General features: G+C 61.2%; 53 protein-coding genes (2 of these 53 only partly in view). 28 read left to right on the plus strand and 25 right to left on the minus strand.

The window, feature by feature from the left end; translation table 11 throughout:
• The 10 genes from M1E16_RS02600 to M1E16_RS02645 all read left to right on the plus strand — a co-directional run.
• A protein-coding gene (locus tag M1E16_RS02600; protein ID WP_458129119.1) for a hypothetical protein crosses the window boundary here: on the plus strand, positions 1 to 634 show its 3' portion. Its footprint begins 260 nt before the window's first position; only the last 634 of its 894 coding nucleotides appear in the window; the start codon falls outside the window, past its left edge; it ends in the stop codon at positions 632 to 634.
• Positions 635 to 652: 18 nt separating this feature from the next.
• A complete protein-coding gene (rplI, locus tag M1E16_RS02605; protein ID WP_003186385.1) occupies positions 653 to 1,099 on the plus strand; it encodes a 50S ribosomal protein L9 in 447 nt (148 codons plus the stop codon).
• A 117-nt stretch (positions 1,100 to 1,216) separates the two neighbouring features.
• A complete protein-coding gene (gene dnaB / locus M1E16_RS02610) occupies positions 1,217 to 2,614 on the plus strand; it encodes a replicative DNA helicase (RefSeq protein ID WP_014336312.1) in 1,398 nt (465 codons plus the stop codon).
• A 206-nt stretch (positions 2,615 to 2,820) separates the two neighbouring features.
• A complete protein-coding gene (locus M1E16_RS02615; RefSeq protein WP_434696032.1) occupies positions 2,821 to 5,121 on the plus strand; it encodes a YgiQ family radical SAM protein in 2,301 nt (766 codons plus the stop codon).
• Between the two features lie 302 nt (positions 5,122 to 5,423).
• Entirely contained in the window at positions 5,424 to 6,344 is a 921-nt protein-coding gene (locus tag M1E16_RS02620; RefSeq protein WP_305497176.1) for an NAD synthetase, read from the plus strand.
• Positions 6,341 to 6,802 carry a hypothetical protein gene (locus M1E16_RS02625; RefSeq protein WP_458129120.1) on the plus strand — a complete coding sequence of 154 codons (462 nt, stop codon included), beginning with the start codon at positions 6,341 to 6,343 and terminating at the stop codon, positions 6,800 to 6,802. Before M1E16_RS02620 ends, M1E16_RS02625 begins: the two co-directional genes overlap by 4 nt.
• 175 nt (positions 6,803 to 6,977) lie before the next feature.
• A complete protein-coding gene (locus tag M1E16_RS02630; RefSeq protein WP_458129121.1) occupies positions 6,978 to 10,271 on the plus strand; it encodes a transglutaminase family protein in 3,294 nt (1,097 codons plus the stop codon).
• A gap of 208 nt (positions 10,272 to 10,479) precedes the next feature.
• Positions 10,480 to 12,966, plus strand: a complete 2,487-nt coding sequence (locus M1E16_RS02635) for a circularly permuted type 2 ATP-grasp protein (protein WP_458129122.1) — start codon at positions 10,480 to 10,482, stop codon at positions 12,964 to 12,966.
• Entirely contained in the window at positions 12,966 to 13,859 is an 894-nt protein-coding gene (locus tag M1E16_RS02640; protein ID WP_434626362.1) for a transglutaminase family protein, read from the plus strand. The genes M1E16_RS02635 and M1E16_RS02640 overlap by 1 nt, the downstream gene beginning before the upstream one ends.
• Positions 13,860 to 14,003: 144 nt before the next feature.
• On the plus strand, positions 14,004 to 14,381 hold the full coding sequence (locus tag M1E16_RS02645) for an NUDIX hydrolase (RefSeq protein WP_305497168.1): 378 nt from the start codon (positions 14,004 to 14,006) through the stop codon (positions 14,379 to 14,381).
• A 73-nt stretch (positions 14,382 to 14,454) separates the two neighbouring features.
• Here M1E16_RS02645 and M1E16_RS02650 read toward each other — a convergent pair whose 3' ends face one another.
• Positions 14,455 to 14,640 carry a hypothetical protein gene (locus M1E16_RS02650; RefSeq protein WP_434569990.1) on the minus strand — a complete coding sequence of 62 codons (186 nt, stop codon included), beginning with the start codon at positions 14,638 to 14,640 and terminating at the stop codon, positions 14,455 to 14,457.
• 68 nt (positions 14,641 to 14,708) lie between these two features.
• The gene (locus tag M1E16_RS02655) at positions 14,709 to 15,296 is read right to left on the minus strand and encodes an LOG family protein (RefSeq protein ID WP_458129123.1); all 588 of its coding nucleotides are present in this window, start codon (positions 15,294 to 15,296) and stop codon (positions 14,709 to 14,711) included.
• Between the two features lie 342 nt (positions 15,297 to 15,638).
• On the opposite strand from M1E16_RS02655, the gene azu reads away from it, so the two are divergent.
• A complete protein-coding gene (gene azu / locus M1E16_RS02660) occupies positions 15,639 to 16,085 on the plus strand; it encodes an azurin (RefSeq protein ID WP_434574295.1) in 447 nt (148 codons plus the stop codon).
• Between the two features lie 182 nt (positions 16,086 to 16,267).
• Here the strand turns inward: azu and nadE are convergent, their stop codons facing one another.
• The 3 genes from nadE to M1E16_RS02675 form a co-directional block, all read right to left on the minus strand.
• The gene (nadE, locus tag M1E16_RS02665) at positions 16,268 to 17,095 is read right to left on the minus strand and encodes an ammonia-dependent NAD(+) synthetase (RefSeq protein WP_458129124.1); all 828 of its coding nucleotides are present in this window, start codon (positions 17,093 to 17,095) and stop codon (positions 16,268 to 16,270) included.
• A 4-nt stretch (positions 17,096 to 17,099) separates the two neighbouring features.
• Positions 17,100 to 18,326 (minus strand): nicotinate phosphoribosyltransferase, encoded by a 1,227-nt coding sequence (gene pncB / locus M1E16_RS02670; RefSeq protein WP_458129125.1) that lies wholly within the window; start codon positions 18,324 to 18,326, stop codon positions 17,100 to 17,102.
• A 235-nt stretch (positions 18,327 to 18,561) separates the two neighbouring features.
• Positions 18,562 to 19,470 carry a LysR family transcriptional regulator gene (locus M1E16_RS02675; protein WP_458129126.1) on the minus strand — a complete coding sequence of 303 codons (909 nt, stop codon included), beginning with the start codon at positions 19,468 to 19,470 and terminating at the stop codon, positions 18,562 to 18,564.
• Between the two features lie 189 nt (positions 19,471 to 19,659).
• On the opposite strand from M1E16_RS02675, the gene amaB reads away from it, so the two are divergent.
• The 8 genes from amaB to M1E16_RS02715 all read left to right on the plus strand — a co-directional run bounded on the left by amaB (position 19,660) and on the right by M1E16_RS02715 (position 29,664).
• Positions 19,660 to 21,150, plus strand: a complete 1,491-nt coding sequence (gene amaB, locus M1E16_RS02680) for an L-piperidine-6-carboxylate dehydrogenase (RefSeq protein WP_458129127.1) — start codon at positions 19,660 to 19,662, stop codon at positions 21,148 to 21,150.
• Positions 21,151 to 21,318: 168 nt separating this feature from the next.
• Positions 21,319 to 22,602 (plus strand): L-pipecolate oxidase, encoded by a 1,284-nt coding sequence (gene amaA / locus M1E16_RS02685; RefSeq protein WP_458129128.1) that lies wholly within the window; start codon positions 21,319 to 21,321, stop codon positions 22,600 to 22,602.
• A 370-nt stretch (positions 22,603 to 22,972) separates the two neighbouring features.
• The gene (locus tag M1E16_RS02690; RefSeq protein WP_434626354.1) at positions 22,973 to 24,109 is read left to right on the plus strand and encodes a branched-chain amino acid ABC transporter substrate-binding protein; all 1,137 of its coding nucleotides are present in this window, start codon (positions 22,973 to 22,975) and stop codon (positions 24,107 to 24,109) included.
• A 162-nt stretch (positions 24,110 to 24,271) separates the two neighbouring features.
• The gene (locus M1E16_RS02695) at positions 24,272 to 25,186 is read left to right on the plus strand and encodes an ABC transporter permease subunit (RefSeq protein ID WP_039592565.1); all 915 of its coding nucleotides are present in this window, start codon (positions 24,272 to 24,274) and stop codon (positions 25,184 to 25,186) included.
• A 2-nt stretch (positions 25,187 to 25,188) separates the two neighbouring features.
• Positions 25,189 to 26,469 (plus strand): high-affinity branched-chain amino acid ABC transporter permease LivM, encoded by a 1,281-nt coding sequence (gene livM / locus M1E16_RS02700; protein WP_434569983.1) that lies wholly within the window; start codon positions 25,189 to 25,191, stop codon positions 26,467 to 26,469.
• A complete protein-coding gene (locus M1E16_RS02705) occupies positions 26,466 to 27,338 on the plus strand; it encodes an ABC transporter ATP-binding protein (RefSeq protein ID WP_458129129.1) in 873 nt (290 codons plus the stop codon). The genes livM and M1E16_RS02705 overlap by 4 nt, the downstream gene beginning before the upstream one ends.
• Positions 27,335 to 28,051 (plus strand): ABC transporter ATP-binding protein, encoded by a 717-nt coding sequence (locus M1E16_RS02710; protein ID WP_305497148.1) that lies wholly within the window; start codon positions 27,335 to 27,337, stop codon positions 28,049 to 28,051. Before M1E16_RS02705 ends, M1E16_RS02710 begins: the two co-directional genes overlap by 4 nt.
• Positions 28,052 to 28,899: 848 nt before the next feature.
• Entirely contained in the window at positions 28,900 to 29,664 is a 765-nt protein-coding gene (locus tag M1E16_RS02715; RefSeq protein WP_434569981.1) for an SDR family oxidoreductase, read from the plus strand.
• 60 nt (positions 29,665 to 29,724) lie between these two features.
• Here the strand turns inward: M1E16_RS02715 and M1E16_RS02720 are convergent, their stop codons facing one another.
• The 7 genes from M1E16_RS02720 to M1E16_RS02750 form a co-directional block, all read right to left on the minus strand.
• A complete protein-coding gene (locus tag M1E16_RS02720) occupies positions 29,725 to 30,858 on the minus strand; it encodes an AGE family epimerase/isomerase (RefSeq protein ID WP_458129130.1) in 1,134 nt (377 codons plus the stop codon).
• Between the two features lie 179 nt (positions 30,859 to 31,037).
• Positions 31,038 to 31,610 carry a HupE/UreJ family protein gene (locus M1E16_RS02725; RefSeq protein ID WP_458129131.1) on the minus strand — a complete coding sequence of 191 codons (573 nt, stop codon included), beginning with the start codon at positions 31,608 to 31,610 and terminating at the stop codon, positions 31,038 to 31,040.
• Between the two features lie 30 nt (positions 31,611 to 31,640).
• A complete protein-coding gene (gene ureG / locus M1E16_RS02730; protein WP_305497140.1) occupies positions 31,641 to 32,255 on the minus strand; it encodes an urease accessory protein UreG in 615 nt (204 codons plus the stop codon).
• Positions 32,256 to 32,264: 9 nt separating this feature from the next.
• Entirely contained in the window at positions 32,265 to 32,939 is a 675-nt protein-coding gene (locus tag M1E16_RS02735) for an urease accessory protein UreF (RefSeq protein WP_434696019.1), read from the minus strand.
• Entirely contained in the window at positions 32,936 to 33,436 is a 501-nt protein-coding gene (ureE, locus tag M1E16_RS02740; protein WP_458129132.1) for an urease accessory protein UreE, read from the minus strand. The genes M1E16_RS02735 and ureE overlap by 4 nt, the downstream gene beginning before the upstream one ends.
• 275 nt (positions 33,437 to 33,711) lie before the next feature.
• On the minus strand, positions 33,712 to 34,344 hold the full coding sequence (locus tag M1E16_RS02745) for a TetR family transcriptional regulator (RefSeq protein WP_305497134.1): 633 nt from the start codon (positions 34,342 to 34,344) through the stop codon (positions 33,712 to 33,714).
• Positions 34,345 to 34,500: 156 nt separating this feature from the next.
• Positions 34,501 to 35,010 (minus strand): hypothetical protein, encoded by a 510-nt coding sequence (locus M1E16_RS02750; RefSeq protein ID WP_434626348.1) that lies wholly within the window; start codon positions 35,008 to 35,010, stop codon positions 34,501 to 34,503.
• 389 nt (positions 35,011 to 35,399) lie between these two features.
• Between M1E16_RS02750 and M1E16_RS02755 the strand changes: the two genes are divergently transcribed.
• The 3 genes from M1E16_RS02755 to M1E16_RS02765 all read left to right on the plus strand — a co-directional run bounded on the left by M1E16_RS02755 (position 35,400) and on the right by M1E16_RS02765 (position 39,343).
• Positions 35,400 to 37,469 carry an AsmA family protein gene (locus tag M1E16_RS02755; RefSeq protein WP_458129133.1) on the plus strand — a complete coding sequence of 690 codons (2,070 nt, stop codon included), beginning with the start codon at positions 35,400 to 35,402 and terminating at the stop codon, positions 37,467 to 37,469.
• A 288-nt stretch (positions 37,470 to 37,757) separates the two neighbouring features.
• Positions 37,758 to 38,564 (plus strand): hypothetical protein, encoded by an 807-nt coding sequence (locus M1E16_RS02760; protein WP_458129134.1) that lies wholly within the window; start codon positions 37,758 to 37,760, stop codon positions 38,562 to 38,564.
• Positions 38,565 to 38,614: 50 nt separating this feature from the next.
• Positions 38,615 to 39,343 carry a hypothetical protein gene (locus tag M1E16_RS02765; RefSeq protein WP_458129135.1) on the plus strand — a complete coding sequence of 243 codons (729 nt, stop codon included), beginning with the start codon at positions 38,615 to 38,617 and terminating at the stop codon, positions 39,341 to 39,343.
• Here the strand turns inward: M1E16_RS02765 and M1E16_RS02770 are convergent.
• Positions 39,306 to 40,274, minus strand: coding sequence for a LysR substrate-binding domain-containing protein (locus M1E16_RS02770; protein ID WP_458129136.1), 969 nt, complete (start codon positions 40,272 to 40,274; stop codon positions 39,306 to 39,308). The two genes, M1E16_RS02765 and M1E16_RS02770, sit on opposite strands and share 38 nt — an antisense overlap.
• A 128-nt stretch (positions 40,275 to 40,402) precedes the next feature.
• Between M1E16_RS02770 and M1E16_RS02775 the strand changes: the two genes are divergently transcribed.
• The 4 genes from M1E16_RS02775 to M1E16_RS02790 all read left to right on the plus strand — a co-directional run bounded on the left by M1E16_RS02775 (position 40,403) and on the right by M1E16_RS02790 (position 43,810).
• On the plus strand, positions 40,403 to 41,041 hold the full coding sequence (locus tag M1E16_RS02775) for an FMN-dependent NADH-azoreductase (protein WP_458129137.1): 639 nt from the start codon (positions 40,403 to 40,405) through the stop codon (positions 41,039 to 41,041).
• Positions 41,042 to 41,176: 135 nt separating this feature from the next.
• Positions 41,177 to 42,067, plus strand: a complete 891-nt coding sequence (locus tag M1E16_RS02780) for an alpha/beta fold hydrolase (protein WP_458129138.1) — start codon at positions 41,177 to 41,179, stop codon at positions 42,065 to 42,067.
• A gap of 200 nt (positions 42,068 to 42,267) precedes the next feature.
• A complete protein-coding gene (locus tag M1E16_RS02785; protein WP_305497125.1) occupies positions 42,268 to 42,564 on the plus strand; it encodes a PsiF family protein in 297 nt (98 codons plus the stop codon).
• Between the two features lie 232 nt (positions 42,565 to 42,796).
• A complete protein-coding gene (locus M1E16_RS02790; RefSeq protein ID WP_305497122.1) occupies positions 42,797 to 43,810 on the plus strand; it encodes an AI-2E family transporter in 1,014 nt (337 codons plus the stop codon).
• Between the two features lie 114 nt (positions 43,811 to 43,924).
• On the opposite strand, the gene M1E16_RS02795 is transcribed toward M1E16_RS02790, so the two are convergent.
• Entirely contained in the window at positions 43,925 to 45,199 is a 1,275-nt protein-coding gene (locus tag M1E16_RS02795) for an Hsp70 family protein (RefSeq protein WP_458129139.1), read from the minus strand.
• Between the two features lie 291 nt (positions 45,200 to 45,490).
• On the opposite strand from M1E16_RS02795, the gene M1E16_RS02800 reads away from it, so the two are divergent.
• On the plus strand, positions 45,491 to 46,429 hold the full coding sequence (locus tag M1E16_RS02800; RefSeq protein WP_458129140.1) for a DnaJ C-terminal domain-containing protein: 939 nt from the start codon (positions 45,491 to 45,493) through the stop codon (positions 46,427 to 46,429).
• A gap of 51 nt (positions 46,430 to 46,480) precedes the next feature.
• Positions 46,481 to 46,780 (plus strand): chaperone modulator CbpM, encoded by a 300-nt coding sequence (locus M1E16_RS02805; RefSeq protein ID WP_030140113.1) that lies wholly within the window; start codon positions 46,481 to 46,483, stop codon positions 46,778 to 46,780.
• Positions 46,781 to 46,923: 143 nt separating this feature from the next.
• On the opposite strand, the gene ureC is transcribed toward M1E16_RS02805, so the two are convergent.
• The 11 genes from ureC to urtA all read right to left on the minus strand — a co-directional run.
• Complete coding sequence (gene ureC / locus M1E16_RS02810) at positions 46,924 to 48,624, minus strand: urease subunit alpha (protein WP_458129141.1); 1,701 nt, start codon at positions 48,622 to 48,624, stop codon at positions 46,924 to 46,926.
• Positions 48,625 to 48,780: 156 nt separating this feature from the next.
• Complete coding sequence (locus tag M1E16_RS02815) at positions 48,781 to 49,089, minus strand: urease subunit beta (protein WP_458129142.1); 309 nt, start codon at positions 49,087 to 49,089, stop codon at positions 48,781 to 48,783.
• Positions 49,086 to 49,619: a GNAT family N-acetyltransferase gene (locus M1E16_RS02820; protein ID WP_458129143.1), complete on the minus strand. Its 534-nt coding sequence runs from the start codon at positions 49,617 to 49,619 to the stop codon at positions 49,086 to 49,088. The genes M1E16_RS02815 and M1E16_RS02820 overlap by 4 nt, the downstream gene beginning before the upstream one ends.
• A 5-nt stretch (positions 49,620 to 49,624) precedes the next feature.
• Positions 49,625 to 50,158 carry an N-acetyltransferase family protein gene (locus tag M1E16_RS02825; protein ID WP_458129144.1) on the minus strand — a complete coding sequence of 178 codons (534 nt, stop codon included), beginning with the start codon at positions 50,156 to 50,158 and terminating at the stop codon, positions 49,625 to 49,627.
• A gap of 9 nt (positions 50,159 to 50,167) precedes the next feature.
• On the minus strand, positions 50,168 to 50,470 hold the full coding sequence (gene ureA, locus M1E16_RS02830) for an urease subunit gamma (RefSeq protein WP_003197350.1): 303 nt from the start codon (positions 50,468 to 50,470) through the stop codon (positions 50,168 to 50,170).
• 148 nt (positions 50,471 to 50,618) lie between these two features.
• A complete protein-coding gene (locus tag M1E16_RS02835; protein WP_458129145.1) occupies positions 50,619 to 51,461 on the minus strand; it encodes an urease accessory protein UreD in 843 nt (280 codons plus the stop codon).
• Positions 51,462 to 51,635: 174 nt separating this feature from the next.
• On the minus strand, positions 51,636 to 52,334 hold the full coding sequence (gene urtE, locus M1E16_RS02840; protein ID WP_458129146.1) for an urea ABC transporter ATP-binding subunit UrtE: 699 nt from the start codon (positions 52,332 to 52,334) through the stop codon (positions 51,636 to 51,638).
• 132 nt (positions 52,335 to 52,466) lie between these two features.
• Positions 52,467 to 53,339: an urea ABC transporter ATP-binding protein UrtD gene (gene urtD, locus M1E16_RS02845; RefSeq protein WP_434673428.1), complete on the minus strand. Its 873-nt coding sequence runs from the start codon at positions 53,337 to 53,339 to the stop codon at positions 52,467 to 52,469.
• Positions 53,339 to 54,415 (minus strand): urea ABC transporter permease subunit UrtC, encoded by a 1,077-nt coding sequence (gene urtC, locus M1E16_RS02850; protein WP_434569961.1) that lies wholly within the window; start codon positions 54,413 to 54,415, stop codon positions 53,339 to 53,341. The genes urtD and urtC overlap by 1 nt, the downstream gene beginning before the upstream one ends.
• Complete coding sequence (urtB, locus tag M1E16_RS02855; RefSeq protein WP_458129147.1) at positions 54,415 to 55,917, minus strand: urea ABC transporter permease subunit UrtB; 1,503 nt, start codon at positions 55,915 to 55,917, stop codon at positions 54,415 to 54,417. The genes urtC and urtB overlap by 1 nt, the downstream gene beginning before the upstream one ends.
• 176 nt (positions 55,918 to 56,093) lie before the next feature.
• Positions 56,094 to 56,889, minus strand: the 3' portion of a protein-coding gene (gene urtA, locus M1E16_RS02860; protein WP_458129148.1) for an urea ABC transporter substrate-binding protein. The gene runs 470 nt beyond the window's last position; the window shows 796 of its 1,266 coding nt (coding positions 471-1,266); its start codon lies beyond the right edge, outside the window — the gene reads right to left on this strand; the stop codon is at positions 56,094 to 56,096.

Below are 56,889 nucleotides of genomic sequence, written 5' to 3' on the forward strand. Positions count from 1 at the left end.
CAGCGAATCCTGGAACCGCGTGCTGCTGGTCAGCATAGCGATGGGAGTGGTGTTTTCAGTGGTGCTCGGGGTGGCTTTCGCGCCCCAGATCGAGATGCTCTCGCAGGCTTTGATAAAAATCCTGCCCGAGGCCCTCGGTGATCTCTACCAACAGATGTCGGCAGAGGAGCAGGCGCGTTTCGCGTCCCTGATCGCACCGGTCCTGACCGGCCTGATTGCGGCCTTGTTGCAAATCGTCAGTGTGCTGAGCCTGATTATCGGGCGCTACTGGCAAGCGTTGTTGTACAACCCGGGTGGTTTTGGTCGCGAATTTCGCGCCATTCGTTTCCCGCTCGGGCTGGCGATGTTACTGCTGGCGGGCATGCTCCTGGGGCCGAATTTCGGTCCGCAGATGGCCATGCTCACGCCGTTGTGCAGTGTACCGCTGGTGTTTGCCGCCCTGGCCCTGATTCACGGGCTTGTGGCGCAAAAGCGACTGGCCAGGTTCTGGCTGGTCGGGTTGTACGTCACGTTGTTGCTGTTCATGCAGCTGATCTATCCGTTGCTGGTGGTCCTGGCCATCGTCGACAGCCTGATTGATTTTCGCGGTCGTATGGCGCCGAAAGACGCCGACAACGCGAACGGTGAAGGTTAAAAGTTAGAGGATTTTCACATGCAACTGATCCTTCTGGAAAAAATCGCCAACCTGGGCAACCTGGGCGACAAAGTAAACGTTAAGGCCGGTTACGGCCGTAACTACCTGCTGCCTTTCGGCAAAGCCACCGCTGCGACCGCTGCCAACCTGGCTGCGTTCGAAGAGCGTCGCGCTGAGCTGGAAAAAGCCGCCGCAGACCGTAAGGCATCGGCTGAAAGCCGTGCTGCCCAACTGGCCGAGCTGGAAGTGACCATCACTGCCACCGCTGGCGACGAAGGCAAGCTGTTCGGTTCGATCGGTACTCACGACATCGCTGACGCACTGACCGCCTCCGGCGTTGAAGTTGCGAAAAGCGAAGTTCGTCTGCCGAACGGCACCATCCGCAACGTAGGTGAATTCGACGTAGCCGTGCACCTGCACGCCGAAGTTGAAGCCACCGTACGCGTTGTCGTGGTAGCAGCCTAAGCAACACCTGTCGGTTGGCACCCTCGGGCGCCAACCGGTAACATCGGGCACGATCCTGTCTACAGGTCGTGCCCTTTGTCTTTCTGCAATTCCTGATTTTCATAACCTGACGTGGCCATGAACGAAATCACCGCCCCCGAGCAATACGATCTGCAAACCGCTGCCTTGAAGGTGCCTCCGCATTCCATCGAGGCCGAACAGGCCGTGCTCGGTGGTCTGATGCTGGACAACAACGCCTGGGAACGCGTGCTTGATCAAGTCTCCGACGGCGATTTCTATCGGCATGACCACCGCCTGATTTTCCGCGCGATCGCCAAGTTGGCCGATCAGAACATGCCGATCGACGTCGTGACCCTGGCCGAGCAATTGGACAAGGAAGGTCAGACATCCCAGGTCGGCGGCCTCGGTTACCTCGGCGAACTGGCGAAAAACACGCCGTCGGTCGCCAACATCAAGGCTTACGCCCAGATCGTGCGCGAGCGGGCGACCTTGCGCCAGTTGATCGGCATCAGCACTGAGATTGCCGACAGTGCGTTCAACCCGGAAGGTCGCACCGCCGCTGAGATTCTCGACGAAGCCGAGCGGCAGATCTTCCAGATCGCCGAGGCGCGGCCGAAAACCGGCGGCCCGGTGAGCGTCAACGACCTGCTGACCAAGGCCATCGACCGCATCGACACCTTGTTCAACACTGACAACGCCATTACCGGCCTATCCACCGGCTACACCGACCTCGACGAGAAGACCAGCGGCCTGCAGCCGTCCGACTTGATCATCGTCGCCGGCCGGCCGTCCATGGGTAAGACCACCTTTGCGATGAACCTGGTGGAAAACGCCGTGCTACGCAGTGAAAAGGCTGTGTTGGTGTACTCCCTCGAGATGCCAGGCGAATCGCTGATCATGCGTATGCTTTCGTCCCTCGGGCGTATCGACCAGACCAAGGTCCGTTCCGGCCAGCTGGAAGACGACGATTGGCCGCGCCTCACCTCGGCGGTGAACCTGCTCAACGACCGCAAGCTGTTCATCGACGATACCGCAGGTATCAGCCCGTCGGAGATGCGCGCCCGAACCCGCCGCCTGGTGCGTGAGCACGGCGAGGTCGGGCTGATCATGATCGACTACCTGCAGTTGATGCAGATCCCCGGCTCTAGCGGCGACAACCGGACCAACGAGATTTCCGAGATCTCCCGTTCCCTCAAGGCCCTGGCCAAGGAATTCAACTGCCCAGTCGTTGCCCTTTCGCAGTTGAACCGTTCCCTGGAACAGCGCCCCAACAAGCGTCCGGTGAACTCGGACTTGCGTGAATCCGGAGCGATCGAGCAGGACGCCGACGTCATCATGTTCGTCTACCGTGACGAGGTGTATCACCCCGAGACGGAACACAAGGGCATCGCCGAAATCATCATCGGCAAGCAGCGGAACGGGCCGATCGGCTTCATCCGCCTGGCGTTTATCGGCAAATACACGCGCTTCGAAAACCTGGCGCCGGGTAGCTACAATTTTGATGATGACGAGTAAATCTGTTCGCTTGACCCGCCTTTGTGACGAGGGAGCTTGCTCCCGCTGGGCTGCGTAGCAGCCCCCAGTTTGCACATGTAATCCAGATGTGCGGGGGATCCGGCTGCTGTGCAGCCGGGCGGGAGCAAGCTCCCTCGCCACAATTGGTTATTTTTTGTGCTATATTCCGCGCCCGCGATTTTTCATCTTCTATACCGGTCATCGACATGCAAGCAGCCAAGCCATTATTCGATTATCCCAAGTACTGGGCCGAATGTTTCGGACCGGCGCCGTTCCTGCCGATGAGCAGGGAGGAGATGGATCAGCTCGGCTGGGATTCGTGCGACATCATCATCGTGACCGGTGATGCCTACGTCGATCATCCGTCGTTCGGCATGGCGATCATTGGCCGCCTGCTGGAAGCCCAGGGCTTTCGCGTTGGCATCATTGCCCAGCCGAACTGGCAGTCCAAAGACGACTTCATGAAGCTCGGCGAGCCCAACCTGTTCTTCGGTGTCGCGGCCGGCAACATGGACTCGATGATCAACCGCTACACCGCCGACAAGAAAATCCGTTCCGATGACGCCTACACGCCGGGCGGTTTGGCGGGCAAGCGGCCGGACCGTGCGAGCCTGGTCTATAGCCAGCGTTGCAAGGAAGCCTACAAGCATGTGCCGATCGTCCTCGGCGGTATCGAAGCGTCCCTGCGCCGCATCGCCCACTACGATTACTGGCAGGACCGGGTGCGCAACTCGATCCTGATCGACGCCTGCGCCGACATCCTGCTCTATGGCAACGCCGAGCGGGCGATTGTCGAAGTGGCCCAGCGCCTGTCCTACGGCCACAAGATCGAAGACATCACCGACGTGCGCGGCACCGCATTCATTCGCCGCGACACGCCGCAAGGCTGGTACGAAGTCGATTCCACGCGCATCGACCGTCCGGGCAAGGTCGACAAGATCATCAACCCGTACGTGAATACCCAGGACACCGCTGCCTGCGCCATCGAGCAGGAAAAGGGGCCGGTCGAGGACCCGAGCGAAGCCAAGGTCGTACAGATCCTGGCGAGCCCGAGGATGACCCGCGACAAGACCGTGATTCGCCTGCCATCGGTAGAGAAGGTGCGCAACGACGCGGTGCTGTATGCCCACGCCAACCGCGTGTTGCACCTGGAAACCAACCCGGGCAACGCCCGTGCCCTGGTGCAGAAGCACGGCGAAGTCGACGTCTGGTTCAACCCGCCGCCCATTCCGATGACTACTGAGGAAATGGACTACGTGTTTGGCATGCCTTACGCGCGTGTCCCGCATCCGGCGTATGGCAAGGAAAAGATCCCCGCTTACGAGATGATCCGTTTCTCGGTGAACATCATGCGCGGCTGCTTCGGTGGCTGCACCTTCTGCTCGATCACCGAGCACGAAGGCCGGATCATCCAGAACCGCTCGGAAGAGTCGATCATTCGCGAGATCGAAGAGATCCGCGACAAGGTGCCTGGTTTCACCGGGGTCATTTCCGACCTCGGCGGCCCGACCGCGAACATGTACCGCATCGCCTGCAAAAGCCCGGAAATCGAGTCCGCGTGCCGCAAGCCGTCCTGCGTGTTCCCCGGCATCTGCCCGAACCTCAATACCGACCACTCGTCGCTGATCCAGCTGTACCGCAGCGCCCGTGCGTTGCCTGGGGTGAAGAAGATCCTCATTGCCTCCGGCCTGCGTTACGACCTGGCGGTCGAGTCGCCGGAGTACGTCAAGGAGCTGGTGACCCACCACGTCGGCGGTTACCTGAAGATCGCCCCGGAGCACACAGAGGAAGGCCCGCTCAACCAAATGATGAAGCCGGGCATCGGCAGCTATGACAAATTCAAGCGGATGTTCGAGAAGTACACCAAGGAAGCCGGGAAAGAGCAGTACCTGATTCCGTACTTCATCGCGGCTCACCCGGGCACTACCGACGAAGACATGATGAACCTGGCGCTGTGGCTCAAGGGCAACGGCTTCCGGGCCGACCAGGTGCAGGCGTTCTATCCGTCGCCGATGGCTACGGCCACCGCGATGTACCACTCGGGCAAGAACCCGCTGCGCAAGGTCACCTACAAGAGCGACGCGGTGACCATCGTCAAGAGCGAAGAGCAGCGCCGCCTGCACAAGGCGTTCTTGCGTTATCACGACCCGAAAGGCTGGCCGATGCTGCGCGAAGCGCTGACCCGCATGGGCCGCGCCGACCTGATCGGCCCGGGCAAGAACCAGTTGATTCCGTTGCACCAGCCTGCCACCGACAGCTACCAGAGTGCCCGTCGCAAGAACTCGACCCCGGCTGGCAGCCATAAGGTCGGTAAGGAGACCACCAAGATCCTGACCCAGCACACCGGCCTGCCGCCGCGGGCCAGTGACGGCGGCAATGCCTGGGATAAACGCGAGCAAGCCAAGGCCGCTGCGTTCGCCCGTAATCAGCAGGCTGCCAAGGAGCGCAAGGATGCGGCCAAGGGCAAGGGACCGAAGCCTGCGCGCAAGCCGGTTGTGCCGCGCTGATCGTCCCGCCCAATCGCAAGACGCCAGCCTGAGTGCTGGCGTTTTGCTTTCTAGCGGCAGTGCTGGCCGTTTGTTATCGTGGCGCCCGCCAACGGCGTAACGGCGGATAACATAGCTTTTGTGGCGAGGGAGCTTGCTCCCGCTGGGCTGCGAAGCGGCCCCAAACAACCCCATGCAATGTTCCCGGGCAGACCGTGCCGGCCGGTTTACGACGGCTTCGCCGCCGAGCTGGAGCAAGCTCCCTCGCCACAGGTGTTCAATGTGGATAAAGGCCCACTTTCCGATTCTCAAGGACGATTCATATGAGTACCCCTTTGCCGGGCATCGGCATGGATAACAGCATTTCCCAGCGAATGGCTCGCCAGCGCATCGAAAGCCAGATCAACCTGCCACGATTGTTTGCCGCCATTGACGCCGATCCCGGCATCGTCGGGGCCGGGGTGGTGTATATCGACGCTGAGTTCAACGTGGTGACTTTGCGTGAGTTCAAGCCCATTTGCAGCATCAAGCCAAAGCGAATCATTTTGCGCGAGGCGCAGAAATATATTGCGCCGGCTCAGTTTGCTCAGCAGGTGCAGGACAATCCACGGGAATCACGACTGGTTGGCGAAGCGATCAATACCTCGTTGTCGTGCGCTGGGGCCGTTATCGGTTGGGTAGTGGTACTCAGCGGTTCCGTTGCTATTCCATTCTCTGCGGGGGCCAGCACTGCAATCGCTGTTCTGGGTTACACCGCCGCTGCGGCCAGCACGGCGCAGTGTTTTACCAGCGGTTATCGCATGCGCAATGAAATGGTTAACCCCGCCCGAAATGATCAGCTCGATAGTGAAGAGTGGTACCAGTACACCATGATCGCACTGGACGCTGCGTCGTTGGTTGGGGTTGGAGCATCGTCGCTGACGACGCTCAAACTGGTCAGATTGAACAAAGCTGCGACGGGCAAAAGTGTGCGGGAAGTACTTCGGGGATTGAATCGTCAGGAGCGAGCCAAACTCACCAAAGAATTGCTGAGTATCAATGACCCGCGCTTGACCTCCAAATTGCTCAAATTGAAACAACTGTCTGGCGAGCTACCCAAGCGTTTTACGTCTACTCAAATCAGGCATGCCACGGTCACGCAGATTCGGGATGCTTTGGGAGCTGCCATCGGCTTCACCGGAAGCGCGATTTCTGGGAATGTCCGGACTATTGCTGTAGGGCTGTATGAGGAGATTGAGGAGTGAGTGTCCAGCCCAGCATCCGCCAATTTCTATCGCAATATTTTCCGGTCTTCATGGGCGCGATATTCGCATCGATTTTTTCTTTGGTTTTTGCTGTTCCACTGTTTTTTGATAGCTATTTTGGGACGCTATCAATGGCGGATAACGTGAAGTGGTCTTTCTGGGGGGGCATCACGCTTACGCTTGTTGTGGTGCATTGCAACTTCATGATTGCGCGCGGACGCCCATTCTGGGTATGGCCGTTGGTAGGGGTGCCTGGGTTGTGTTTTTTATGTGTATTACCCACTATCGAATATCGACCTGATTCGCTGATCTACAGTTTGAGTTTATTTTTTCCATTGGTTGCTCTGTTGCTGCTCAACAGCAAACGCCACCGGGAAATGCGCCGCAAGCTCGTCGAGATCCGCCACCAGCGCGAACGCATCATCCAATCCGCCAAGGCCTCGCGCCCGCGCCGTTGAGTCGATTTGCTACCGCCCGCGCCGCATTTATGTGCGGCCTTTGCAGATCAATACAGGCATCGCGCGGTTTTAGTGCTCTACTGCCCTGAGTAGACGTAGAAAGTGTCCGACCTGCCTGCATGGCATAAGTCTTGCGCCGCTTTCGATAACGCCCAGGCTCCGCAGGAGGCACGCCGTGTCGATCCATGTCGCTTTGCACCATGTCACACACTATCGCTACGAGCGCGCTGTCGAACTCGGTCCGCAGATCGTGCGCCTGCGCCCGGCCGCCCATAGCCGTACGCGTATTCTTTCGTATGCGCTGAAAGTCTCGCCCGATCAGCACTTCATCAATTGGCAACAAGACCCTCAGGGCAATTACCTGGCGCGGCTGGTGTTCCCGGAAAAGACCGATGAGCTGCGGGTCGAGGTCGATCTGGTCGCCGAGATGGCAGTGTTCAATCCATTCGATTTTTTCCTCGAGCCCTACGCCGAGAAAATTCCGTTTACGTATGCGGCCGACGAAAAACACGAGCTGATGCCCTATCTGGAAAAGCTGCCGCTGACGCCGAAGTTCAAGGCTTATCTGGACGGCATCGACCGCACGCCGCTGCCGGCGGTGGACTTCCTGGTGGGGTTGAACCAGCGCTTGAGCGAAGACATCGGTTACCTGATCCGCATGGAGCCCGGCGTGCAGACGCCGGAGCACACCCTGGAGCATGCGTCCGGTTCCTGCCGGGATTCGGCCTGGCTGCTGGTGCAACTGTTGCGTCATCTGGGCCTGGCGGCGCGGTTTGTCTCCGGTTACCTGATCCAACTGACCGCCGATGTGAAAAGCCTCGACGGTCCGTCCGGTACGGAAGTGGACTTCACCGACCTGCACGCCTGGTGCGAGGTGTACCTGCCCGGCGCCGGCTGGATCGGTCTGGACGCCACGTCCGGGTTGTTCGCCGGCGAAGGGCATATCCCCTTGGCGTGTAGTCCCGATCCGTCCTCGGCAGCGCCGATCAGCGGCCTGGTGGAACCTTGCGAGTGCCAGTTCAGCCACGAAATGTCCGTCGAGCGAATCTGGGAGGCGCCACGGGTCACCAAGCCATACACCGAAGAGCAATGGCAGGCGATCCAGGCGTTGGGCCGGCAGATCGACAGCGACCTGCTGGAGGGCGACGTGCGCCTGACCATGGGCGGCGAGCCGACCTTCGTTTCCATCGACGATCCGGACGGCGCCGAGTGGAATACCGCAGCGCTCGGCCCGGACAAGCGTCGCCTCTCCGCCGAGTTGTTCCAGCGCATGCGCAAGCACTACGCGCCCGAGGGGTTGGTGCACTTCGGCCAGGGCAAGTGGTACCCCGGCGAGCAACTGCCGCGGTGGTCGCTCAACTGTTATTGGCGGCGTGACGGCGTGCCGATCTGGCGCGACAACGCGCTGATCGCCGACGAACAGCAGGACTACGGCGCCGATGGCGAGCTGGCCGGGCGCTTCCTGGCGAGTGTCGCCGAACGCCTGAATATTCCTGCGCGGTTCGTCTTCGCGGCTTACGAAGATAATTTCCATTACCTCTGGCGCGAGGGCAACTTGCCTTCGAACGTGACAGCCGAGGACCCTCGGCTCGAGGATCCCCTGGAGCGGGCGCGGTTGCGCAAGGTCTTCAGCCAGGGCCTGGACAAAGTGGTCGGCCAGGTCCTGCCGCTGGCGCGCACCGCCAAGGGCGATCAATGGCAAAGCGGCCGCTGGTATTTGCGCGACAGCCATTGTCGGCTGGTGCCGGGCGATTCGCCGCTGGGCTATCGCTTGCCGCTGGCGGCGCAGCCATGGGTGACGGCAGCCGAGTATCCCTTCATCCATCCCACCGACCCGAACCAGGACTTGCCCGAGTTGCCTGGCACCGAGCAGCTCACCCATCACGGCGAGCCGGCCCTGGAACAGGAGCGCGCGCCGAAGATCGACGAATCGGCCGATTGGCTGACGCGCACTGCGTTCTGTGCCGAGGCCAGGGAAGGGCGGCTCTATCTGTTCATGCCGCCGCTGGAGCGGGTCGAGGATTACCTGGAACTGGTCGGCGCCATCGAGGCGACAGCCGAAGAACTGGGCTGCCCTGTGCTGCTGGAAGGCTACGAGCCGCCGAGCGATCCGCGCCTGAGCAATTTTCGCATCACGCCTGACCCGGGCGTCATCGAGGTCAACGTGCAACCGTCGGCGACCTGGGATGAGCTGGTCGAGCGCACCGAGTTTCTTTACGAGCAGGCGCGGCTGAACCGGCTGACCACCGAAAAATTCATGATCGACGGTCGACACACCGGCACCGGTGGCGGTAACCATTTCGTCCTGGGCGGCGCGACGCCGGCTGACTCGCCCTTCCGGCGTCGTCCCGACTTGCTGCGCAGCCTGATCAGCTACTGGCATAACCATCCGTCGTTGTCCTACCTGTTTTCCGGACTGTTCATCGGCCCGACGTCCCAGGCGCCCCGCGTGGACGAGGCGCGCAACGACGCGTTATATGAACTGGAGATCGCCTTCGCGCAAATGCCCGAGCCTGGCGAAGCGTGCCCGCCCTGGCTGGTGGACCGATTGCTGCGCAACCTGTTGATCGACGTGACCGGTAATACCCACCGCGCCGAGTTCTGCATCGACAAGCTCTATTCACCGGACGGCGCCACCGGGCGTCTCGGCTTGCTGGAGCTGCGCGCTTTCGAAATGCCGCCCCACGCCCGCATGAGCCTGGCCCAGCAGTTGCTGCTGCGGGCGCTGGTGGCGCGGTTCTGGCGTGAACCCTACGCGCCGGCGAAACTGGCGCGCTGGGGTACTGAGCTGCATGATCGCTTCTTGCTACCGCATTTCATCGAGCAGGATTTTGCCGATGTCATCGACGATCTCAATGTCGCCGGTTATCCGCTGCGGGCCGAGTGGTTCGCCGCGCACCTGGAGTTCCGCTTTCCCAAGGTCGGCGATTACGCGGTCAATGGTATCGAGCTGCAGTTGCGTCAGGCGCTGGAACCCTGGCATGTGCTGGGAGAGGAGGGCACGGCGGGCGGGACCGTACGCTACGTGGACTCGTCCCTGGAGCGCTTGCAGGTCAAGCTCAGCGGCCTGGCGCCACAACGTTATCTGCTGACTTGCAACGGCGTACCGGTACCCTTGCAACCCACCGGTCGAGTCGGTGAGTTCGTCGCCGGGGTACGTTTCCGCGCCTGGCAACCGGCCAACTGCCTGCAACCGACCATCCCGGTCCATGCGCCGCTGGTATTCGATGTGCTCGACACCTGGATGCAACGTTCGCTGGGCGGCTGTCAGTACCACGTGGCGCATCCGGGCGGGCGCAACTATGACAGCCTGCCGGTCAACGCCAACGAAGCGGAAAGCCGGCGGATGGCGCGTTTCTTCCGGATCGGACACACGCCTGGGAAACTTCCGATACCGAACCTGGCAACGGATGACGAATTTCCCTTCACTCTCGATCTGCGACGCTTCCAAGGGGCATTGAAGCGATAGATTTACCCTGTGGCGAGGGAGCTTGCTCCCGCTGGGCTGCGCAGCAACCCCAGGATTTTACGGTCGCTGCGCAACCGAGCGGGAGCAAGCTCCCTCGCCACGATGATTGCCCCTGAGGCCTCTTGCCGGATTCAGCTCAAACATACCTATCCGGGTGTCATCTGCCTGCGCTAGTCTCACCTTTCATTGCCGTCCTGCCGAGCTTTCCATGCCTGACCTGCTTGACCGTTACCCGTTGACGACGGGCACCTATCACGAATTGCTGGATGACAGCGGTGCGGTGCGTGCGCATTGGCGGCGGCTGTTCGACCAATTGCAGCGCAGCACGCCGGCTCAGTTGATCCAGCGCCAGGCATTGCTCGCCCGGCAGATCCAGGAAAATGGCGTCACCTATAACGTCTATGCAGACCCCAAGGGAGCTGATCGGCCTTGGGAGCTGGACCTGCTGCCCCATGTCATCGACGCTCGGGAATGGACGCAACTGTCGGCCGGCATTGCCCAGCGAGCACGCTTGCTCAACGCCGTTCTGGCCGACCTGTACGGGCCGCAGCGGTTGATCAGCGAGGGGCTATTGCCGGCGGAGCTGGTGTTCGGGCACAACAATTTCCTTTGGCCCTGCCAGGGCATCACACCGCCAGACGGCAACTTCCTGCACTTGTATGCCGTGGATCTGGCGCGCGCGCCCGACGGCCGCTGGTGGGTGACTGCGGATCGGACCCAGGCGCCCTCCGGCGCCGGTTATGCGTTGGAAAATCGCACGATCGTGTCGCGAGCCTTTCCCGACCTTTATCGCGACCTCAAGGTGCAACACCTGTCCGGTTTCTTCCGCACGTTGCAAGAGACCCTGGCGCGACAGGCTCCCAGCAACGGCGAGCCGCCGCTGGTGGTACTGCTGACGCCCGGTCGGTTCAACGAAAGCTACTTCGAACACCTCTACCTGGCGCGCCAGCTCGGCTACCCGCTGGTGGAAGGCGGCGACCTGACCGTCCGCGACGCCACGGTCTATCTGAAGACTCTCAGCGGGCTGCGTCGGGTCCACGCGATCATGCGTCGGCTCGACGATGATTTCTGCGACCCGCTGGAGTTGCGCACCGATTCGGCCCTGGGCGTGCCCGGATTGCTGGAGGCGGTGCGTCAGGGGCGGGTGCTGGTGGCCAATGCCCTGGGTAGTGGAGTCCTGGAGTCTCCCGGGCTCTTGGGGTTTCTGCCAAAAATAAGTCAGTTTCTTTTCGGTGAAGAGCTGATGCTGCCCTCAATCGCCACCTGGTGGTGCGGAGAGCCGCCGGTGCTGGCCCAGGCCCTGGAGAAACTGCCGCAGTTGTTGATCAAGCCGGCGTTTCCGTCCCAGAGCTTCACGCCGGTATTCGGTCGTGACCTGGACGAAGACCAGCGCGCTCAATTGGCCGCACGCATGCAGGCGCGGCCCTATGCCTATGTTGCTCAGGAACTGGCGCAACTGTCCCAGGCGCCGGTATGGCAGGCCGAAGACGGCCAGATCCAGCCCCGAGCCATTGGCATGCGGGTTTATGCGGTGTCCGGCAAAGACGATTATCGAGTGCTGCCGGGAGGCCTGACCCGCGTGGCCGCCGAGGCTGATGCCGAAGTGGTGTCGATGCAGCGCGGAGGCGCCAGCAAGGACACCTGGGTACTTGGCGAGCAGGCCCCCGGCGGTGAGCAATGGAAGGCCCAGCGAACCGTGGGCGTGCATGATCTGGTGCGCCGCGATCCCTATCTGCCGTCTCGTGTGGTGGAAAACCTGTTCTGGTTTGGCCGCTACTGCGAACGTTGCGACGACAGCGCCCGTCTGCTGCGGATCATGCTGGCGCGCTATGTCGATGGCGATGATCCACAGGCCTTGCAATCGGCGGTCGCCCTGGGCGAGAGCCTGATGTTGTTGCCGGAGGAGGGCGAGTTGCCCGAGCGCCTGCTGGCGGCCATGCTCGGCGATGACTGGTCGTTCAGCCTGCGCTCCAATCTGCAGCGCTTGCAGTGGGCGGCCTCGCAGGTCCGTGGCAAGCTGTCCCGCGAGAACTGGCAGGCGCTGGTGGAACTGCAACGCGAAGCCGTGGAGCTGGAAACCAGCGAGCCGGACTTCGGTGAGTTGCTGGATTTTCTCAATCGACTGGTGATGTCCCTGGCCGCGTTGTCCGGGTTCGCCCTGGACGACATGACCCGCGACGAGGGCTGGCGTTTCCTGATGATCGGCCGGCGCCTGGAGCGTCTGCAATTTCTCAGCAGCAGCCTGGCGGCATTCCTGCGCGGCGAGGCGGTTTTCGATCAGGCCGGGCTGGAATGGTTGCTGGAGTTGGGCAATAGCAGCATCACCTACCGTTCGCGATACCTGGCGGTGGCGCAGCTGATCCCGGTGCTCGATCTTCTGTTGCTGGACGAACAGAACCCTCACGCAGTGCTCTTCCAGTTGAAACTGGTGGCGCGCACCGTCAAGCGTCTGAACGACGATTTTGGCGCGCCGAGAGAAACCGCCCTGCCGGAACTGGTGGCGCGACTGTCGCGCTTTGACCTGCGCTGCCTGGAGAGTCTTTTGTTTGGCGAAGCCAGCCTGCGCGCGGCGCTCGACGGTCTGGCCGATCTGCTGCAGGAAATCGCCGATGTCAGCGGGCAGGTGTCCGATCGCCTGGCCTTGCGCCATTTCGCCCATGTTGACGACGTCAGCCAGCGCACGGTATCCGTCTGATGAATGCCCGTTACCAGATCCTTCACGACACCCACTATCATTACGACAGCCCGGTGTCCCTCGCCCAGCAATTGGCGCATCTATGGCCGCGGCCCTGTGAATGGCAGCGCTGTACCGAACGACAACTGACCATCAGCCCGGAGCCCACGACCCGTCGCGATGAAGAGGATGTGTTCGGCAATCCGCTGACCCGCCTGGCCTTCGAGCGGCCCCACGATGAGCTGCTGGTCAATGCCCGCCTGAGCGTCGAGGTGCTGGCGCGCCCGCCACTGGATTTCGGTTCATCGCCCGCCTGGGAATCCACTCGTCATGCATTGACCTACAGCGGCCGGCCATTGACGGCGCAGTTGCTGGATGCATGCCGCTATCGTTTCGAGTCACCCTATGTGCACCTCAAGCGCAGCTTCGTCGAGTTTTCCGAAAGTTGTTTCCCGGTTGGTCGTCCGTTGATGCTCGGCGTCCAGGCGCTGATGGAAAAAATCTTCGAGGAGTTCACTTTCGACGCGGAGGCCACCCAGGTCGCGACACCGCTGGTGGAAGTGCTGGAGCGACGCCGGGGCGTCTGCCAGGATTTTGCCCACCTGATGCTGGCCTGCGTACGTTCTCGCGGATTGGCGGCGCGTTACGTCAGCGGCTATCTGTTGACCCAGCCACCACCCGGCCAGGCTCGATTGATTGGTGCCGATGCTTCTCACGCCTGGATTTCGGTGTTTTGCCCGGTGCTGGGATGGGTGGATTTCGATCCGACCAACAACGTGCAACCGTCCCTGGAGCACATCACCCTGGCCTGGGGCCGGGACTTTTCCGATGTGTCGCCTTTGCGCGGGGTGATCTTGGGGGGCGGTACCCATGACCCGGAAGTACGGGTGACGGTGATGCCGTTGGAACAGTGATCTGATGTTCCACTGAACACCTGTGGCGAGGGAGCTTGCTCCCGCTCGGTTGCGCAGCGACCGTAAAATCTTTGGACCGCTTCGCGGCCCAGCGGGAGCAAGCTCCCTCGCCACAGGGGAACTGATTAACAATGAGACTTTTATATGTTCCCGGTTTCCATCAAAGGCGTACTGCAATCTCCCGACGGCCTGGTCGTGCTGATGCTCAACGAGCGTGACGAATGGGAGCTGCCCGGTGGGCGGATCGAGCTGGGCGAAACGCCGCCGCAGTGCCTGGCACGGGAAATCGCCGAGGAGTTGGCGGTCGAGGTCAGCGTGGGCGAACCGCTGGATTCGTATCTGTTCGAGGTGATTCCCGGCAAACATGTGTTCATCTCCACTTACCGCTGCCAGTTACTGGGCGGTTTTGTGCCGACGATCAGTCATGAGCACAAGGAGATCGGGCTGTTCGAGCCAAGCCAGTTGCCAGCGAACCTGCCTGCTGGTTATCGCTTGTCGATTATCAACGCGCTGGGGTTGTGAGGGCCGGCAGCGAGGCTGCCGGCCCTGGACACAAAACCGTGGGGCCGGATCGGATCATCGGGCCCTGGAGGAGTCAGGCGTCGGGGGCCTGGTCTTTCGGTGCATCTGCATCATCGTCTGCCGCCACTTCACCTTCAGCATCGGGGTTCAGTGCTGCTTCATCGGCGGTGGCTTTCTTGCGCTGGAGCTTTTCCTCTTTCTTCTGCTCCTTGGCCAGGTCTCTCTGACGTTTGGCGAAGGAATAATTGGGTTTGGCCATGGGCGATCCTCTGGGGTCGAAGGTGAGGTTGAGCGGCGCGTATTCTGCCCTGTATCGGGGTCGAGCCGTTAGCTGGGTTTTTGCTCGGCCCATTTCGGCGGCACCGAGGGTTGCCATTCATCCAGCGCATCGAGCAGGTCATGGGCCGAGTCGCTCACTTGCAGCATGTCACGATGCGGCGCGCGGACGAAGCCTTCACCGACGATGTGATCGAGAAAACCGGTGAGTTTGCTGTAGAAACCGTTCACTTCCAGCAGCCCCAGCGGTTTAGCGTGGTAGCCGAGCTGGCCCCAGGTCCACACTTCGAAAAGTTCTTCCAGGGTGCCGAGGCCGCCGGGAAGGGCGATGAAGGCGTCGCTGAGTTCAGCCATGCGGGCCTTGCGCGCATGCATGCCGTCCACCACTTCCAGGCGTGTCAGGCCGCTGTGGCCGATTTCCTTGTCTTTCAGGCTTTGCGGGATGATGCCAATCACTTCGCCGCCAGCCGCAAGGGCTGCATCGGCGACGATTCCCATCAGGCCGACCGCGCCGCCGCCGTAGACCAGGGTCAGTTTTCGCTCCGCCAGTGCCTGCCCCAGGGCCTGAGCCGCTTCGCGATAGGCGGGATGGCTGCCGGTGCTGGCGCCGCAAAATACACAAACAGACGCTATGGACATGCTTTACTCCGTGATCGCTAATCGGTCCAGAGTAAAGCCTGCCCCCTGTTGCGCAAAGAATTAAACCTCGCGCCGGGGTTTTTCGTAGGTGCCGCTGGCGCCGCAGGCGTAGGCGGCGAGCAGGCTGCATAACAGGCTGTTGAGGTTCATGACGGTTGCTCCAGAGAGGTGATGGAGCCGATCGTAACGGGCGAGTCATACTTGTGGCTGGTTGATTCTGTCCATCAGGCTGATAGTCTTAAGTTGTATACAATCTTTGACACAGGTCATAGGAACTTGCTGGAAAATCAGGCAGTCTTCCCCTTTGACGGAATTTTGTTAACCATGCCTTGGAGATTCATGATGTTCGCCAAACTTGTAGCAGTATCCCTGTTGACGCTGGCCAGCAGCCAACTGATGGCAGCGGAGTGCAAGACCACCATCGATTCCACCGACCAGATGTCCTTCAATACCAAGGCCATCGAAATCGACAAGAGCTGCAAGACCTTCACCGTTGAGCTGACTCATTCCGGCAACCTGCCAAAAAACGTCATGGGTCATAACTGGGTGCTGAGCAAAGAGGCTGACATGCAGCCGATCGCCACCGACGGTCTGGCCGCTGGCATTGACAAGGATTACCTGAAGGAAGGTGATGCTCGCATCATCGCCCACACCAAAATCATCGGCGCCAAGGAAACCGACTCGGTAACCTTTGATGTTTCGAAATTGAGTGCTTCCGAGAAGTACGGTTTCTTCTGCTCGTTCCCGGGCCACATCTCGATGATGAAAGGCACGGTCACCCTGAAATAATCAATTTCAGACACAAAAAAAGCGCCCCAAGCAGGGCGCTTTTTTTATACCTGGTAAATACCCGACCCCTGTGGGAGCGAGCCTGCTCGCGAAGGCGGTGTGTCAGCCAGCATTGATGTAGCTGATGCGGCGCCTTCGCGAGCAGGCTCGCTCCCACAGGTGATATCAGACCACCGCGGTGATCAAGGAGCGTACGGCATCACTCGCTTGTGCTCGGTCTTGCGGTAGGTTTCGCAAATGATCCTGGCCGCCTCTTCGCGAATCGGTTGGCCATGCAGGAAGGCGTCGATCTCGCCGTAGGTCACGCCATGGGCGGCTTCATCCGGCTTGCCCGGCGACAGGTCCTCCAGATCAGCGGTGGGGACTTTTTCCACCAGCGACTCCGGCGCGCCGAAATCCCGGGCGATGGCCCGGACCTGGTTTTTCACCAGGCCGCTCAGCGGGGCCAGGTCGCAGGCGCCGTCACCGAACTTGGTGAAGAAACCCATGACCGCTTCGGCCGCGTGGTCGGTGCCGATCACCAGGCCTTGCTCCGCGCCGGCGATGGTGTATTGCGCCACCATGCGCATCCGCGCCTTGGTATTGCCCAACACGAAATCCCGCGAACCCGGCGCCTTGCCTTCGAATGCCAGGACTTCCTTCGCCAATGCCTTGACCGCCGGACCGATGTTGACGGTATGGCGCTCGTCCGGCTCGATGAAATCGACGCAGGCCTGGGCTTCGTGCTCATCGAACTGGGTATCGTACGGCAGGCGCACGGCGATGAACCGGTACGCCGAATTGCCGGTTTTTTCCCGCAGTTCGCGCACGGCACGTTGGGCCAGCAGGCCGGCGGTCAACGAGTCGACCCCACCGCTGATCCCCAGCACCAGGCTCTTGAGACCCGAGTTGACGAGGCAGTCCTGAATGAAGCTCACCCGGCGCGCAATTTCGGCCTTGAGGGCGGCGTCATCGGCGAACGGTGGCTGGACCTTGAGCTGTTCAGCAATCTCACGCTGTACGGCTTGCATGAATTCACTCCTTGCTTGATGTGCCGGAAAGGGCGGCAGGTACTTGGAAAACATGTCGCATATAGGCGACGAAATTCGGATCCTTGCAGTGGGTCTTGCCGGGCTCGTCTGAAATCTTGGCCACGGGTTGCCCGTCACAGCTGATCATTTTAAGCACGATGCTCATCGGCTCCACACCAGGAATGTCGCAAGTCAGGTTGGTCCCGATACCGAAGCTCACATTAATGCGACCACGCAAGGCGCGGAAAATATCCAGGCATTTGGGCAATGTCAGGCTGTCGGAGAACACCAGGGTCTTGCTCATCGGGTCGATGCCCAGTTTGTGGTAGTGGGCAATGGCCTTTTCAGCCCAGATGACCGGATCCCCCGAATCATGGCGCAAACCGTCGAACAGCTTGGCGAAGAACAGATCGAAGTCCTTGAGGAACGCATCCATGGTGATGCAGTCGGTCAGCGCGATGCCCAGCAAGCCTCGGTATTCACGAACCCAGCAATCGAGCGCGGCTATCTGGCTGTCGATCAGTCGCGGACCCAGCTGCTGGTGGGCCATGATCCATTCGTGGGCCATGGTGCCCAGGGGCTTCATATCCAGCTCTCGGGACAGGTGCACATTGCTGGTGCCGACGAAGCGGCCGGGGAAGTCGTGCTTGAGCACGTTCACCACTTCTTCCTGGACACGGTAGGAAAACCGGCGGCGAGTACCGAAGTCGGCCACTTGCAGTTCGGACAATTCGTCGGCATTGGCGTTGGCCGTCAGCCAGTCGAACTTGCGATAAAGCTGCTCCCGCGCCTGTTCCAGGACGACTTCACGGTAGCGATAACGGTTGCGCACCTCGCTGACGATGGCCAGCAGCGGTACTTCGAACAGGATGACGTGCAGCCAGGGCCCGCGCAGACGGATAAACAGCTCGCCGTTATCGATGCCGGTGTGCACATAGCGCAGGTTGAAGCGAAACAAGCCCAGGAAGCGCAGGAAATCCGGCTTGAGGAAGCTGATGCGCTCGAGGAAACCCAGCTGGTCGGCGCTCAGGCTCAACTCGGCCAGGCGTTCGATCTGAAAACGAATTTCCGCGAGGTAAGGGCGCAGGTCTTCGCTGTTGCGGCAACGAAACTCCCATTCCACCTCGACGTTGGGGTAGTTGTGCAGCACCGCCTGCATCATCGTCAGCTTGTAGAAGTCGGTGTCGAGCAGGTTCTGCACGATGCGATCGGCAAACACGCTCTCGCTCATAATGGGAATCTCCAGACGGGTGCTGCGGTGTGCGGCAGTCGTATTGAAAGGTCTAGTGGCGCATAACCGTGATGGTTATTGCCAGTATTTTTTAGCGTCCGCAGATCTTTTTGTGGCGAGGGAGCTTGCTCCCGCTCGGCTGCGAAGCAGACGCAGAATTTTTCATCTGACAGATTTTAGGGCCGCTGCGCAGCCCAGCGGGAGCAAGCTCCCTCGCCACGGGGGGCAACTGTCGCTATGGCGGCGCATCAGGGCTATCGATCTGCTCCAGCATCCATTCCACGAACAACCGCACCTTGGGCACTTCCGCCGAATGTTCCGGGTACGCCAGGTAGTACGCATTGGTACTGGGCATCGGATGTTGCCAAGGGATGACCAGCTTGCCGTCAGCCAGCTCTTCCTCCACCAGGAACCTTGGCAGCAGGGCCACGCCACAGCCGACCTGGGCGGCGCGGATGCACATGTAAAACGTCTCGAAGCGTGGCCCGTGGTAGCTGTGTTCGGTGTGATAACCCTGATGGTCGAACCAGTCATGCCATGCCTGGGGCCGGGAGGCGTTCTGCAGCAGCACCAGCCCGGCCAGTTGCGTGGGGTCGGTAAAAGGCTCGTCCGGCAAGCTGCCGGGGGCGCAGACCGGCACCAGTTCTTCGCCGAACAGCTTCAGGGATTCGGTGCCCGGCCGCGATCCCTGGCCAAAATAGAACGCCAGGTCACTGCGTCCCTGCTGCAGGTCGTCGGCCTCCTGCTCGCTGCACAGGTCCAGATGAATGCTGGGATGGCGCAGGCGCCAGCCCTTGAGTCGCGGGACCAGCCAGCGGGCGCCGAAGGTCGGAGGCGTAGAGACTCGCAGGACTTCGGTGTCGCCACCGTAGGAACGCAGGTAATGGGTCGACATCTCTACCTGAGAAAGGATTTTTCGCACCTCCCCCAGATACAGATCCCCGGCGGGCGTCAGCTGCAAGCGTCGGCGAACGCGGCGAAACAGCAGGTGTTGCAGCAACTCTTCAAGCTGCGCGACCTGTTTGCTGACGGCGCTCTGGGTCAGGTTCAATTCTTCGGCGGCGCGGGTGAAGCTCAGGTGACGGGTCACCGCTTCGAAGCACTGCAGCGCGGTGATAGACGGCAAATAGCGCTTATTGAGCATGATGGAGCCTTATTTTTGTCGCTCTGCTTTTATGCTGAAGAGTCTGCTTGAGTGGCAGCATGAATAAACGGAATGATATCTCGCTTAAAGGTCGTTTGTTGGCAAGTCTCGGGCCAGCTACAACTACAGGTCTGATCAGCCGTGATTGCCCGGCTGCCACATCTTTGTCTTTCGCATGAGGAATTACCCATGGTTGCTGCATTGCTTGATCGTCTGGGCGTCAACCCGGCCCTGTACCAGAACGGCAAACAGCCCGTGCATTCGCCCGTCGACGGCAGTCGCATCGGCGCGGTGAACTGGGAAGGCGCCGCTGAAGTCGAGCAACAGGTCAGCCGTGCCGAACATGCCTTCGATTTGTGGCGCAAGGTGCCGGCGCCCCGTCGCGGCGAACTGGTGCGTCAGTTTGGCGACCTGCTGCGTGAATACAAGGCCGACCTCGGCGAACTGGTGTCGTGGGAAGCCGGCAAGATCACTCAGGAAGGCCTGGGTGAAGTGCAGGAGATGATCGACATCTGTGATTTCGCCGTCGGTCTGTCCCGCCAGTTGTATGGCCTGACCATCGCCTCCGAGCGACCGGGCCATCACATGCGGGAAACCTGGCACCCGCTGGGGGTGGTCGGGGTGATCAGCGCCTTCAACTTCCCGGTGGCGGTGTGGGCCTGGAACACCACGCTGGCCCTGGTGTGCGGCAATTCGGTGATCTGGAAACCGTCGGAGAAAACCCCGCTGACCGCCCTGGCCTGCCAGGCGTTGTTCGAGCGCGTACTGGAGAATTTCAGTGATGCGCCGCCGTACCTGAGCCAAGTGATCATCGGTGGTCGCGATGCCGGCGAAGCCCTGGTGGATGACCCGCGCGTGGCGTTGATCAGCGCCACCGGCAGCACCCGGATGGGGCGCGAAGTCGCACCAAAAGTCGCGGCGCGTTTTGCCCGCAGCATCCTCGAACTGGGTGGCAACAACGCGATGATCCTGGCCCCGAGCGCCGACCTGGACATGGCAGTGCGGGCGATCCTGTTCAGCGCCGTCGGCACCGCCGGCCAGCGCTGCACCACCCTGCGCCGTTTGATCGCCCATGAATCGGTGAAGGAAGAGATTGTCGCCCGCCTCAAGGCCGCCTACTCGAAAGTGCGCATCGGTCATCCGCTGGAAGGCAACCTGGTAGGGCCGCTGATCGACAAGCAGAGCTTCGACAACATGCAGGATGCGCTGGAACAGGCGCTGAGCGAAGGCGGTCGGGTGTTTGGCGGCAAGCGCCAGCTCGAAGACCAGTTCCCGAACGCCTTCTACGTTTCGCCGGCCATCGTCGAAATGCCGGAGCAAAGCGACGTGGTGCGTCACGAAACGTTCGCGCCGATCCTCTACGTGGTCGGTTACAAGGATTTTGCTGAGGCGCTGGATTTGAACAATTCCGTGCCCCAAGGCTTGTCGTCGTGCATCTTCACCACCGACGTGCGTGAGGCCGAGCAGTTCATGTCGGCGGTGGGCAGCGATTGCGGCATCGCCAACGTCAACATCGGCCCGAGCGGCGCGGAGATCGGCGGTGCCTTTGGTGGCGAAAAGGAAACCGGCGGCGGTCGCGAGTCCGGCTCCGATGCATGGCGCGGCTATATGCGTCGTCAGACCAATACTGTGAATTATTCGCTGGAACTGCCTTTGGCCCAGGGGATTACTTTCGACTGAGAACCAGTCAGCGAAAGCTCTCTGTGGAAATAGTCCCCCTGTGGGAGCGAGCCTGCTCGCGAAAGCGCCGGATCAGCCAATATGAAGGTTGGCAGAGGAACCGCTTCGCGAGCAGGCTCGCTCCCACATTGAATTCTGTGTTTGTTAGGTTTCTGTTGGAGTCTGGCAATGCCGTTACGCGAAGAATGTCTGTGGGAAAAGCTGACGCCACAACGGCCCGAAAACACCGGGCTCACAGGCGAGGTCACGGTAGATGTCTGTGTGATCGGCGCCGGTTTCACCGGTCTGTCAGCGGCGGTGCACTTGCTCGAACAGGGCAAGCGCGTGGCAGTGCTGGAAGCCCATCGGGCCGGACATGGCGGCTCGGGGCGTAACGTCGGGCTGGTGAACGCCGGCTTGTGGATCCCGCCGGATGATATCGAGGCCGGTTTTGGCGAGGCGGTGGGCAGCCAGCTCAACCGCATGCTCGGGGCCGCGCCGGCCTTGGTGTTCAGCCTCGTCGACAAATACAACATCGATTGCCAGCTGCGCCGCGAAGGCACCCTGCATATGGCCCACAACGCCCGGGGCGAGGCGGACCTGCGCAGCCGCGAAGAACAATGGAAACGCCGTGGCGCGCCAGTGGAACTGCTGACCGGCCAAGCCTGTGCCGAGGCTACCGGCACCGACAGGATCGCCGCGGCATTGCTCGATCGCCGCGCCGGCACGCTCAACCCGATGGCCTACACCAGCGGGCTGGCCAAGGCGGCCAAGGACCTTGGCGGCCAGTTGTTCGACCATTCGCCGGTCACGCGCCTGGAACGCCAAGGCCAGCGCTGGTCAGTGCAGACTGCCCAGGGCTCGGTGCTGGCCGAGCAAGTCGTGATCGCGTCCAACGCCTATACCGAAGGCGACTGGACCGAACTGCGGCGAAATTTCTTTCCCGGATATTACTATCAGGTCGCTTCGGTCCCACTGACCGACGCGGCCGCCCACCGCATTCTGCCGGGTGGGCAAGGTTCCTGGGATACTCGCCAGGTATTGAGCAGCATCCGCCGGGACAAGGACGGTCGCTTGCTGCTCGGCAGCCTGGGCAATGGCAACCGTAAGCCAACCTGGTTTCTCAAGGCCTGGGCGGACCGGGTGCAGCAGCATTATTTCCCTTACCTCAAGCCTGTGGAGTGGGAGTGCACCTGGACCGGTTGCATTGCGTTCACGCCCGACCATCTGATGCGCCTGTTCGAGCCGGCGCCAGGCCTGGTGGCAGTCACCGGCTACAACGGTCGAGGCGTGACCACCGGCACCGTGGTCGGCAAGGCATTCGCCGACTATCTGTGCCACGGCGATGCCAAGGCATTGCCGATCCCTTTCGCGCCCATGCAACCCTTGGCCGGCGTGGGCCTGCGCAGTTGCCTGTATGAGGCGGGCTTTTCCCTGTACCACGCGGGCCAGTGCCTGCGAATCGTCATCTGATTGTTGAAAAGTGTTACGGGCAGCGGCGTTTTTCAACACAGCGGCTAGCCTGTTATGGTGCGGGCTGTAGCAGCCGCGCACCGGCAGTGTGCAGTTAGGTGACGCAGGTTGTTACACAGTGGTTGCACGCCGTTTCGTATGGCGGTTGCAATGATGGCTCATGGAGGGTTTCACCTACTTGTAAAAACGGTTGCACCTCGTCCGGTTTAGACGGTTGCACGCCCTGTGAAAAAGGGCCCGAAACAGTCGAAATAACAATAAAGCAGCGACTTTTTTAAGAATAAAAAACCGATGGCACGGCCCTTGCTCTTAGCTTTTCAGTGAAGTGAAGTCGCAGTGCCAACTAAAAAAAACCTTGGAGCACCACCTCATGTCCCAGACGTTTTACAAGAAAGGCTTTCTGGCCCTCGCAGTGGCAGCTGCGCTGGGTGTTTCTGCGTTTGCCCAGGCTGATGTGAAATTTGGTGTGGCGGGGCCGATGACCGGCGCCAACGCCGCGTTTGGCGAGCAGTACATGAAAGGTGCGCAGGCCGCGGCCGATGTCATCAACAAGGCAGGTGGCGTCAATGGCGAGAAAATCGTCCTGGTCGCCGGTGACGACGCCTGCGAACCGAAGCAGGCCGTGGCCGTGGCCAACCGACTGGTTGACCAGGACAAAGTGATCGGCGTGGTCGGGCACTTCTGCTCGTCCAACACCATCCCGGCCTCCGAGGTCTATGACGAAGCAGGCATCATTGCCATCACCCCAGGCTCGACCAACCCGGCCGTTACCGAACGTGGCCTGAGCGCGATGTTCCGCATGTGTGGGCGTGACGACCAGCAAGGCATCGTGGCTGGCGACTACATCGTCGACGTGCTCAAGGGCAAGAAAGTCGTCGTCCTGCACGACAAGGACACCTACGGCCAAGGCCTGGCGGATGCTACCAAGGCACAACTGGCCAAGCGTGGCGTGACCCCTGTGTTGTACGAAGGCCTGACCCGTGGCGAAAAAGACTTCAGCGCCGTGGTGACCAAGATCCGTTCGGCCGGTGCCGACGTGGTCTACTTCGGCGGCCTGCACCCGGAAGCCGGCCCGCTGGTTCGCCAGCTGCGTGAGCAAGGCCTCAAGGACGTCAAGTTCATGTCCGACGATGGCATCGTCACCGATGAACTGGTCACTACCGCTGGTGGCGCGCAATACGTCGATGGCGTGTACATGACCTTCGGCGCCGACCCGCGCCTACTGCCGGACAGCAAGGCCGTGGTGGACGCTTTCCGTGCCCAGGGCGTCGAGCCTGAGGGCTACACTCTGTACGCCTATGCCTCGGTCCAGGCGCTGGCCGCCGGTTTCAATGGTGCCAAGTCCAACAAGGGCGAAGACGCCGCCAAGTGGCTGAAAGCCAACCCGGTGAAAACCGTCATGGGCGAAAAAGCCTGGGACACCAAAGGCGACCTGAAAGTCTCCGACTACGTGGTCTACCAGTGGGACAAGGATGGCAAATACCACCAGTTGGAAAAACAGAAGTAAGGGCTGAAGCGACCGTCCAGGCCCTTCTGGAAGCCGGCCAAGCTCCGGTTTCCAGAAGGTGCGCGCTGGTCGCGCCTGACATTGCTCCGACGTAAATCTGTATTTTCCTTAGAAGAACCGCACACCTTGGGTGTGCAGGTTCTCACTGCGTGAGATTGCGTTATGGATGGTATTTTCCTGCAGCAACTGATCAATGGCCTGACCCTCGGGTCGGTCTATGGTCTGATCGCCATCGGCTACACAATGGTCTATGGCATCATCGGCATGATCAACTTCGCCCACGGCGAGGTTTATATGATTTCCGCTTACCTCGCGGCAATCAGTCTGGCTCTGCTGGCTTACTTCGGTATCGAATCCTTTCCGCTGATGATCCTTGGCACTCTGGTGTTCACGATCGTGGTCACCGGGGTATACGGCTGGGTCATCGAACGCGTCGCCTACAAACCCCTGCGCAACTCCACCCGACTGGCACCGCTGATCAGCGCCATCGGCATCTCGCTGATCCTGCAGAACTACGCGCAGATCAGCCAGGGCGCCCGCCAACAGGGTGTGCCGACACTGCTCGAAGGCGCCATGCGCGTCGACATCGGTACCGGCTTCGTGCAGCTCACCTACACCAAGATATTCATCCTGATTGCCGCATTCGCCGGCATGGCGCTGCTGACCTACATCATCAAATACACCAAGCTCGGCCGCATGTGCCGTGCCACCCAGCAAGACCGCAAGATGGCCTCCATCCTTGGCATCAACACCGACCGGGTGATTTCCTACGTGTTCATCATCGGTGCGGCCATGGCGGCCCTGGCCGGTGTGCTGATTACTATGAACTACGGCACCTTCGACTTCTATGCCGGCTTCATCATCGGCATCAAGGCGTTCACCGCGGCGGTACTCGGCGGCATCGGCTCCCTGCCTGGGGCAATGCTCGGCGGGATCATCCTCGGGATCTCCGAGTCGCTGTTCGCCGGTCTGATCAACTCCGACTACAAAGACGTGTTCAGTTTCTCGCTGCTGGTGCTGATTCTGATTTTCCGTCCCCAAGGCCTGTTGGGTCGCCCACTCGTGGCGAAGGTATAAGTATGTCTGCTGCCAATAAACCGCTTGATATCAAAAAGAGCGTCATCGACGCGATCCTGGCCGGCCTGATCTCGCTGATCGTATTCGGGCCGATCGTCGGCGTAGTGCTCGACGGCTACAGCTTCAACCTGCAACCGGCCCGCGTCGGCTGGCTGGTGGCGATCGTGATGGTCGGGCGCTTTGCCCTGAGCCTGTTCCTGCAAACCCCGAAGGGGCTGAAGATCCTCCAGGGGTTCGAGAGCACTGGCTCCGGCGTGCATGTGCTGCCACCCGACTACAAATCGCGGCTGCGCTGGATCATCCCGGCCCTGATCGTGATTGCCATCGTGTTCCCGTTCTTCGCCAACAAGTACGTGCTTACCGTAGTCATCCTCGGGCTGATCTACGTGCTGCTGGGCCTGGGCCTGAATATTGTGGTCGGCCTGGCCGGGTTGCTCGATCTGGGTTACGTGGCGTTCTATGCCATCGGCGCCTACGGCCTGGCGCTGGGTTACCAATACCTGGGGCTGGGTTTCTGGACTGTGCTGCCGCTGGCGGCCATCGCAGCGGCGATGGCCGGGTGTATTTTAGGATTCCCCGTGTTGCGAATGCACGGTGACTACCTGGCCATCGTGACCCTGGGCTTCGGCGAGATCATCCGGCTGGTGCTGAACAACTGGTTGTCGTTCACTGGCGGGCCGAATGGCATGCCGGTTCCTGCACCAACCTTCCTGGGCCTGGAGTTCGGCAGGCGAGCGAAGGACGGCGGGGTGCCGTTCCATGAGTTCTTCGGCATCGACTACAACCCCAACATCAAATTCCTGTTCATCTACATCGTGTTGTTCATCACCGTATTGCTGGTGCTCTACGTCAAGCATCGCCTGACCCGCATGCCGGTCGGCCGCGCCTGGGAGGCCCTGCGCGAGGACGAAATCGCCTGTCGCTCCATGGGCTTGAACCATGTGCTGGTCAAGCTTTCTGCGTTCACCATCGGTGCTTCCACCGCTGGCCTGGCGGGAGTGTTTTTTGCCAGTTACCAGGGTTTCGTCAACCCGTCCTCTTTCACCTTCTTCGAGTCGGCGTTGATCCTGGCGATCGTCGTGCTGGGTGGCATGGGCTCGACGGTTGGCGTGGTGATCGCGGCATTCGTGCTCACCGTGGCGCCGGAGCTGCTGCGCAGTTTCTCGGAATACCGCGTGCTGCTGTTCGGCGTACTGATGGTATTGATGATGATCTGGCGCCCACGCGGCCTGATCCGCATCAGCCGTACCGGTGTGACGCCGCGCAAGGGGGTAGCGCCATGAGCGAAGTCGTACTCAAAGTCGAAAACCTGATGATGCAGTTCGGTGGCATCAAGGCCCTCAGCGACGTCAGCCTGCAAGTCAAGCGCAACTCGATCTTCGCCCTGATCGGCCCCAACGGCGCGGGCAAGACCACGGTGTTCAACTGCCTGACCGGTTTCTACAAGGCTTCGGGCGGCAAGATCGAACTCAACGTGCGTGGCGAGGAGACCAACGTGATCAAGTTGTTGGGCGAAGCGTTCCGCCCGACGGACTTTGTCTCGCCAAAGTCTTTCGCCAGCCGGCTGTACTACAAGATGTTCGGCGGCACCCACCTGGTAAACCGCGCCGGCCTGGCGCGAACGTTCCAGAACATTCGCCTGTTCAAGGAAATGTCGGTGCTGGAGAACCTGCTGGTGGCACAGCACATGTGGGTCAATCGCAGCCTGGTGGCGGGCATCCTCAACACCAAGGGTTATCGTCAGGCGGAAAGCGATGCCCTGGACCACGCTTTCTACTGGCTGGAAGTTGTGGACCTGGTGGACTGCGCCAACCGCCTGGCTGGTGAGCTTTCCTACGGCCAGCAGCGCCGCCTGGAAATCGCTCGGGCGATGTGCACCCGTCCGCAGATCATCTGCCTCGACGAACCGGCCGCCGGCCTCAACCCTCAGGAAACCGAAGCGCTGAGCGCGATGATCCGGCTGCTGCGCGACGAGCACGATCTGACCGTGGTGCTGATCGAACACGACATGGGCATGGTGATGAGTATTTCCGATCACATCGTAGTGCTGGATCACGGCAACGTGATTGCCGAGGGCGGTCCCGAGGCGATTCGCAACGATCCGAAGGTGATCGCGGCTTACCTGGGCGCCGATGAAGAGGAATTGGTATGAGTGGGCCTATCCTCGAACTCAAGGAGCTGGACGTGTTCTACGGGCCGATCCAGGCCCTGAAGAAAGTCTCGATGCACATCGGCGAAGGCGAAACCGTGAGCCTGATCGGCTCCAACGGTGCCGGCAAGTCCACGCTGCTGATGTCGATCTTCGGCCAGCCCCGCGCTGCGGGTGGGCAGATCATCTACCAGGGCGTGGACATCACCCACAAGTCGTCGCACTACATCGCCTCCAACGGCATCGCTCAATCGCCGGAAGGGCGCCGGGTGTTCCCTGACATGACCGTTGAGGAAAACCTGCTGATGGGCACCATTCCTATCGGTGACAAATACGCCAGCGAAGACATGCAGCGCATGTTCGAGCTGTTTCCGCGGCTCAAGGAGCGCCGCAACCAGCGAGCCATGACCATGTCCGGCGGCGAGCAGCAAATGCTCGCCATCGCCCGGGCCTTGATGAGCCGGCCGAAGTTGTTGCTGCTCGACGAGCCGAGCCTGGGGCTGGCGCCGATCGTGGTGAAGCAGATCTTCGCCACCCTGCGGGAACTGGCGTCCACCGGCATGACTATCTTTCTGGTGGAGCAGAACGCCAACCATGCGCTCAAGCTGTCGGACCGGGCCTATGTGATGGTCAACGGAGAAATCCGCCTGACCGGCAGCGGCAAGGAACTGCTCGCCAACGAAGAGGTGCGCAACGCGTATCTTGGCGGGCATTGAGGCGGCAGCTGCAATGAAAAAAACCGGCGAGCGATCGCCGGTTTTTTTATCTCTACCCACATCACCACGACCCCTGTGGGAGCGAGCCCGCTCGCGAATGCGGCGGATCAGTTGTCGCCCATGTATTTGACACGCCGCCTTCGCGAGCAGGCTCGCTCCCACAGGGGGATATATAGAGTTTTCAGAATTGTGGACAACAATCTCGAAGCCCTGCGAAACCGCGACATAAAGTCGCCGCAAACAGTTGTTTTGTCACGGTTTTGACTTGTCCCCGTTTGCTGTGGAACTGGCTGTGGGTAACGTGGGTGTACTTGGCTGTAACCCTTTGATCACGTGGCTTTCAGCGGGGTGAGCGTTTTTTGATCAGGCGGTTTTGGTCATTCGTAACTGGCAGTTGTCAACAGTTTTCTGAGCGTCATTGGCGTTCGGAAAACGGTGAGCAAGCCTGTGGATAAGTCTGTGACTAAACTCTGGAAAGACCGCGCGGAGCAGCGTCGTTGCTGGCTTGGCGCCATCGTCTATCTGGCCTCGACTTATAGCAGATAACTTCTGCTGCACAACCTCACTTGGTGGGTCAAGCGAAAAAAATTTCCAAATGTCCCGCAAAGCCTTATACACAGCGGCTTCCAGTGTTTGTACTTGCCCCCGATTATTGTGGACGTGCCTGTGGATAAGATGCGCGCAACCCTCTGCAGCCCTTGTTTGGCAAGGCCTGGGCTCGATTGGTTGTTTTATGAGCAGCCGTGCAGGCAAAAACGCAACCTCAAGCCTTGCCCACGGCGTGTCAGGGCGGGCATGCTGTGGACCGATTTCCATTAATGGTTTGAAGCCCAAGCAAGGAGAACACGATGTCCGACACCCTGTTTATCACCGGCGCTACGTCCGGTTTTGGTGAAGCCTGTGCCCGTCGTTTTGCCGAGGCCGGTTGGAAACTGGTGCTGACTGGTCGTCGTGAAGAGCGCCTCAGCGCCCTCTGTGCCGAGTTATCGAAGCAGACCGAGGTCCATGGCCTGGTTCTGGACGTGCGTGACCGCAAGGCCATGGAAGAGGCCATCGCCAGCCTGCCGCCTTCGTTCGCCAAATTGCGCGGGCTGATCAATAACGCCGGCCTGGCCCTGGGCGTCGACCCCGCGCCCAAGTGCGACCTCGATGACTGGGACACCATGGTCGACACCAATGTGAAGGGCCTGATCTACAGCACCCGCCTGCTGTTGCCGCGGCTGATTGCCCATGGGCGCGGCGCCGGGATCGTCAACCTGGGCTCTATCGCCGGCAACTACCCATATCCGGGCAGTCACGTGTATGGCGCGAGCAAGGCGTTCGTCAAACAGTTCTCGTTGAACCTGCGCTGTGACCTGCAAGGTACAGGCGTGCGAGTCAGCAATATCGAGCCGGGGCTGTGCGAGAGCGAATTTTCCCTGGTGCGCTTCGGTGGTGACCAGGAGCGCTACAACGCGACTTACGCCGGCGCCGAGCCGATCCAGCCGCAGGACATCGCCGACACCATCTTCTGGGTGCTCAACACCCCGGCGCACATCAACATCAACAGCCTGGAGCTGATGCCGGTGAGCCAGACCTGGGCCGGCTTCGCCATCGAGCGCAACAAGGCCTGACGGGGTCTTCGAGATGAGCTTTTTGTGGTGTGGGAGTTGCTCCCTCACCACAAAGGTGTGTCAGGCCAGATATTCGGCCAGCCCGCGATAGCAGGTCAGCAGGTGGTAGGGCGTAGTGGACGGCATGTCCCGGCGGCTGACATTGCCGTTGGCATCAAGGCATTCGTTCCAGCCCAGGGGATGCAGGAAATGTTGCTGCAGCGCCCGTAGCTGGCGCAGCAGCGTCCCTTCGCTGCCAGGGCGCAACGTAAGTGCCCGCAGGTATTCCGCCTGGGCCCAGATGCGTGGGGTTGCATCGCGCGGAGCCGTCTGCGGTTCCAGGGCCAGCATGGCGCAAACGCCAGCGGTATCCGGATCGACGCCTTGTTGTTCGGTATCGCCGAAGCTGCGTTCCAGGGCCAGGTGCAGTTTGCCGCCACGCAACAAGGGCGATGAGGCCAGCAGGAAATACCACTCGAACTGATGCCCCGGCTCGAACCAGTTATCCACAGCCTTGAGCGGTTTCTCCATCATGACTTGTCGCTGCGGATCAACGAAGCACTTGAACATCCCCTCGCACAGGCTCAGCAACGCTTGGCGAACAGCGGCATCGTCGCGAACCGCAAGGGTCGCGAGAAAAGCTTCTGCCAGATGCATCAGCGGGTTCTGCAGCGGGCCGGTCTCGGCTGTCGACCAGTCGCGGCCGAGGCTGGCTTCGTAGAGACCGTCGCCAGTGGCGAAGCGTCGCGCGATGATTTCCAGGGCCGCGTTGAGCACCGACTCCACCAGCGGTTCGCGAACCTTGCCCCAGTAGTGGGCGCAGGCGAACAGGATGAAGGCGTGGGTGTACAGATCCTTGCCGGTATCCAGCGGTATCCCCTGCGGGTCGATGCTGTAGAACCAGCCGCCATGCTCGGCATCGTGGAAGTGCCGTTGCAGCGAGCGAAACAGCGCGGCGGCCCGCTCCTCGGCCTGCGGCACTTCGCCGATCAGGCTGGCGAACACATACAACTGCCGCGCACAGGCCATGGCGCGATAACGCTGGGGCGGCAGCGGCTTGTGCTGGGTATCCAGGGACTCGTAGGGCAACGCCAGCTCGGCATTCCAGCCCGAACCTTGCCACATCGGCACGATTACATCGTGAAACTGCTGATGCACCGTGGCGAACAGCGTGGTCAATTCGGGTAGAAGGGCGGAGCGGGAGGCTTCAGGCATTGGCGGACGTCGTCACGGCGGGGGCGTTTGCGCGACATGGTAGCAGAGTGGCAGGTCTTGGCGATGCGGTGCCTGTCAGGCCGCTTTCGCGAGCAGGCTCGCTCCCACATGGGCGGTGGACGCCATCCATGTGGGAGCGAGCCTGCTCGCGAAGGGGTTTTGAATAAAAACAGAAAAAGTCAGCTGGCCAACAACCAGACCCCAGCCGCCGCCGAAGCAGCCCCGGCCAACCTGATCACCGGCGCCGCCGCGCGTGGCAACACACGAACCAGCGCAAAGCCCGCGCCGTGCAGCGCCGCCGTCGCGGCGACGAACCCCACCGCATAGGCCCACGGACTCGACATGTCCGGCAGCTCCAAGCCATGGGCGACGCCATGGAATAGCGCAAATATCGCGGTCGCACCGACTGCCAGGCTTAGCGGCGGACGCACCGCCAACGCCACCGCCAGGCCCAGGGCCAGCACCGAGGCGGCGATGCCGCTTTCCAACGCCGGTAGATTCAGGCTTTCGAAGCCCAGCAAACCACCGAGCAGCATCGTCCCGACGAAAGTGCATGGCAATGCCCAGCGCGCGGCGCCTTGTTGTTGGGCCGCCCACAAGCCGACCGCCAACATTGCGAGCAGATGGTCGAGCCCGCCGATGGGGTGGCCCAGGCCGGCGATCAGGCCGTTATCGCCGTGACCGGGGTGAGCAAAGGCCAGAGCCGGGGTCAGCAGCAAGGCGAGGGCACCGAGGATACGTTTGAATGTCATGGATAGGCTTCCTTGTTCGAATGGGAAAAATCACGCGGCGCTCAGCAGGCCCTGGCGCTCGATAAAGGCGATGATGTCGTCCAGGCCCTGGCCAGTCTTCTGGTTACTGAACACGAAGGGCTTGCCGTTGCGCATCCGCTGGGTATCGCTGTTCATCAGTTCCAGGGAGGCACCCACCAGTGGCGCCAGGTCAATCTTGTTGATCACCAGCAGGTCGGATTTGCAGATGCCCGGCCCGCCCTTGCGCGGCAGCTTGTCGCCAGCCGATACGTCGATCACGTAAATGGTCAGGTCCGACAGCTCGGGGCTGAAGGTCGCGGACAGGTTGTCGCCACCGGACTCGACCAGGATCAGGTCGAGGCCCGGGAAGCGCCGGTTCAACTGGTCCACCGCTTCAAGGTTGATCGAGGCGTCTTCGCGAATCGCCGTGTGCGGGCACCCACCGGTTTCCACGCCGATGATCCGCTCCGGCGCAAGGGCTTCGTTGCGCACCAGGAAATCAGCGTCTTCACGGGTGTAGATATCGTTGGTGACCACGGCCAGGTTGTAGCGCTCGCGCAAGGCCAGGCAGAGAGCCAGGGTCAGTGCGGTCTTGCCGGAGCCTACCGGGCCGCCAATACCGACGCGCAAAGGTTGTGTATTCATGTGTCTCTCCTAGGAACGGAACAGGCGGCTGTACTGGCGCTCATGGGCCATGCACGCCAGGGACAGGCCAAACGCGGCGCTGCCGTAATGGTCGGGGTCGAGGTTCGAGGCGATCTGCTGGGCCTGTTGCAGCAATGGCAGCAGCTCGCTGGTCAACCTCTGCGCGGCTTGCTGGCCCAAGGGCAGGGTTTTCATCAGCACCGCCAGTTGGTTTTCCAGCCAGCTCCACAACCAGGCGGCGAGGGCATCCTCTGGCTTGATATCCCAGGCACGGGCCGCCAGGGCCCAGCCCAGCGCCAGGTGCGGTTCGCTACGCTGTTCAAGGAAGCTGCGCGCGGCGCTGTCGAGCTCCGGCAGGCCCGCCAGCAATTGTTGCAGCGAGTAGCCCATCTGCCGGCTCTCCTGGTACAGCTCGCGGGTTTCCCGGCTGGCACGGTGTTGTTCACAAAGCTCCAGCAGCGCGTGCCAATCGTCGGCAGCGGCCGCCCTGCAATGAGCCAGCAGCAAGGGCGCTTCGAAACGCGCCAGGTTCAGTAGCATCTGATCGCTGATCCAGCGGCGTGCGTCGTCCGGCGTCTTGACCAGGCCGTTATCCACAGCCATTTCCAGGCCCTGGGAGTAGCTGTAGCCGCCAATCGGCAGTTGCGGACTGGCCAGGCGCAGCAGCGCCCAGGCCGGGTTCATGAACGCACGCCGAACTGGTGCAGGCGCGGTGCGTAATTGAAATCTTCGTCGCCGTGCCGGGAATGATGATGGCCGCCGCCGTAGGCGCCGTGTTCCGGCTGGAACGGCGCTTCAATGGATTCGACGCTGGCGCCCAGTTGCTCAAGCATCGCCTTGAGCACGTAATCATCCAGCAGGCGCAACCAGCCATCGCCCACCTGCAGGGCAACGTGGCGATTGCCCAAGTGGTAGGCAGCACGGGTCAGTTCGAACGCATTGGCGCAGGTAACGTGGAGCAATTGTTCAGGGCGGGCGCAGACACGCACGATGCGCCCATCTTCGGCCTGAAGGCATTCACCGTCGTACAGCGGCGGCTGGCCTCGCTCCAAGAACAATCCCACGTCTTCACCCGCGGCACTGAAACAGCGCAGACGGCTTTTGCTGCGGGCGTCAAAGATCAGGTGCAGCTCGGCGTCCCAGCGCGGTTGAGTGTCGATTCTGCGGTGGATAACCAGCATCGGAGTGCTTCCAGCAATGAACGGTGCTGTGTTTAGAGCAAGGGCCTTGCCAATCGAAGGGGATGTAGGAAATGGCGGGGGATGGCGTTCCTGGATGGGGCGGGCTTCGTGCCGTTATGGTGCGCTTCGGGAAAACTCGCACCACTTTGAGTCGCACGCAAGACATTGTGGGAGCGAGCCTGCTCGCGAAGCGGTGCATCAGGAAAATCAATGCTGGCTGACCCGGCGCTTTCGCGAGCAGGCTCGCTCCCACATGGAAGGTGGTGGGCAGGCGATTATTCGGTGCTACCCAACCCGTGCCAATGCTTGAGGCCGATGAAGATGAACCGTAGTTGCTGGGTAATCTTCGCCTGGGGGGTGAGATGTTCGGGGAGCGCTTTGGCGGGCGGGTCGATGATATCCGGCAGGGTGGCGAAGACACTCTTGACGACGAGGTCGGCCATCACGCTCAGTCCCGCAAGGTCCAGGTGTTGCAACTTGGGCATCAATGCCAGGTCGGCGGCGAGGTCCGAGCTGATGTCTTCGCGCAGCTTCGCGATAGCCTGGCGTACCGGCAGGGAGCCGCCGTACTGCTCGCGGGCCAGGAACAGAAACTGCGATCGGTTGGCATGCACCACGTCGAGAAAAATCCGCACAGACGCATCGATGATGCCGCCCATGACAAATTCGTTGTGGCGCACCAGCCGGATGGTTTCGCGAAACGTCTGCCCCACTTCGCTGACGAGCGCCAGGCCAAGCTGGTCCATGTCGTCGAAATGTCGATAGAACCCGGTGGGTACGATGCCGGCTGTCTTGGCGACTTCGCGCAGGCTCAGGCTGCCGAATCCCCTGCCGCACTCCATCAAATGGCGCGCTGCATCCATCAGGGCATTTCGGGTCTGTTGTTTCTGTTCGGCGCGGGGAAGCATTGCAGGGCTGACTTCCAGGTCATGGGAGCGATGCACTCTAGCAAATCGTCTTTGGCGGCGTCGAACGGTAGGGACGGATCAGTCGGGAAAACGAGGGGCTTGAAAAGTCAAAAGCCCGATTCAGGGAATCGGGCTTTTTTACGGGCCGCCATGGGCTCAGCTCACTGCACTGTTGCGTTCGATTACGCGGTCACCACCGCCTTCGGCAAGAGTCTGGCCTTGTGGAGTGCGATCGGAACCGTCAGCGGCCAGGGTTTCGCCCAGTGGGGTGCGGTCGGAACCATCAGCAGCCAGGGTTTCGCCCAGAGGGGTGCGGTCGGAGCCGTCAGATGCCAGGGTCTGGCCTTGTGGAGTGCGGTCGGAGCCGTCAGCCGCCAGGGTCTGGCCTTGTGGAGTGCGGTCGGAACCGTCAGCCGCCAGGGTCTGGCCTTGTGGGGTGCGGTCGGAACCGTCAGCCGCCAGGGTTTGGCCTTGTGGGGTGCGGTCGGAACCACCTTCGACCAGACCTTTCTCTTCCAGGCGGTCACGGCCACCTTCGGCTACGGTCTGGCTATAGACAGAATGGCTGTCCTTGACTTGTGGCGTGGCCTGTTCGGAAGCTGGCAAGGCGAAAGCGGTAGAGGCCAGCAGGGAAAGGGAAAGACTCATCAGTAGTTGGCGTTTCATGATCGTTGCTCCTCGAGAGGGCTGAAAAGTGGGTACGAGGGCAATGCTACTCTCGATAAGTCGATATAAAAGTTCATAAACACAATGGTAATAATCAACGGAATTGATTGTTCTGCGGGAGGGCTCTAGAACGGGCCTTTCAGCGGGGCAGTTTTGCCCTGGAGTGGGTAGTTTGTACCCACTCGCGCCCCGCAAAAGTGCGGGCGCGGTAACAGGTAGCTGTCGAACCGGTCAGGTTCCGAGGCGTTTTTTCGTGCCGGTCGTCGCGCTTGGTGGTAAACCTGTCGGCCGTTTCGGCAGTCCAATCGTTTATCGGCAGTGAGCCAGTAGCGGTTCGCCTTGCCTCAGGCGTCGCGGTCTGCACGCCAAATTTGTCAGGAGCCTTGTGCATGACGCGCACCTCAAAAATTTTCGCCTGGGGCTTTGCCTGCCTCATCGCACTGCTGGCCGCGCTTGTGCTGGTCATCGCTTTCTTCGACTGGAACCGCCTCAAGCCCACGCTCAACGCGAAGGTTTCCGAGGAGTTGCATCGTCCATTCGCAATCAATGGCAACCTGGCGGTGATCTGGCAGCGCGAACCGCAGGAAGGCGGCTGGCGCGCCTTTGTGCCATGGCCCCATGTCGTGGCCGAAGATTTGAGCCTGGGAAACCCGGACTGGTCGAAAACCTCGCAAATGGTCACGCTCAAGCGCGTCGAGCTACGTATTTCGCCCTTGGCCCTGTTGGCCCGGCGGGTGGCGATCCCGCGCATCGACCTGACCGAACCCAACGCCAGCTTGCAGCGCCTGGCTGATGGGCGCGCCAACTGGACCTTCCAGTTCGATCCGAAGGACCCGGACGCCGAACCGTCCAGTTGGTCGGTCGATATCGGTGCCATCGGCTTTGACAAGGGGCATGTCACGCTGGATGACCAGACGCTCAAGACCAGGCTCGAAGTGTTGATCGACCCGTTGGGCAAGCCCATTCCATTCAGCGATATCGTCGGTGAAAAGACTGCGAACAAAGCCCGGGAACAAGGTGCGGCGCCACAAGACTACGCCTTTGCTTTCAAGGCTGACGGGCAGTATCAAGGACAGAACCTGAGCGGTTCCGGCAAGGTCGGTGGCTTGCTGGCCTTGCAGGATGCATCGCAACCCTTTCCCCTGCAGGCCCAGGCGAAGATTGCCGACACCCGCATCGAGCTGGCCGGCACCCTTACCGACCCGAAGAACCTTGGCGCCCTGGACCTGCGTCTGAAACTGGCCGGTAAAAGCCTGGCCAATCTTTACCCGTTGACTGGCGTGACGCTGCCGGATTCGCCGCCCTATGCCACCGATGGTCGCCTGATCGCCAAGCTCCACGAACCGGAGGGGGCGCAGTTCCGCTACGAGGCGTTCAACGGCAAGATTGGCGAAAGCGATATTCACGGCGACCTGGCTTATGTTTCCAGCCAGCCGCGACCGAAACTCTCTGGTGCGCTGGTATCCGATCAACTGCTGTTCAGCGACCTGGCGCCGCTTATCGGCGCCGACTCCAACACGCAACAGAAGGCGCGCGGCGGTGCCAGCAAACAACCGTCCGACAAGGTCTTGCCGGTGGAAGAATTCCGCACTGAGCGCTGGAGCGTAATGGATGCCGACGTGGAGTTCACCGGCAAGCGCATCGTCCATAGCGAGCAATTGCCCTTCACCGACCTCTACACTCATTTGCTGCTGAACAATGGCCAGCTGAGCCTTGAACCCTTGCGCTTTGGCGTGGCCGGTGGCCGTCTCGATGCGCAGATTCGCCTCAATGGACAGACTCGGCCCCTCGAAGGCCAGGCGAAACTGACCGCGCGAGGCTTCAAGCTCAAGCAGCTTTTCCCGGGTTTCGAACCGATGAAAACCAGTTTCGGCGAGCTCAATGGCGATGCCGATCTGTCCGGCCGAGGTAATTCGGTAGCGGCGTTGCTGGGCACCGCCAATGGCAACTTGAAGATGCTCATCAACGACGGCGCTATCAGTCGGGAGTTGATGGAGCTGGCAGGGTTGAACGTTGGCAACTATGTGGTAGGAAAAATCTTCGGCGACAAGGAAGTGAAGATCAATTGCGCGGCGGCTGATTTCGGCATCAAGACCGGTCTGGCGACCACTCGCCTGTTTGTATTCGATACCGAGAACGCGATCATCTATATCGATGGCACGGCGAATATGGCCACTGAACAACTGGACCTGACTGTTACCCCGGAGTCCAAGGGCTGGCGATTGATTTCCCTGCGTTCGCCGCTGTACGTACGAGGCACCTTCGCCAAGCCCGCCGCCGGGGTGAAGGCCGTGCCGCTGATGTTGCGTGGGGCCGGAATGGTCGCGCTGGGTGTCATCGCCGCGCCGGCGGCGGGGTTGCTGGCGTTGGTCGCTCCCAGCGGCAGCGAGCCGAACCAGTGTGCACCGTTGCTTGAACAGATGAAGGCCGGCAAGGCGCCGAAAACGGTAAAGGATTGATTGCGCCTGTGAAGTAGTCGAATGCTTGAGGTCGGCCGCAAAAGTGGGCGGAAAAAAGTAGCTGGCTATTTGTCTTTTAATTGACGTGGTTAGTCAATTTTTTATTCGAAGTGTAACTCTGTCGTGTTTTTTAATGAGCCGGATAGGGTTGCGCGCGAGCGCTTGGATGGCGGTAATACCGAGTCACGGAAGAGCTGTGGAAAGTCTGGGTTTATGTGATTAAGTTGGCCTTGCAGTCAATTCGGCTGAATAAGAAACAACAAGTCACCTATTAAAAAGGAAAATGTCATGAGCATTTTATTGCCCAGTGCTGAAGAGAGTAAGCGCTTTTTTGAAACCGTAAGGATTGCGCCCGTTATTGTTGCTGATTTTCCCGTCGGAGCATCAAAAAGTTCCCGCTTTGCAAGAGTGACGACAAAGCCGGAGAGTCAGGCGGTTTCCAAGGCGGACGTTTTGTTGGCCAATGAAAACCCTGCCATTATTGGATTCGCCGATAATTTGGACGAGGATAAAAAGCAGGCGGCAGCGGACAGTATTCATTTCGCTGAGCTTGTTGCCACTTCCAAGTTTAACAAAAACGTGCAGCCCATCGAGTGGCACACGCTATACAGTAGCGCGATGAGGCATTGCGGATGGACGATGACCAGCAACAAATATCAGGAGCTTACGACCTCGCAGACAAGTTTGACGATGGATTCCATCGTTCTGGAGATTGTCCAGGCGGTGGCGGGACGAAACGCTCCGGCGATGCTTGATTTATTGTTCGGCGTATTTGATCGGTTACGCTCCGACGAAAAGCTGGTAAATCTTTTTGATAGGAACAGTAACAAAGGTGCGGATAAGGATTTCAGGATCGTGCCTTGCATCCAATCCCCAGGGGGGACGCCGATAACGGCTTTCCTGGCTGTAGATTGCAATATTTCTTCAAGCCAGGGTGGGGCTTGGTTCTGGAAATGGAAAGTGTCGCGGCTTCGAATGAAACGCGTGGCTACGATGGTCGAGCTCAATATGCGCATACATGATCGGAACAGGGACATGATCTACCAGAAACTGGATAAGAACTCTGACGATTTTTTCAATGGGATCGAGTTATAAGCGCCCATGGGTTGCTTGAATGAGCAACCCCTCTTAGGAGGTGGTCTGTCATGTTGAATGAGGAAATCCTGCTCCTCCCGGAAGGGCTGTTGTCTATTTCGGAAGGAGTGCCGAAGGAGTGGCGGCAGAAACTTAAATATTCGTTGCTCTATTCGCATCTGTACGCTCGCTCGACCGGTGACAAGTTTGATGCCTTGGCGAAGTGGCGCGCAGGTTATTCCCGCGCCATGGAAAATCTGGAATGGACAACCCTGGCGAATAAAACGTCCAGTTTCGAGCCGAAGGACGAGGCTGTCATTGTGCTGAGCGACTTGCTCGGGGAAAAATTGATATCAGATGTCAAGCTGCAGGCGCAGCTTGAGCGGCTGATAGCCAGTGTTGAGGATGCGCTGGGTTCAGAGGCGTTGGGTGCTGCGATCAGGGAGCAGTTGTTTTCACCTGCTCAGGCGAAGGACAAGTCCGATACGACTGTTTTCGTGCATGTCAGCCTGATAGGCGTGGGCCCGGTTGTTCATACGTTGTCTGTGAGGTTTCGCACCGCGCAATGTATTGATGAGCTTTTTTTCAAGCAGCGTTTCACGGGCAAGCATGTAGTGGGACAGGTCAGTGTGAATGTTTCCACAAGGCAACTCAGTTCAGCCCGTTACGAAAGAAACGGTATTGAACAAAAGGTGCGGCGCGGCCTGCCGGCCGCCGCGAACTCATTGATTGTCGAGCTTCCTCCAGCGAGCATCCGGAGCCTCATGTTTTGCCAGCATGATTGCTCTGGTTCTGGCTGACACGGTCCTGGAACAGTTTCATCGAACTCGTCAGTGCGTGCCCGGACTGCCGCGCTTCTTCCTCCAGCCATTTGAAGAACGCTCGTACTGGCGGATGGCGTTCCCGGCCCGGAACGCATAAGGCGCTGTAGCCCGCGCCGTTGACCTGGACGTGCGGGTGGTAAGCGACCAGTAGGCCGCTGGCGACGCTTTCGGAGGCCAGCACGTTGCTCGCCAGGACCAGGCCTTGCCCGGCAATTGCCGCTTGCAGGGCGTAGTGCTCCTCGTCGTATTCGCGTATGCAGGGCTGACGGGTCAGCCAGTTTTCTCCCGCCCGCGCGCACCAGGCGTCCCAGCCATGGGCATAAAGCTTGGTGTTGTGCCACCGCACACTGATCAACGTCGTCGGTTGTCGGGTCGCCAGAGCGGCTATTTGCTCCGGTGACCCATATACACCGAAGTATTCATCGAACAGGCACATGCCATACAGGTTCGGGTAGTTCTCCAGGCTATAGCGCACCACCATGTCCACGCTGGCGTCCTGGTGCAGGTCGATCACTTCGCAGTGCGTGTCCAGGCGGGCATTGATGGTGGGATGGCGCGCGTAGAACCGACCCAGGCGCGGCACCAGCCAGAGCGCCGCGAACGCGGCGGTGGTGGAAATCGTCAGATGCGCGGTGCTGCGTTGCGGGCGCAGGGTATCGACGCTTTGCGCCACTTCCAGCAAGGCACCGTGCAGGCTGTGGAACAAGCGTTGGCCACCTTCGGTCAGCCGCACCTGGCGAGGCAGGCGCTCAAAGAGTTGCACACCCAGCCAGGTTTCCAGTGAGCGGATCTGATGGGAAATCGCCGTGGGCGTTACCGACAGCTCAGCCGCCGCGGCCTTGAAACTGAGCAATCGTGCAGCGGATTCGAAGGCACGCAACGCGTTGAGTGGCAGGGCAGCAAACATCTGGAATCTCCAATGGATGAGAACAGCTCATCCCGGTCAACTAACGCTCATTTGAGCTGATGCAGGCTTAGGCCTCAGTCTGAGAGCCATACGTGGTTCCCAGTGTAGTCGAAGTCCAGGAGTTTCAGATGAGCAGTATTCTTGTCGTACATGGCAGCCCTCGCGGCGAGCGTTCCCATTCCCGGCGTCTGACGGAGGCTTTCATAGCGGCTTGGCAGGCCGCCAATCCACATACCCAACCGACCCGCCGCGAGGTCGGCCGGACCGTTATTCCTCCTGTCAACGAAGCCTTCATCGCCGCGGCGTTCCACCCCGAGCCCCAGGCAAGGCCGTTGACCATGCAGGCCGACCTGGCCTTGAGCGATGCGTTGGTGGCGGAGCTGCAGGCCCATGACCGGCTGGTGATTTCCGCACCCATGCATAATTTCGGCGTGCCCAGCGGCGTGAAGGCCTGGATCGACCAGATCGTGCGTATTGGCGTGACGTTCAACCACAGCCTGGATAACGGCGTCTCGCAATATCAGCCGTTGGTGCTGGGCAAGAAGGCCCTGATCGTGACCAGCCGTGGCGATTTCGGCTTCGGCCCTGGAGGCTCGCTGGAATCCATGAACCACGCCGATACACTGCTGCGCACAGTCCTGGGATTTATCGGCATCAGCGACGTGACTGTGGTGGCCGCTGAAGGAGAGGAGTCGGCCGAGCACAGCTTCGCGCGGTCCTATGCCGAGGCCGAGCGGCGCTTGCTGGCGCTGGCGCGAACATTCTGAACGGGGCTCGATCGGTTCAACGGGGGCTGGCGTCGGCGCCTTCGATTGACGACGCGGGCCGAAGTGGCGGGTGTGTCATAGACTGGTCATCATCGGTACCGATGCTGACCACCTCTTGATCACAAGGACGTCGCCATGTCGCAACGCTGCGCCACTCGCTACCCGCTGGTGCTGGTCCCGGGCATGCTTGGATTCATTCGCCTGGTGTTGTATCCGTATTGGTATGGCATCGTCGAGGCGTTGCGCCGGGGTGGAGCCGTGGTGGTCGCGGTGAAGGTTTCGCCATTGCATTCGTCCGAAGTTCGCGGCGAGCAATTGCTGGCACGGATCGAGGAGATTCTCAGGGAAACCGGCGCGCAAAAGGTCAACCTGATCGGCCACAGCCAGGGCGCTCTCACTGCCCGCTACGCAGCCGCCCTGCGCCCGGATCTGGTCGCCTCGGTCACATCGGTGGCCGGCACCAACCACGGGTCCGAACTGGCCGATTACCTGCAAAGCCATTATCCGGCCGACAGCGCCAAAGGACGGTTGCTCAGCGCTTTTCTGCGGCTGATCAACGCGTTGATGAGCCTGCTCGACACCGGCTACCACGGACCGAAATTGCCAGTGGACATCCGCGCCTCCCACGCCTCGCTGACGACTGCCGGCGTGGCGTTGTTCAACGAGCGTTATCCACAAGGCCTGCCGCAGACCTGGGGCGGGCAAGGGCCGGAAGAAGTCAATGGGGTGCGTTATTACTCGTGGTCCGGGACTCTGCAGCCGGGAAAGACCGACAGGGGCCGCAACCTGTTCGACGGCACCAATCGCAGCTGCCGGCTGTTCGCGCGCACCTTCGTGCGCGAAGCGGGGCAGTGCGACGGCATGGTCGGGCGCTACAGCTCGCACCTGGGCACGGTGATTCGTGATGATTATCCGCTGGACCATTTCGACGTGGTCAATCAGTCGCTGGGACTGGTGGGCAGGGGAGCGGAGCCGATCCGGCTGTTTGTCGAGCATGCGCAGCGGTTGAAGGATGCCGGGGTGTAGCGCATCAGTTGGACCGCGTTATCGTTCTTCGCGAGCAGGCTCGCTCCCATAGTGGCTCTGCGCCGTGCCCCTTGTGGGAGCGAGCCTGCTCGCGAAAGCGGTAGATCAAGCAATGAAGATCTGGCGATGAAGGTGTAACAGGCTTTGTCTACACTGCACTTCATCGCCGTCCTTCTCGGGCGGCAACCAGGAGAAACACCATGAAAATGCTGCGTGTCCCTTTGTTGATGATCGGCCTGCTGCTGTGTTCCCAGGGCTTCGCCGCCACCGCCCAACAGACCAAGATGACCACCTGCAACGCCGACGCCACCGCCAAGGCCCTCAAGGGTGACGAACGCAAGGCTTTCATGAGCAACTGCCTGAAGGCCACTCCGGCCGCCGCTGAACCCAGTACACCGCAGGAACGCATGAAGACCTGCAACGCCACGGCGACGACCCAGGCCTTGAAGGGCGATGCGCGCAAGGCGTTCATGAGTGATTGCCTGAAGAAAAAGTAAGCACCGGGATTTTTCTGCCCCTCCAGGGCCCCATCGCGAGCAGGCGCGCTCCCACATTGGACCCAGCCAACGCCAATCTGGTGTGGGAGCGAGCCTGCTCGCGATGAGGCCGGAGCAAGAAACCAAAAAACGTCTGAACCCCGGCCAGGATCGGCCGATACAATCCCTAGTGCTGCCAGCGGAACGCTGGCAGACTGCCGATCCTTTCATGCCGTTTTTGTCCTGGGGCTGTATGCCAACGTTTTCTCAGCGTCATGTGTTGTTGGTGATCAGTTGGGTGATCATTTTTGGTGGGTTGTTGCTGGTGCTGCCGCTACGCCTGTTGCCGAGCCTGTTGGCCGGGCTGCTGGTGTTCGAGCTGGTCAACATGCTCACCCCGCAGTTGCAACGACTGATCGAAGGCCGGCGTGCCCGCTGGCTGGCGGTAGCATTGTTGGGCACGCTGGTGGTCAGTGTGCTGAGCCTGATTTTCGCCGGGGCCTTCAGTTTCCTGCTGCACGAAGCGGAGAACCCGGGCGCATCCCTGGATAAATTCATGGGCGTGGTCGACCGCGCCCGTGGGCAATTGCCGCCGTTCATCGACGCCTACCTGCCGGCCAGCGCCGCCGAGTTCCGGGTGGCGATCGGCGACTGGGTGAGCAAGCACCTGAGCGACCTGCAGCTGGTGGGCAAGGACGCGGCGCACATGTTCGTGACGTTGCTGATCGGCATGGTCCTTGGCGCCATCATCGCCTTGCAGCGCATCCCCGACCTGACCAAGCGCAAGCCCCTGGCCGCCGCGCTGTTCGACCGCCTGAACCTGCTGGTGAAGGCGTTTCGCAATATCGTTTTTGCCCAGATCAAGATTTCCCTGCTCAACACCTTCTTCACCGGGATTTTCCTGGCGGTGGTGCTGCCGCTGTTCGGCATTCAACTGCCGTTGACCAAGACCCTGATCGTGATGACGTTCCTGCTGGGGCTGTTGCCGGTGATCGGCAACCTGATGTCGAACACCCTGATCACCATCGTCGCCCTGTCGCTGTCGATCTGGGTGGCCGTGGCGGCGCTGGGTTACCTGATCGTGATCCACAAGCTCGAATACTTCCTCAACGCCCGCATCGTCGGCGGGCAGATCAGTGCCAAGTCGTGGGAACTGCTCATGGCAATGCTGGTGTTCGAAGCCGCGTTCGGCCTGCCGGGTGTGGTGGCGGGGCCGATCTACTATGCGTATCTCAAGAGCGAGTTGAAGCAGGTGGGGATGGTTTGATCGGGTAGTTGTATTGCCTGGTCCAACGCTTTCGCGAGCAGGCTCGCTCCCACAGTAGGATGCGGTTGACTGTGGGAGCGAGCCTGCTCGCGAAGGACGCGCCTCGGTCCTGGATCAGACCTGGCTGCCATACCGCTTCATCGCCTCGATCGCCAACCCGCTGCCGATGCTGCCGAAGATATTACCTTCTACATGGCGCGCCTGGGGCAGCATCGCCGCGACGCTGTTGCGCAGCGCCGGAATGCCGCTGGAGCCGCCGGTGAAGAACACCGTGTCGACTTGATCAACCCGCACGTTGGCATCGTTGAGCAGTTGCGTGACGCTGTTGCGCACTCGCTCCAGGAGGCCGTCGATCGCCGATTCGAACAAGGCGCGGCTCAGGTCCACGCTCAGGCCCGGCTCGATCCGGTCCAGAGCCACGTGGCGCTGGTCGGCGTGGGTCAGCTGAATCTTGGTTTCCTCCACTTCCATCGCCAGCCAATGCCCCGCACGCTGTTCGATCAGCTTGAACAGCCGGTCGATACCGCCGGTGTCTTCGATGTCGTAGCGCATGCTGCCCAGGGCCAGCGTGGACTTTTGCGAATACACCGCGTTGATGGTGTGCCAGGTCGCCAGGTTCATGTGATGGCTGGTGGGCATGTAGGCGCCGCTTTTCATCCGGCTGCCGTAGCCGAACAGCGGCATCAGGCCTTGCAGGCTGAGCTGCTTGTCGAAATCGGTGCCGCCGATGTGCACGCCGCCAGTGGCGAGGATGTCGGCGTGACGGTTGTCGTGCATGCGGCGCTCGGGAGACAGCCGCACCAGGGAGAAGTCCGAAGTACCGCCGCCGATGTCGACGATCAGCACCAGCTCTTCTTTTTCGATGGTCGACTCATAATCGAACGCCGCCGCAATGGGTTCGTACTGGAAGGAGACTTCCTTGAAACCGATGGCCCGCGCCACGTCCACCAAAGTGTTCTCGGCTTCCTGATCGGCCATTTCATCGTCATCAACGAAAAACACCGGACGCCCCAGCACCACTTCTTCGAATTCCCGCCCGGCGGTGGCTTCGGCACGCTTCTTCAACTGACCGATGAACAACCCCAGCAGATCCTTGAACGGCATCGCCGTGCCGAGCACGCTGGTATCGTGCTTGATCAGCTTGGAACCCAGCAGGCTCTTTAGCGAGCGCATCAGCCGGCCTTCGTAGCCTTCCAGGTATTCGTGCAGTGCCAGGCGACCGTAGACCGGGCGACGTTCCTCAAGATTGAAAAAGACCACCGAGGGCAAGGTGATCTTGTCGTCCTCCAGCGCGATCAACGTTTCCATGCCGGGGCGCAGCCAGCCGACGGTGGAGTTGGACGTGCCGAAGTCGATACCGCAGGCACGGGCCGGGGATGGGGTTTTCATGTCTTTCAGTTCCGGTCGCAAAAACGGCCGCGCAGTGTATGCCAGTGCGACGCGGATTCGAAGGCCGGTTGTCCACTAATTCGCAAACCCGGCCTTGAAACACCGCATCGGACCCCCAAACTTGCTGGCATGGGTCTGGTAGCACAGGGCGGTACAAGAACCGCCGCCAGCTGCCGATAAACTTCTGATGCGCCGTCCGGTCACAATCTTGAGGCCGGTCAACCCGCTGTCCGGTCATCCGGGCATGCCGTGCGTGGCGGTGCGACATCGATAACGGATGGTGATGCTTAGATGGATTTCAAAGACTATTACAAGATCCTGGGTGTGGAGCCGACGGCCGACGACGCCACGATCAAGGCCGCCTATCGCAAACTGGCGCGCAAATACCACCCGGATGTAAGCAAAGAGAAAGACGCGGAGACCAAGTTCAAGGACGTCTCCGAGGCGTATGAAGCGCTGAAGAGTGCGGACAAACGCGCCGAATACGATGACTTGCGCCGCTATGGCCAGCACGGCCAGCCGTTCCAGGGACCGCCGGGGTGGCAGAGCCGTGGTGGTTTTGGCGGGCAGGACACTGGCGATTTCTCGGATTTCTTCAGTTCGATCTTTGGCAATCGCGGGCCGGGTTTCGGTGGCGGACAATCGGGTCGCAGCGCCGGCCGTCGGGGGCAAGACGTGGAAATGGAATTACCGATCTTCCTGGAAGAGACCCTGTCGAACGAATCGAAGAAGGTCAGCTTCCAGGTGCCGCAGTACAACGCCGCGGGCCAGCATGTGAGCAATACCAGCAGAAGCCTGAACGTGAAGATCCCGCTGGGAGTGACCGATGGCGAGCGCATCCGCCTCAAGGGCCAGGGCGCGCCCGGCATCGGTGGCGGCGCCAATGGCGACTTGTACCTGACCATTCGTTTCGCCCCGCACCCCAAGTTCGATGTCGAAGGCCAGGACCTGATCATCACTTTGCCCCTGGCGCCGTGGGAATTGGCGTTGGGCACCGAGGTGGCGGTGCCGACCCTCACCGGCAAGATCAACCTCAAGGTGCCGGCCGGCAGCCAGAACGGCCAGCGCATGCGCGCCAAGGGCCACGGCCTGCGCAACAAGGCCGGCGAGCGCGGTTTCCTGTTCGTGCAGCTCAAGGCCGTGATGCCCAAGGCCAGCGACGAATCGGTCAAGGCGCTGTGGGCGGAGTTGGCGAGGAAAGCCGCATTTGATCCGCGGGAGAACTTCTGAACCGAGGATCATGGCTAGACTCGACAGTTGAAGCATTGGGAGAAGCAGACCATGAACAACCCGATCATTGAACTGAACCTGATGGAATTCTGTGAGGCCGCTGCGTTGGCCGATGTCCATGTGATTGAAATCGTCGAACACGGCATTCTCGAACCTCACGGCACGGCCCCCACGGACTGGCGTTTCACTGATTACGAACTGGTCCTGGCCCGGCGTGCAGCGAAGCTGCGCCGCGAGTTGGAGCTGGAATGGGAAGGCGTCGCCCTGGCGCTGGACCTGCTGGAAGAGGTGCAGCAGCTGCGCAGCGAAAACCGCATGCTCAAGCAGCGGCTGGGGCGGTTGGTCGAATGAGGCAGGCCCGGACATAAAGCCCTGTGGCGCGGGAGCTTGCTCCCGCTCGGTTGCGCAGCAACCGCCCAAAAGCGAGGGCCGCTTCGCACCCCAGCGGGAGCAAGCTCCCTCGCCAGGGAGTTTGCGTTCGGCCAGTTATCCACTCAAAACAGAAAATACCGCTGCGCCATCGGCAGCACATCCGCCGGTTCACACCACAACAGCACGCCATCGGCCTTGACCTGATAGGTTTGCGGGTCGACGTCGATGCTCGGCAGATAGTCGTTGTGGATCAGGTCGGTCTTCTGCACATCGCGACAACCTTTCACCACGGCGATCCGTTTCTTCAAGCCCAATTGCTCCGGCAGGCCCGCCTCGGCGGCGGCCTGGCTGATGAAGGTCAGGCTGGTGGCGTGTCGTGAACCGCCGTAGCTGGCGAACATCGGCCGGTAGTGCACCGGTTGTGGTGTCGGAATCGAGGCGTTGGCATCGCCCATCAGGCTGGCGGCAATCGCCCCGCCCTTGAGAATCAAAGTCGGTTTGACGCCGAAGAACGCCGGGCGCCACAACACCAGGTCGGCCCATTTGCCGACTTCGATGGAGCCCACCTCATGGCTGATGCCATGGGTGATCGCCGGGTTGATGGTGTACTTGGCGATGTAGCGCTTGATGCGGAAATTGTCGTTACCGGCGCCATCGCCGGGCAGGGCGCCGCGCTGCTTTTTCATCTTGTCGGCGGTTTGCCAGGTGCGGGTGATGACCTCGCCGACGCGGCCCATGGCCTGGCTGTCGGAGCTGATCATCGAGAACGCGCCGAGGTCATGGAGAATGTCTTCGGCAGCGATGGTTTCACGGCGGATGCGGCTTTCGGCGAAGGCCACGTCTTCGGCGATGCTCGGGTCCAGGTGGTGGCAGACCATCAGCATGTCGAGATGCTCGTCGATGGTGTTGCGGGTGAACGGCCGGGTCGGGTTGGTGGAGCTGGGCAACACGTTAGGAAAACCGCAGGCCTTGATGATGTCCGGCGCATGACCGCCACCGGCACCTTCGGTGTGGTAGGTGTGAATGGTGCGGCCCTTGAACGCCGCCAGGGTGGTTTCGACGAAGCCGGATTCGTTGAGGGTGTCGGTGTGGATCGCCACCTGCACATCGTACTGGTCGGCCACGCTCAGGCAGTTGTCGATGGCCGCCGGCGTGGTGCCCCAGTCTTCATGCAGCTTCAGGCCGATGGCCCCGGCCTTGACCTGCTCGATCAGCGGCTCCGGCAGGCTGGCGTTGCCCTTGCCGGTGAAACCGATGTTCATCGGGAACGCGTCGGCGGCCTGGAGCATGCGCGCCAGGTGCCACGGCCCGGAGGTGCAGGTGGTGGCGTTGGTCCCGGTAGCCGGGCCCGTGCCGCCGCCGATCATGGTGGTGACACCGCTCATCAGCGCTTCTTCGATCTGTTGCGGGCAGATGAAGTGGATGTGGGTGTCGATGCCGCCGGCGGTGAGGATCATGCCTTCGCCGGCGATCACTTCGGTGCTCGCCCCGATGGCGATGGTCACGTCGGGCTGGATGTCCGGGTTGCCGGCCTTGCCGATCGCCGCGATGCGCCCGTCCTTGAGGCCGACATCGGCCTTGACGATGCCCCAGTGGTCAATGATCAGTGCGTTGGTGATCAACGTGTCGACCACCTCGGCGGCCAGCAGTTGGCTCTGGCCCATGCCATCGCGAATCACCTTGCCGCCGCCGAACTTCACTTCTTCGCCGTAGGTGGTGAAGTCCTTTTCCACTTCGATCCACAACTCGGTATCGGCCAGGCGAACCTTGTCGCCGACAGTGGGGCCGAACATGTCGGCGTAGGCTTGTCTCGAAATCTTCATGTGCTCGCCTTGAGGTTCTTAAGTCGTGTGCAGTCCATTGTGGCGAGGGAGCTTGCTCCCGCTGGGCCGGGCTGGCGCTCCAGCGCGCAGCGGCCCTGGGTTTTTGGGGCTGCTGCGCAGCCCAGCGGGAGCAAGCTCCCTCGCCACAGAGGCGCTTCAGTCCAATTCGCCCATGACCCGCCCGGCAAACCCGAACACCCGCCGATGCCCGGCCAGGTCCACCAGTTCCACCTCGCGGCTCTGGCCCGGTTCGAAGCGCACTGCCGTGCCGGCCGGGATGTTCAGGCGCATGCCTCGGCTGGCGGCGCGGTCGAAGGCCAGGGCGTCGTTGGTTTCGAAAAAATGAAAGTGCGAGCCGACCTGGATCGGCCGGTCGCCGCTGTTGGCGACGTTCAGCTTGAGGGTACGGCGGCCGACGTTGAGTTCGATGTCGCCGGGCTGGACCTGGTACTGGCCTGGAATCATTGCGGTTGCCCCAAAGTCTTGTAGTAGATGGCGGTCGGGCTGTAGGTCCCGTCCGGGCTCTGGCAGTAGTCGGGCAGTTCGCCGACGCGGGTGTAGCCCATGGCGCGGTAGAACGCCTCGGCTTCGGAACCGGCCTCGGTGTCGAGGTACAGCAGGCCGCGCTGGTGCTGGCGCGCACCGAGCTCCAAGGCATTCATCAACTGCTGGCCGAGGCCGCGGCGACGGGCATCGCCGCGCACCAGCAGCTTTTGCACTTCGGCGCGGTTGAGGCCGTTGGCCTTCTGGCACAGCGCGAGCTGGACGCTGGCTTGCACCTGCTCGTCCTTGACCACCACCCACAGCAGCAGATGGCCCTGGTTGAGGCTGGCCTGGACCTCGTCGAAATAGGCGCGGGCCTGGACGGCATCGAGGTCAGCCATGAACCCCACGCTGGCGCCATAACCCACGGCGTCGAGCAGCAGATCAATCAAGCCCTGGCGGTAATGCGCGAAGCTTTCAGCGTGGACTCGGCGCAACTGGGCGGCGTTCATCGGTATCACTCCTTGTCGATGGTGGGCGGTAGCGCCCCGGGATTGAGGACCAACTGCATGAAGGTCAGGTCCAGCCAGCGACCAAACTTGGTGCCCACCTGGGGCATCTGCCCGGTGATGGCAAAACCGGCCCGCTCGTGCAGGCGAATCGACGCCGAGTTGCCGCTCTCGATGGCCGCAACCATCACGTGTTTGCCGCAGGCCCTGGCGCGCTCGATCAGCGCACTCATCAGCAACGGGCCGAGCCCATTGCCACGTTGATCGCTGCGTACGTACACCGAATGTTCCACGGTATGGCGGAAACCGTCGAACGGCCGCCAGTCGCCGAATGAAGCGTAGCCGAGCACGTCATCTTCGGCGTCGCTGATCACCAGCACCGGATAACCCTGGGTTTGCCGGGCGCTGAACCAGGCCTGGCGATTGCCCAGGTCCACAGCCTGTTCGTTCCAGATCGCCGTGGTGTTGAGGACCGCATCGTTGTAGATGTCACGGATCGCCGGCAGGTCGGCAGGGCGGGCGTCACGAATCTGATAAGTCATGCCGCGACCTCAGGCGATGGGCTGGTGGACGGTGACCAGTTTGGTGCCGTCGGGGAATGTCGCTTCGACCTGGATCTCGGGGATCATTTCCGGAATGCCTTCCATCACCTGCTCGCGGCTCAGCAGCGTTGTGCCGTAGTGCATCAGCTCGGCCACGGTCTGGCCGTCACGAGCGCCTTCCAGCAGCGCGGCGGAAATGTAGGCCATGGCTTCCGGATAGTTGAGCTTCAGGCCACGAGCCAGGCGCCGCTCGGCGACGAGGCCGGCGGTGAAGATCAGCAGCTTGTCTTTTTCGCGTGGGGTCAGGTCCATGTGCAGTCCAGTAAGGGCAGATAAAATTTTGCGGTAGACACATTCCACTGTGGGAGCGAGCCTGCTCGCGAAAGCGGTGTGTCAGTCAACAATCATGTTGGATGTTCTATTGCTTTCGCGAGCAGGCTCGCTCCCACAGATGAAATAACTAAGTACTCCAGATTCTCGGTGGCATGGCTTCTCGTCCGAGCAATGCGGGCCTGAGCAAGCGCCACAATTCAATCAACCACCCGCGCGCCAGTAATGCCTCGCTCGCCAGGCAGCGGGCGACGACCAGGCCGGGCAACTGGGTCAGGTCGCCGCGCACGGCATGGCCGAGGGATCGGCAGCGCTCCAGCAGCTCGCTGTCGATCTCGCCGGTTACCAGCAACGTCGCAAATACCGGATCACCGCCCAGCCCGATGGGGGAATCGAGCAAGCCGTCACCGCCGACAATGCGCTGGCGTTCATGCCACAGCAACTGGCCGTCGCGGCGAATGTCCAGCTGCGATTGAAAGTGGCCGAGGTCGAAGCGTTCGCCGCTGGCCGGTCGGCCGAGGGCAACCATGTCCCAGTAGAACAGCCGGGCGTCGCCCTGCAGATCGATGCAGGTGCTGAGTTCGGCCTGTGCCGCGCTGAAGACGATGGTTTCCTGAGGCAGCCATTCCAGGGTCGCACCGCCAGCCACGCTCAGTTTCAGTTGCTGGTACGCCGGGCCGGCCGCGCGGTACCACTTGGCCGCGCCGGGGCTGGTCAGTTGCGCCCAGGCACCGGGGCCGACGTGAGCCGAGATGTCCAGCCGATCACCGCCGGCAATCCCGCCGGGCGGGTGGACGATGATGTGCTGGCAGACTTCGGGACCTTCGGCGTACAGGTGTTTCTGCACCCGCAGTGGACCTTTGTGGCGACGCTGGACCGGACGCGTGCAGTCGCCGAATCGGGCATAGCCCAAGTCCAGCTCGGCGTGCCAGCTGGGGGTGAACAGGGCGGAGGGCGATACAGGTAGATTCATGATTTTCTGATTATCGTCGGGACGCCAAGACTAGGGTTTGAACGAAAAGTCGCCGAGCGGCGATCAGGCAAGGCGAAAACAGGCGAGGAAGCGGAGTTGACTGGTTGTCAATGAGCATTCCGAGCCTGTTTTCAACGCAGCATGATCGTCGCGCAGGCACTTTTCGTACAAAGCCTAGATCGTTACCAGCCCGCGCACACCCTCGGCTTGCATATTTTCGCCGCGGCCTTGCTGGACGATCTCGCCCCGGGACATCACCAGGTACTGATCGGCCAACTCGGCGGCGAAGTCGTAGAACTGCTCCACCAACAAGATCGCCATGTCGCCCCGGGCCGCGAGTTTCCTGATCACCGCGCCAATCTCCTTGATCACCGACGGCTGGATGCCTTCAGTGGGCTCGTCGAGAATCAGCAGGCGCGGCCGGCTGGCCAGGGCCCGGCCAATGGCGAGCTGCTGTTGCTGGCCGCCGGACAGGTCACCGCCGCGGCGCTGTTTCATCTGCAGCAGCACCGGGAACAGTTCGTAGATAAAGGCCGGCACCTCCTTGGCTTCGGAACCGGGAAAACGCGACAGGCCCATCAGCAGGTTTTCTTCCACCGTCAGCCGAGCGAAAATCTCCCGGCCCTGGGGCACGTAAGCGATGCCGGCATGCACCCGCTGGTGCGGCTTGAAGGTGGTGATGGCCTTGCCTTCCCAGTTCACCACGCCTTCCTTGGCCGGCAGCAGGCCCATCAGGCATTTGAGCAGGGTGGTCTTGCCCACACCGTTGCGGCCCAGCAGGCACGTCACCTCGCCGACCTTCACGTCGAACGACAGGCCCCGCAGGATGTGGCTACCGCCGTAGTACTGGTGCAGCTTGTCGACTTGCAGCATTGTTTGAATCCCCTTATGCCCCCTGTGGGAGCGAGCCTGCTCGCGAAAGCGATGTGTCAGTCGATATTCATGTTGAATGTTCCGTTGCTTCGCGAGCAGGCTCGCTCCCACAGGGAAGCAACTTCTATCGCCTCATCGACCGAGATACACCTCGATCACCCGCTCATCGGCCTGCACCTGCTCCAGCGACCCTTCGGCCAACACGCTGCCCTGGTGCAGCACGGTGACGTGATCGGCGATCGCGCCGACGAAGCCCATGTCGTGTTCCACCACCATCAGCGAATGTTTGCCGGCCAGGGACTTGAACAGCTCGGCGGTGAAGTCGGTCTCGGCGTCGGTCATGCCCGCCACCGGTTCGTCGAGCAGCAGCAGTTGCGGGTCCTGGACCAGCAGCATGCCGATCTCGAGAAATTGCTTCTGCCCGTGGGACAGCAACCCGGCGGCGCGATTGACCGAGGCGGTGAGGCGGATGGTTTCGAGCACTTCGCCGATACGGTCATGTTGCTCGCCGGTCAGTTTCGCCCGCAGGCTGGCCCATACCGATTTGTCGGTCTTGAGCGCCAGCTCCAGATTCTCGAACACGCTCAAGGCTTCGAACACCGTCGGCTTCTGGAACTTGCGGCCGATACCGGCCTGGGCAATCTGCACTTCGCTCATGCTGGTCAGGTCCAGGGTTTCGCCAAACCAGGCCTTGCCGTGGCTGGGCCGGGTCTTGCCGGTAATGACGTCCATCAAGGTGGTCTTGCCGGCACCGTTGGGGCCGATGATGCAGCGCAATTCGCCGACGCCGATGTACAGGTTCAGATCGTTGAGCGCCTTGAAACCGTCGAAGCTGACGCTGATGTCTTCCAGGGTCAGGATGGTGCCGTGGCGGGTGTTCAGGCCCACGCCAGCGGCTTGGCCGAGGCCGATCGCATCGCGGCTGCTGCCTTGGTCCCGATTGGCATCGACAGGGGGCTCGATAATCGGTTCGAGCATGAAGTCCGCCGTGGGTGTGATTCGCATCATTCGCCCCTTTTCTTCAGCAAGCCGATCACGCCCTTGGGCAGATACAGCGTCACGACAATGAACAACGCGCCGAGGAAGAACAGCCAGTACTCAGGAAACGCCACGGTGAACCAGCTCTTCATGCCATTGACCACGCCAGCGCCCAGCAGCGGTCCGATCAGCGTGCCGCGCCCGCCAAGGGCCACCCACACGGCAGCTTCGATTGAGTTGGTTGGCGACATTTCGCTGGGGTTGATAATGCCCACCTGCGGCACGTACAGCGCCCCCGCCAGGCCGCACAACACTGCGCTCAGCACCCAGACGAACAGCTTGAAACCACGGGGATCGTAGCCGCAGAACATCAGGCGGTTTTCCGCATCGCGCAGGGCCGTCAGCACCCGTCCGAACTTGCTGCGGGCCAGGCGCCAACCGATGAACAGGCTCGCCACCAGCAACAGCACCGTGGCAAAAAACAGCACCGCGCGGGTGCCCGGCTCGGTGATGCCAAAGCCCAGGATCGAACGGAAATTGGTGAAGCCGTTATTGCCGCCAAAACCCGTCTCGTTGCGGAAAAACAGCAGCATCCCGGCGAAGGTAAGGGCCTGGGTCATGATCGAGAAATACACGCCCTTGATCCGCGAGCGGAACGCGAAGAAGCCGAAAACCAGTGCCAGCAAACCCGGTGCCAGCACCACCAGGCACAGCGCCCAGAGGAAACTGTCGGTGCCGGCCCAGTACCAGGGCAGTTCGGTCCACGACAAAAACGTCATGAATGCCGGAAGGCCGTCACCGGCGGCCTGGCGCATCAGGTACATGCCCATGGCGTAGCCGCCCAGGGCGAAGAACAGGCCGTGGCCGAGGGAGAGCAGGCCGGCGTAGCCCCAGACCAGGTCCAGCGCCAGGGCGACGATGGCATAGCAGAGGATCTTGCCCACCAGGGTCAGCGTGTAGGCCGAGATGTGCAGCGGATTGTCCGCCGCCAGCAACGACAGCAACGGCAGGCTCAGCAGCACGGCGAGGATCAGCGCGCCGACGGCAACGGTGAGTTTGGGACCGGCCTTTTGTGTGGCCGTGAGCATCAGGGGCTGGTTCATCAGTCGATTACCCGTCCTTTAAGCGCGAAGAGACCTTGCGGACGCTTCTGGATGAACAGAATGATCAGCGCAAGGATCAGGATCTTGCCGAGCACGGCGCCGATCTGCGGTTCGAGGATCTTGTTGGCGATGCCCAGGCCGAACGCGGCGAACACGCTACCGGCCAACTGGCCGACGCCGCCGAGCACCACCACCAGGAACGAGTCGATGATGTAGCTCTGGCCCAGGTCCGGGCCGACGTTGCCGATCTGGCTCAAAGCCACGCCGCCGAGCCCGGCGATGCCCGAGCCGAGGCCGAAAGCGAGCATGTCGACCCGCCCGGTGGGCACGCCGCAGCAGGCGGCCATGTTGCGGTTTTGGGTCACGGCGCGCACGTTCAGGCCCAGGCGCGTCTTGTTCAGCAACAGCCAGGTCAGGACCACCACGAACAGCGCAAAGGCGATAATCACGATGCGGTTGTATGGCAGCACCAGGTTCGGCAGCACCTGGATCCCACCCGAGAGCCAGGCCGGGTTGGCGACTTCGACGTTCTGCGCGCCAAACACCAGGCGCACCAGTTGAATCAGCATCAGGCTGATGCCCCAGGTGGCGAGCAGGGTTTCCAGCGGGCGCCCGTAGAGGTGGCGGATCACCGTGCGCTCCAGTGCCATGCCGATGGCCGCGGTGATGAAAAACGCCACAGGCAGGGCGATCAGCGGGTAGAACTCGATGGCGTTCGGGGCGAAGCGCTGGAACAGCATCTGCACCACATACGTGGAGTAGGCGCCGAGCATCAGCATCTCGCCGTGGGCCATATTGATCACCCCGAGCAGGCCGAAGGTGATTGCCAGGCCGAGGGCGGCGAGCAGCAGGATCGAGCCCAGGGACATGCCGCTGAAGGCCTGGCCCAGCAACTCGCCGATAAGCAGTTTGCGCTTGACCTGGCCGAGGCTGGTTTCGGCGGCGGTGCGCACGGCGGCATCGGTTTCGACGCCGGGTTCGAGCAGCGTTTCCAGGCGGGTGCGGGCCAGCGGGTCGCCGGTTTCCCCCAGCAGGCGGACGGCGGCCAGGCGCACGGAAGGGTTGGCATCTACCAGTTGCAGGTTCGCCAGGGCCAGGCTCAGGGCGGCATGCACGTCTTCGTCCTGCTCGCCGGCCAGTTGCTGGTCAAGGAACGCCAGTTGCGCGGGGCGGGCACTTTTTTGCAATTGCTGCGCGGCAGCCAGGCGCACACGGGCGTCCACGGCGAGTAGCTGGTGGCTGGCGAGAGCGGTTTCGATCAGCCCTCGCAAACGGTTGTTCAGGCGCAGGGTCTTTGGCTGGCCGTCGATGGTCAATTGGCCTTGCTGCAGGGCATTGATCAATTCGACGCGCGCCGGGTCGGGCTGCGCGGCCCAGGCTTCCAGGAGCTTGGCCTGCTGGGTCGGGTTGGCGGCGACGAAGTCTTCGGCTTCGCCGGCGTGGGCCGTCAATGGCAGCAGCAGTGCCAAGGCGAGGATGAGGCGGTAAAGGGCGGTGGGCATATGCTAGGCCTTGCGCAAACTTCTTTCTCTGTGGGAGCGAGCCTGCTCCGGGCGGCGATCCGACGAATGCGGTGGGTCAGCCTGGATGAATATCGCTGATACACAGCATTCGCGAGCAGGCTCGCTCCCACAAGGGTTGTGTGTCGGTCCGGAAATTCGGACCGACACCCATGGGCTCAGTTGCTCTTCACCGCATAGTCAGGCTTCTTGTCGTTGCCGGCGATGAACGGGCTCCACGGTTGCGCGCGGATCGGACCTTCGGTCTGCCAGACCACGTTGAACTGACCGTCGGCCTGGATCTCGCCGATCATCACCGGCTTGTGCAGGTGATGGTTGGTCTTGTCCATGGTCAGGGTGTAGCCCGACGGCGCGGCGAAGGTCTGGCCGGCCAGGGCTTCGCGGACTTTGTCGACATCGGTGGACTTGGCTTTTTCAACCGCTTGCGCCCACATGTGGATGCCGACGTAGGTGGCTTCCATCGGGTCGTTGGTCACGGCTTTGTCGGCGCCCGGCAGGTTCTTGGCCTTGGCGTAGGCTTTCCACGAATCGACGAACTTCTTGTTCGCCGAGTTATCCACGGATTCGAAGTAGTTCCACGCCGCCAGGTTACCCACCAGCGGTTTGGTGTCGATGCCGCGCAGTTCCTCTTCGCCCACCGAGAAGGCCACGACCGGTACATCGGTGGCTTTCAAGCCCTGGTTCGCCAGCTCTTTATAAAACGGTACGTTGGAATCGCCATTGACCGTGGAGATGACGGCAGTCTTGCCGCCGGCAGAGAATTTCTTGATGTTGGCGACGATGGTCTGGTAATCGCTGTGGCCGAACGGGGTGTAGACCTCTTCGATATCCTTGTCCGCCACGCCTTTGGAATGCAGGAATGAACGCAGGATCTTGTTGGTGGTGCGCGGATAGACGTAGTCGGTGCCGAGCAGGAAGTAGCGCTTGGCGCTGCCGCCTTCTTCGCTCATCAGG

This window comes from Pseudomonas sp. Z2-11, from assembly GCF_054161305.1.

Bases quoted from the DNA above. Each gene is read 5' to 3' on its own strand.
- M1E16_RS02725 (WP_458129131.1), bottom strand. From the start codon at position 31,610: ATGACATTCAAACGTATCCTCGGTGCCCTCGCCTTGCTGCTGACCCCG.
- M1E16_RS02650 (WP_434569990.1), bottom strand. From the start codon at position 14,640: ATGGCCAAACCCAATTATTCCTTCGCCAAACGTCAGAGAGACCTGGCC.
- M1E16_RS02825 (WP_458129144.1), bottom strand. From the start codon at position 50,158: ATGACTTATCAGATTCGTGACGCCCGCCCTGCCGACCTGCCGGCGATC.
- M1E16_RS02655 (WP_458129123.1), bottom strand. From the start codon at position 15,296: ATGTCCATAGCGTCTGTTTGTGTATTTTGCGGCGCCAGCACCGGCAGC.
- M1E16_RS02720 (WP_458129130.1), bottom strand. From the start codon at position 30,858: ATGCCTGAAGCCTCCCGCTCCGCCCTTCTACCCGAATTGACCACGCTG.
- M1E16_RS02745 (WP_305497134.1), bottom strand. From the start codon at position 34,344: ATGCTTCCCCGCGCCGAACAGAAACAACAGACCCGAAATGCCCTGATG.
- M1E16_RS02800 (WP_458129140.1), top strand. From the start codon at position 45,491: ATGGATTTCAAAGACTATTACAAGATCCTGGGTGTGGAGCCGACGGCC.
- dnaB (WP_014336312.1), top strand. From the start codon at position 1,217: ATGAACGAAATCACCGCCCCCGAGCAATACGATCTGCAAACCGCTGCC.
- urtD (WP_434673428.1), bottom strand. From the start codon at position 53,339: ATGCGAATCACACCCACGGCGGACTTCATGCTCGAACCGATTATCGAG.
- urtB (WP_458129147.1), bottom strand. From the start codon at position 55,917: ATGCCCACCGCCCTTTACCGCCTCATCCTCGCCTTGGCACTGCTGCTG.
- M1E16_RS02640 (WP_434626362.1), top strand. From the start codon at position 12,966: ATGAATGCCCGTTACCAGATCCTTCACGACACCCACTATCATTACGAC.
- M1E16_RS02710 (WP_305497148.1), top strand. From the start codon at position 27,335: ATGAGTGGGCCTATCCTCGAACTCAAGGAGCTGGACGTGTTCTACGGG.
- M1E16_RS02735 (WP_434696019.1), bottom strand. From the start codon at position 32,939: ATGAACCCGGCCTGGGCGCTGCTGCGCCTGGCCAGTCCGCAACTGCCG.
- ureC (WP_458129141.1), bottom strand. From the start codon at position 48,624: ATGAAGATTTCGAGACAAGCCTACGCCGACATGTTCGGCCCCACTGTC.
- M1E16_RS02835 (WP_458129145.1), bottom strand. From the start codon at position 51,461: ATGAATCTACCTGTATCGCCCTCCGCCCTGTTCACCCCCAGCTGGCAC.
- M1E16_RS02705 (WP_458129129.1), top strand. From the start codon at position 26,466: ATGAGCGAAGTCGTACTCAAAGTCGAAAACCTGATGATGCAGTTCGGT.
- M1E16_RS02780 (WP_458129138.1), top strand. From the start codon at position 41,177: ATGTCGCAACGCTGCGCCACTCGCTACCCGCTGGTGCTGGTCCCGGGC.
- M1E16_RS02775 (WP_458129137.1), top strand. From the start codon at position 40,403: ATGAGCAGTATTCTTGTCGTACATGGCAGCCCTCGCGGCGAGCGTTCC.
- M1E16_RS02695 (WP_039592565.1), top strand. From the start codon at position 24,272: ATGGATGGTATTTTCCTGCAGCAACTGATCAATGGCCTGACCCTCGGG.
- urtE (WP_458129146.1), bottom strand. From the start codon at position 52,334: ATGCTGCAAGTCGACAAGCTGCACCAGTACTACGGCGGTAGCCACATC.
- M1E16_RS02690 (WP_434626354.1), top strand. From the start codon at position 22,973: ATGTCCCAGACGTTTTACAAGAAAGGCTTTCTGGCCCTCGCAGTGGCA.
- urtC (WP_434569961.1), bottom strand. From the start codon at position 54,415: ATGAACCAGCCCCTGATGCTCACGGCCACACAAAAGGCCGGTCCCAAA.
- amaA (WP_458129128.1), top strand. From the start codon at position 21,319: ATGCCGTTACGCGAAGAATGTCTGTGGGAAAAGCTGACGCCACAACGG.
- M1E16_RS02645 (WP_305497168.1), top strand. From the start codon at position 14,004: ATGTTCCCGGTTTCCATCAAAGGCGTACTGCAATCTCCCGACGGCCTG.
- M1E16_RS02750 (WP_434626348.1), bottom strand. From the start codon at position 35,010: ATGAAACGCCAACTACTGATGAGTCTTTCCCTTTCCCTGCTGGCCTCT.
- M1E16_RS02675 (WP_458129126.1), bottom strand. From the start codon at position 19,470: ATGCTCAATAAGCGCTATTTGCCGTCTATCACCGCGCTGCAGTGCTTC.
- M1E16_RS02615 (WP_434696032.1), top strand. From the start codon at position 2,821: ATGCAAGCAGCCAAGCCATTATTCGATTATCCCAAGTACTGGGCCGAA.
- livM (WP_434569983.1), top strand. From the start codon at position 25,189: ATGTCTGCTGCCAATAAACCGCTTGATATCAAAAAGAGCGTCATCGAC.
- amaB (WP_458129127.1), top strand. From the start codon at position 19,660: ATGGTTGCTGCATTGCTTGATCGTCTGGGCGTCAACCCGGCCCTGTAC.
- M1E16_RS02635 (WP_458129122.1), top strand. From the start codon at position 10,480: ATGCCTGACCTGCTTGACCGTTACCCGTTGACGACGGGCACCTATCAC.
- M1E16_RS02715 (WP_434569981.1), top strand. From the start codon at position 28,900: ATGTCCGACACCCTGTTTATCACCGGCGCTACGTCCGGTTTTGGTGAA.
- azu (WP_434574295.1), top strand. From the start codon at position 15,639: ATGTTCGCCAAACTTGTAGCAGTATCCCTGTTGACGCTGGCCAGCAGC.
- ureG (WP_305497140.1), bottom strand. From the start codon at position 32,255: ATGAATACACAACCTTTGCGCGTCGGTATTGGCGGCCCGGTAGGCTCC.
- M1E16_RS02755 (WP_458129133.1), top strand. From the start codon at position 35,400: ATGACGCGCACCTCAAAAATTTTCGCCTGGGGCTTTGCCTGCCTCATC.
- M1E16_RS02790 (WP_305497122.1), top strand. From the start codon at position 42,797: ATGCCAACGTTTTCTCAGCGTCATGTGTTGTTGGTGATCAGTTGGGTG.
- M1E16_RS02620 (WP_305497176.1), top strand. From the start codon at position 5,424: ATGAGTACCCCTTTGCCGGGCATCGGCATGGATAACAGCATTTCCCAG.
- M1E16_RS02795 (WP_458129139.1), bottom strand. From the start codon at position 45,199: ATGAAAACCCCATCCCCGGCCCGTGCCTGCGGTATCGACTTCGGCACG.
- ureE (WP_458129132.1), bottom strand. From the start codon at position 33,436: ATGCTGGTTATCCACCGCAGAATCGACACTCAACCGCGCTGGGACGCC.
- ureA (WP_003197350.1), bottom strand. From the start codon at position 50,470: ATGGACCTGACCCCACGCGAAAAAGACAAGCTGCTGATCTTCACCGCC.
- M1E16_RS02815 (WP_458129142.1), bottom strand. From the start codon at position 49,089: ATGATTCCAGGCCAGTACCAGGTCCAGCCCGGCGACATCGAACTCAAC.
- M1E16_RS02765 (WP_458129135.1), top strand. From the start codon at position 38,615: ATGTTGAATGAGGAAATCCTGCTCCTCCCGGAAGGGCTGTTGTCTATT.
- M1E16_RS02820 (WP_458129143.1), bottom strand. From the start codon at position 49,619: ATGAACGCCGCCCAGTTGCGCCGAGTCCACGCTGAAAGCTTCGCGCAT.
- M1E16_RS02785 (WP_305497125.1), top strand. From the start codon at position 42,268: ATGAAAATGCTGCGTGTCCCTTTGTTGATGATCGGCCTGCTGCTGTGT.
- M1E16_RS02760 (WP_458129134.1), top strand. From the start codon at position 37,758: ATGAGCATTTTATTGCCCAGTGCTGAAGAGAGTAAGCGCTTTTTTGAA.
- M1E16_RS02770 (WP_458129136.1), bottom strand. From the start codon at position 40,274: ATGTTTGCTGCCCTGCCACTCAACGCGTTGCGTGCCTTCGAATCCGCT.
- M1E16_RS02805 (WP_030140113.1), top strand. From the start codon at position 46,481: ATGAACAACCCGATCATTGAACTGAACCTGATGGAATTCTGTGAGGCC.
- nadE (WP_458129124.1), bottom strand. From the start codon at position 17,095: ATGCAAGCCGTACAGCGTGAGATTGCTGAACAGCTCAAGGTCCAGCCA.
- pncB (WP_458129125.1), bottom strand. From the start codon at position 18,326: ATGAGCGAGAGCGTGTTTGCCGATCGCATCGTGCAGAACCTGCTCGAC.
- rplI (WP_003186385.1), top strand. From the start codon at position 653: ATGCAACTGATCCTTCTGGAAAAAATCGCCAACCTGGGCAACCTGGGC.